At 41.4% G+C, this 40,507-nt stretch carries 35 protein-coding genes and 1 pseudogene; 29 read left to right on the forward strand and 7 right to left on the reverse strand.

All coding sequences use genetic code 11. From position 1 onward, the window contains the following. Window positions 1-68 precede the first annotated feature (68 nt). Window positions 69-146 (forward strand): annotated as a pseudogene (locus tag EKM67_RS10995) (helix-turn-helix transcriptional regulator); the annotation flags it as partial. A 71-nt stretch (window positions 147-217) separates the two neighbouring features. On the opposite strand, the gene EKM67_RS06145 reads toward EKM67_RS10995, so the two are convergent. Together EKM67_RS06145 and EKM67_RS06150 are read right to left on the reverse strand one after the other, a co-directional pair. Next, window positions 218-2,413 carry a GH92 family glycosyl hydrolase gene (locus EKM67_RS06145; protein WP_125578153.1) on the reverse strand — a complete coding sequence of 732 codons (2,196 nt, stop codon included), beginning with the start codon at window positions 2,411-2,413 and terminating at the stop codon, window positions 218-220. A 3-nt stretch (window positions 2,414-2,416) separates the two neighbouring features. Further along, window positions 2,417-3,499 (reverse strand): GntR family transcriptional regulator, encoded by a 1,083-nt coding sequence (locus EKM67_RS06150; RefSeq protein ID WP_164506589.1) that lies wholly within the window; start codon window positions 3,497-3,499, stop codon window positions 2,417-2,419. 239 nt (window positions 3,500-3,738) lie between these two features. Here EKM67_RS06150 and EKM67_RS06155 point away from each other — a divergent pair, with 239 nt between their 5' ends. The 3 genes from EKM67_RS06155 to EKM67_RS06165 are packed head-to-tail and all read left to right on the forward strand — an operon-like array spanning window position 3,739 to window position 8,670. Then, window positions 3,739-5,028 carry a glycoside hydrolase family 125 protein gene (locus EKM67_RS06155; RefSeq protein WP_125578155.1) on the forward strand — a complete coding sequence of 430 codons (1,290 nt, stop codon included), beginning with the start codon at window positions 3,739-3,741 and terminating at the stop codon, window positions 5,026-5,028. A 23-nt stretch (window positions 5,029-5,051) separates the two neighbouring features. After that, window positions 5,052-7,769 (forward strand): alpha-mannosidase, encoded by a 2,718-nt coding sequence (locus EKM67_RS06160; RefSeq protein ID WP_379894999.1) that lies wholly within the window; start codon window positions 5,052-5,054, stop codon window positions 7,767-7,769. Window positions 7,770-7,800: 31 nt separating this feature from the next. Next, window positions 7,801-8,670 carry an ROK family protein gene (locus EKM67_RS06165; protein WP_125578157.1) on the forward strand — a complete coding sequence of 290 codons (870 nt, stop codon included), beginning with the start codon at window positions 7,801-7,803 and terminating at the stop codon, window positions 8,668-8,670. 43 nt (window positions 8,671-8,713) lie between these two features. On the opposite strand, the gene EKM67_RS06170 is transcribed toward EKM67_RS06165, so the two are convergent. After that, entirely contained in the window at window positions 8,714-9,340 is a 627-nt protein-coding gene (locus tag EKM67_RS06170; protein WP_125578158.1) for a GyrI-like domain-containing protein, read from the reverse strand. Between the two features lie 97 nt (window positions 9,341-9,437). On the opposite strand from EKM67_RS06170, the gene EKM67_RS06175 reads away from it, so the two are divergent. Next, entirely contained in the window at window positions 9,438-10,103 is a 666-nt protein-coding gene (locus EKM67_RS06175; RefSeq protein ID WP_125578159.1) for a Type 1 glutamine amidotransferase-like domain-containing protein, read from the forward strand. A 107-nt stretch (window positions 10,104-10,210) separates the two neighbouring features. Here the strand turns inward: EKM67_RS06175 and glpK are convergent, their stop codons facing one another. Beyond that, window positions 10,211-11,707: a glycerol kinase GlpK gene (gene glpK / locus EKM67_RS06180; protein ID WP_125578160.1), complete on the reverse strand. Its 1,497-nt coding sequence runs from the start codon at window positions 11,705-11,707 to the stop codon at window positions 10,211-10,213. Window positions 11,708-11,894: 187 nt separating this feature from the next. Beyond that, window positions 11,895-12,446 carry a hypothetical protein gene (locus EKM67_RS06185; RefSeq protein WP_125578161.1) on the reverse strand — a complete coding sequence of 184 codons (552 nt, stop codon included), beginning with the start codon at window positions 12,444-12,446 and terminating at the stop codon, window positions 11,895-11,897. A gap of 531 nt (window positions 12,447-12,977) precedes the next feature. Between EKM67_RS06185 and EKM67_RS06190 the strand changes: the two genes are divergently transcribed. The 7 genes from EKM67_RS06190 (at window position 12,978) to EKM67_RS06220 (ending at window position 21,721) form a co-directional block, all read left to right on the forward strand. Continuing rightward, window positions 12,978-13,709 carry a GntR family transcriptional regulator gene (locus tag EKM67_RS06190; protein ID WP_125578162.1) on the forward strand — a complete coding sequence of 244 codons (732 nt, stop codon included), beginning with the start codon at window positions 12,978-12,980 and terminating at the stop codon, window positions 13,707-13,709. 379 nt (window positions 13,710-14,088) lie between these two features. After that, a complete protein-coding gene (locus EKM67_RS06195; protein WP_125578163.1) occupies window positions 14,089-15,219 on the forward strand; it encodes a hypothetical protein in 1,131 nt (376 codons plus the stop codon). A 944-nt stretch (window positions 15,220-16,163) separates the two neighbouring features. Beyond that, window positions 16,164-16,454 carry a hypothetical protein gene (locus EKM67_RS06200; RefSeq protein ID WP_125578164.1) on the forward strand — a complete coding sequence of 97 codons (291 nt, stop codon included), beginning with the start codon at window positions 16,164-16,166 and terminating at the stop codon, window positions 16,452-16,454. A 532-nt stretch (window positions 16,455-16,986) separates the two neighbouring features. Beyond that, on the forward strand, window positions 16,987-19,350 hold the full coding sequence (locus EKM67_RS06205; protein ID WP_125578165.1) for a phosphoketolase family protein: 2,364 nt from the start codon (window positions 16,987-16,989) through the stop codon (window positions 19,348-19,350). Between the two features lie 212 nt (window positions 19,351-19,562). Continuing rightward, window positions 19,563-19,934, forward strand: coding sequence for a GntR family transcriptional regulator (locus EKM67_RS10940; RefSeq protein WP_125578166.1), 372 nt, complete (start codon window positions 19,563-19,565; stop codon window positions 19,932-19,934). Continuing rightward, window positions 19,924-20,814, forward strand: a complete 891-nt coding sequence (locus tag EKM67_RS06215; protein ID WP_125578167.1) for an ATP-binding cassette domain-containing protein — start codon at window positions 19,924-19,926, stop codon at window positions 20,812-20,814. The genes EKM67_RS10940 and EKM67_RS06215 overlap by 11 nt, the downstream gene beginning before the upstream one ends. Beyond that, the gene (locus tag EKM67_RS06220; protein ID WP_125578168.1) at window positions 20,807-21,721 is read left to right on the forward strand and encodes a hypothetical protein; all 915 of its coding nucleotides are present in this window, start codon (window positions 20,807-20,809) and stop codon (window positions 21,719-21,721) included. Before EKM67_RS06215 ends, EKM67_RS06220 begins: the two co-directional genes overlap by 8 nt. 80 nt (window positions 21,722-21,801) lie before the next feature. Here the strand turns inward: EKM67_RS06220 and EKM67_RS06225 are convergent, their stop codons facing one another. After that, window positions 21,802-22,335, reverse strand: coding sequence for an HdeD family acid-resistance protein (locus EKM67_RS06225; RefSeq protein WP_125578169.1), 534 nt, complete (start codon window positions 22,333-22,335; stop codon window positions 21,802-21,804). Between the two features lie 134 nt (window positions 22,336-22,469). Next, the gene (locus EKM67_RS06230) at window positions 22,470-22,844 is read right to left on the reverse strand and encodes a hypothetical protein (protein WP_125578170.1); all 375 of its coding nucleotides are present in this window, start codon (window positions 22,842-22,844) and stop codon (window positions 22,470-22,472) included. 1,326 nt (window positions 22,845-24,170) lie between these two features. Between EKM67_RS06230 and EKM67_RS06235 the strand changes: the two genes are divergently transcribed. From EKM67_RS06235 to EKM67_RS06315, 17 genes are all read left to right on the forward strand, one after another. Beyond that, on the forward strand, window positions 24,171-25,277 hold the full coding sequence (locus tag EKM67_RS06235; RefSeq protein WP_225417329.1) for an LCP family glycopolymer transferase: 1,107 nt from the start codon (window positions 24,171-24,173) through the stop codon (window positions 25,275-25,277). A 71-nt stretch (window positions 25,278-25,348) separates the two neighbouring features. Next, window positions 25,349-26,194 carry a YveK family protein gene (locus tag EKM67_RS06240; RefSeq protein ID WP_125578171.1) on the forward strand — a complete coding sequence of 282 codons (846 nt, stop codon included), beginning with the start codon at window positions 25,349-25,351 and terminating at the stop codon, window positions 26,192-26,194. Between the two features lie 12 nt (window positions 26,195-26,206). After that, a complete protein-coding gene (locus EKM67_RS06245; protein ID WP_125578172.1) occupies window positions 26,207-26,944 on the forward strand; it encodes a CpsD/CapB family tyrosine-protein kinase in 738 nt (245 codons plus the stop codon). Next, complete coding sequence (locus tag EKM67_RS06250) at window positions 26,916-27,701, forward strand: tyrosine-protein phosphatase (RefSeq protein ID WP_164506590.1); 786 nt, start codon at window positions 26,916-26,918, stop codon at window positions 27,699-27,701. Before EKM67_RS06245 ends, EKM67_RS06250 begins: the two co-directional genes overlap by 29 nt. Window positions 27,702-28,052: 351 nt before the next feature. Continuing rightward, entirely contained in the window at window positions 28,053-28,769 is a 717-nt protein-coding gene (locus EKM67_RS06255) for a sugar transferase (protein WP_125578174.1), read from the forward strand. Window positions 28,770-28,787: 18 nt separating this feature from the next. After that, the gene (gene pssD / locus EKM67_RS06260; protein WP_125578187.1) at window positions 28,788-29,237 is read left to right on the forward strand and encodes a PssD/Cps14F family polysaccharide biosynthesis glycosyltransferase; all 450 of its coding nucleotides are present in this window, start codon (window positions 28,788-28,790) and stop codon (window positions 29,235-29,237) included. Next, window positions 29,237-29,728, forward strand: a complete 492-nt coding sequence (locus EKM67_RS06265; protein WP_125578175.1) for a glycosyltransferase — start codon at window positions 29,237-29,239, stop codon at window positions 29,726-29,728. The genes pssD and EKM67_RS06265 overlap by 1 nt, the downstream gene beginning before the upstream one ends. Before the next feature lie 91 nt (window positions 29,729-29,819). After that, complete coding sequence (locus tag EKM67_RS06270; RefSeq protein WP_125578176.1) at window positions 29,820-30,656, forward strand: beta-1,6-N-acetylglucosaminyltransferase; 837 nt, start codon at window positions 29,820-29,822, stop codon at window positions 30,654-30,656. A 16-nt stretch (window positions 30,657-30,672) separates the two neighbouring features. Further along, complete coding sequence (locus EKM67_RS06275) at window positions 30,673-31,602, forward strand: glycosyltransferase (protein ID WP_125578177.1); 930 nt, start codon at window positions 30,673-30,675, stop codon at window positions 31,600-31,602. Window positions 31,603-31,617: 15 nt separating this feature from the next. Then, window positions 31,618-32,772, forward strand: a complete 1,155-nt coding sequence (locus EKM67_RS06280) for a hypothetical protein (RefSeq protein WP_125578178.1) — start codon at window positions 31,618-31,620, stop codon at window positions 32,770-32,772. Window positions 32,773-32,798: 26 nt separating this feature from the next. Next, entirely contained in the window at window positions 32,799-33,806 is a 1,008-nt protein-coding gene (locus EKM67_RS06285) for a glycosyltransferase family 2 protein (RefSeq protein WP_125578179.1), read from the forward strand. 145 nt (window positions 33,807-33,951) lie between these two features. Then, the gene (locus tag EKM67_RS06290) at window positions 33,952-35,025 is read left to right on the forward strand and encodes a polysaccharide pyruvyl transferase family protein (protein ID WP_125578180.1); all 1,074 of its coding nucleotides are present in this window, start codon (window positions 33,952-33,954) and stop codon (window positions 35,023-35,025) included. 12 nt (window positions 35,026-35,037) lie between these two features. Then, the gene (gene murB, locus EKM67_RS06295; RefSeq protein ID WP_125578181.1) at window positions 35,038-35,970 is read left to right on the forward strand and encodes a UDP-N-acetylmuramate dehydrogenase; all 933 of its coding nucleotides are present in this window, start codon (window positions 35,038-35,040) and stop codon (window positions 35,968-35,970) included. Continuing rightward, window positions 35,951-37,483 (forward strand): oligosaccharide flippase family protein, encoded by a 1,533-nt coding sequence (locus EKM67_RS06300; protein ID WP_125578182.1) that lies wholly within the window; start codon window positions 35,951-35,953, stop codon window positions 37,481-37,483. The genes murB and EKM67_RS06300 overlap by 20 nt, the downstream gene beginning before the upstream one ends. A 162-nt stretch (window positions 37,484-37,645) precedes the next feature. Next, window positions 37,646-38,578: an NAD-dependent epimerase/dehydratase family protein gene (locus EKM67_RS06305; protein ID WP_125578183.1), complete on the forward strand. Its 933-nt coding sequence runs from the start codon at window positions 37,646-37,648 to the stop codon at window positions 38,576-38,578. A 19-nt stretch (window positions 38,579-38,597) separates the two neighbouring features. Continuing rightward, window positions 38,598-39,227 (forward strand): hypothetical protein, encoded by a 630-nt coding sequence (locus tag EKM67_RS06310; RefSeq protein ID WP_125578184.1) that lies wholly within the window; start codon window positions 38,598-38,600, stop codon window positions 39,225-39,227. Window positions 39,228-39,269: 42 nt separating this feature from the next. Next, window positions 39,270-39,905: a hypothetical protein gene (locus EKM67_RS06315; RefSeq protein WP_125578185.1), complete on the forward strand. Its 636-nt coding sequence runs from the start codon at window positions 39,270-39,272 to the stop codon at window positions 39,903-39,905. Window positions 39,906-40,507 lie beyond the last annotated feature (602 nt).

The following is a 40,507-nucleotide window of genomic DNA, read 5'->3' on the forward strand; positions in this document are numbered from 1 at the left end:
ATAAGGGAGAGGCTTCCCTTTTTCAATTCCCAATAATTCATTTACACATAATTATTTAAACACTCGGCTATTTCTATAAACTCTTTAAACAACAAACGGGAATGACACCATTGGAATATCGTGATGGTGCTGGGGTTACTAGATAAAAATATAACAACAGAAAGGCTGCACGTACAAAAATAGTCGACGAATTTTCGTCGGCTATTTTTAGTGGTCGTTATTTTGGACTGATCGAGTAGGGTAATTCTTGCTTGGTCAACGCAACTGGATCTGGGGCCAAGCCTAGCGTAACTTGCAGTTTGCCACCGGCCATTAATTGTTGATGGGTCAGGAAACTTTGATGGTAATTCTGGCTGTTTAATTGTCGATTCTGGACGAATTGGTTCTGATCGACATTTCGTTCGGTCGTCAAGGTGAAATCTTTCTGATCAGGGAGATGCAAGATCACTTCGTCAAAAATCGGTATTCCGAAAACATATTCGCCACTGCCAGGGGTGACCGGATAAAATCCGAGCGCAGATAGCACATACCAACCTGCCATCGATCCGTTATCTTCGTCGCCGGGGAAACCGGTGAAGCCTGAATTGAACGCGTGTAGCAATAATTGTTTGACTAAAAGTTGGGTCATTTCTGGATGCTGGGCATAGGTAAACAGATAAGGGATGTGGAAGCTTGGCTGATTAGACAGCGCTAATTGTCCGAAGTTGAGCGCAGCCATTTCCGACATTTCGTGGATCTCGAAGCCGTAGCGGCCGACCTTGAAATCTGGCCGGCTGTTAACCAGCTCGACGAGTTTTTGATAAAATTTTTCTGAGCCACCATATAACTTGATCAAACCGGCAACGTCTTGATAGACTGCGAAGCCATTCTGCCAGACGCTACCTTCTGTGTAGCCGTGGCCCCATTCGATCGGCGTGAAATCATTTTCGAACTGGCCTTGCTGATCTTTCGGGCGGATGAAACCAGATTCTGGGTCGAATAAATGTTGGTAGTTCAGGGCGCTTTGGCGATATTTTGACGCTAATTCGGGCTGGTTCATTTTTTCGGCGATCACGGAGATGCAGTAGTCGCTGTAGGCATAATCCAATGTGTGATTGACGCTCTCATCGTAAGAGCTAGGCACAAAATGATATTTTAAATAATCGGTTGTACCGCGTCGACCATATTTGGGATCGGCGCTCTGAACGGTGGCACCTTTGATCATCGCCTCCAAAAAATCGGGCAATTCGGAATCGGCAATCAAATTTTTAGCGGCGGCGTCTGCAATCACGGCGTCAATCAAGGTGCCGGGCATCATTCCGCGTTCATCGGGTGACAACCACTTAGGCAAATAGCCAGTTTCTTGATAGCTGGTCAAAAATCCCTTTAACATGTCCTGCAAGAGCTCAGGTGCGATGATCGAGTAGAAGGGGTAGACAGTCTTGTAAGTGTCCCAGAAGCCGTTGTTGGTGTAGAGAACGCCCTTTTTAACGGTCTGGACTTTCGTATCGTAGTGGATCGGTTGTAGCTGTTCGTCTAACTCGTAAAATTTCTGTGGGAACAGGAATAAGCGGTATAAAGTCGTGTAAAAAGTTTTAACGCGGTCGGAATGAAGCCGGTCGTTGATTTCAATCCGGTCGAAATATTGTTGCCATTGTGCGGTGACTTCTGCGGCTTGTTGAGCGATGCTTTTTTCCAGTTGGCGGTGCAAGTTCAGTTGTGCTTGCTCGATGGAAATAAACGAGGTCGCAATTTGTAGCACGCTAGTTGTCTCGGTGAAAAAAACGCATAAACGCTGATCATGACCGACTAGATGCTGCGGATCATTTACCACAAGCGGCTGGCAGTCTTCGGAGAATAAGCGCGTTTGATCCGCGATTAAAGCCTGGTCGAAATGGATGGCAACGTACAGCTTGAAATTAGGATCTTCTGATTCGCCGAAATTTGAAATCCAACCCGAAATATCGTGCTCGGAAATTTCGAGGTCGAATTTGCCAGGCAACTCAAATTGCAATCCGGGATTTTCTGAATGGTGATATTCACTGTGCAAGGTGGCGCCGTAAGTGGCAGGGATCAATTCGCTGTCGATATCATAGCGAACATCATGAAGTGCTAATTTATTTGGTGAAAAAATCGCGCGTTGGGGATCGTAGGAGCCGGCTAATTCGTTAACGGGTTCTGTGGGTGCCAAATTTAGCGGCAGGATCTGCAAATGTTGAAAGTCACCGATCCAAGGACTAGGTTGGTGGGTCAGGCGGAAACCCTCCAGACGACGCGCGTGCGGATCGAAGAACCAGCTACCCTGATCGCCGTTGGTTTGAATGGTGAAATAATTCATGGCGAAAGGTGCGCCGGTCAGCGGTAAAGTATTGCCGTTAGAGAAGCGATAATTGTTTTCGGTTCCTTGGCGGGTATCGATCGTTGTAATTTTCATGATTTATTTAGCTCCTTCAGTATTCATAGTTTGAATGGATAAACGCGACATTAATTCGACGGGCACGGTAATTTGGGCTATTTTTGGTTCGTAGGGATTTTCAATTCGTTGTTCTAACAAAAGAGCTGCCTGGCGACCGATTTCGTGGAAATCTTGGGCAATAGTCGTCAGTTGCGGTTGGCTGATCGCCGTTTTAGAAATATTATCGAAACCGATCAGTGAAAGTTGCTCGGGTACCGCAACGTTGATTTTTTGGAGGTGATCCAGCAATTGAATCGCCAGAATATCATTCTCGCAGACGATAGCACTGATTTTCTGGGTAGTGACATAATCGAGTAAATTTTTAAAATGATCCTTGGTCAGTGAATAAGCTAGCTGCGGATCGGTCGCACCAGACAAATCGTGTTCGCTCAAGGCCTGCAAATAACCGAAGTAACGTTGGGCCACTGAAGAGTTCAGCGTGAGGGTCAAACCGGTTTGGGAAAGAAAGGCGATCCGTTGATGGCCGCTGTCGATTAAAGTCGTGGTCGCTAAACGGCCACCTTGCGTATTATCGGCGACGACAGAAGGCACCGGTAAACCTGTCGCCGTTTGATCGATCAACACGGTCGGAAAATGGGCCAGTAATAATTGATTGATCGTGGTTAATTCGGTGGCTAAATCTTGTGGATAGAAAATAACGCCATCATATTGCGTACGTAGTTTCTCTGGCGCCTCGAGCGTGAAATGATTATTCTCGATCACGATCAAGTCCTGATCGTTGGTAGTCAGCACCGACTTAATGCCAGCAATGTAGTCACCTAAGCCGGCTTCCATGGCAAAGGGAATCACTAATAGGATTTGTTTGGTATGATGATGGATCTGAAATCCGGGACGCATGAATGTTCCGCTACCTTGGCGACGCTCGACTAAGCCGGTATCCGCCAATTCTTGGAGCGCACGTTTGGAAGTGATCCGGCTGACGCGATAAGTTTTAGCCAGTTCGTTTTCAGATGGGAGTTGTTGACCCGCGACATATTTACCTGCCCAGATCTGGTCGCGAAGGTCGGCAAAAATCTGTAAATATTTATTCGTACTCGCTGCCAATTGATGTCCTCGCTTTCTAAACTTGATATTGATAATCATATACCATATTAATCGAGAAAGAAACATCGAGATGCAATTAATCGACATTTTACATCGATTGATCATTAAGTTAACCTATTGCTGTTTATTAACTGATTAATATCGATTGAAATCTCTTACATTTTTTGAAATAACACTGGAAAAAAAGTTGTTTCATGATATACTTGTTCTATAAAATAATATATCAAGTGGTGAAATTAATGACAACTTCTTTTGTAACTCCGGCGGTGCGACTATTTGTCGATCACGTCAATGAACTTTGTGGTCCCAAATTAGAAAACCTAGCCAAAATTTTCGATACAACTTTTACAAACACGTTGGAAACGACGCTCGAAAAAGATGATCTGCAGAATATTTTCGTCTTGACTGGCGATATTCCGGCAATGTGGCAACGCGATTCGACCGCACAGCTGCGCCCATATTTGATTATGGCGCAATCCGATCCGCAAATTGCCGACTTGATCCTCAAGGTGGTCAAGCGCCAGTTTTTCAATATGAACGTGGATCCTTATGCGAATGCATTCAACTTAACGGACAATAACCATGGGCACCAAACCGACAAGACCGAAATGGGGCCGTGGATCTGGGAGCGCAAGTATGAATTGGATTCCCTTTGTTATCCAGTGCAGTTGGCTTATTTACTTTATAAAAATACCGGATTGACGGCGCAGTTCGATCAAACTTTCGTTGCCGCAATTAAAAAGTTGTTAGAAGTCATTACCATCGAACAACATCATGAAAATTCAGCTTATCGATTCGAACGCGTGGATGATCGCCCCGAAGATTCGTTGACGCATGATGGCCGCGGCGAGCCGGTTGGCTATACTGGCATGAGTTGGTCGGCGTTTCGTCCCAGCGATGATGCCTGCGTTTATGGCTATTTGGTGCCGGCCAACATGTTTGCCGTGGTGATTTTGCAGAACCTGCACGAAATTTTCACCACGATTTTATCGGAACCGGAGTTGGCTGCACAAGCTGAAAAATTGGCTAGCGAAATTCAAACGGGTATCGAAAAATTCGGTACGACCACCAACGCCGCCGGTGAAAAAATCTTTGCTTATGAAGTCGATGGACTAGGAAACACCGTGTTAATGGATGACGGCAATATTCCTAATCTGCTCAGTGCACCTTATTTAGGCTACTTGGCAATGGATGATCCCACTTATTTGGCGACGCGGAAAACTTTGTTGAGTCCAGAGAATCCTTATTATTATGCGGGTACTTTTGGCGCCGGCTTGGGTAGTCCCCATACGCCAGAAAATTATATTTGGCCGATCGCACTGTCGATTCAAGGGCTCACGCAGCCAGACCGTGCCGAAAAATTGCGGTTGCTGCAACTGTTGGCGCATAACACTGCGGGCACAAACATGATGCACGAAGGTTTCGACGTCGAAAATCCAGCGAACTTCACGCGCGAATGGTTCTCGTGGGCCAACATGATGTATTGCGAACTCTTGCTGGATTATTTAGGCCTGCAGGTCAAGCAATAAACGAAAAGTTTAAATCAAGGAGAATAAAGTTGAAAAAAGTCTATGTGATATCGCACAGTCATTGGGATCGCGAATGGTATCTGCCATTTGAGAAACACCGTTTGCGTTTGGTTAAGTTATTGGATGATGTCTTGGATTTGATCGACAAGGATCCAGAATTCAATAGTTTTCAATTGGATGGGCAAGCCATTATTATCGACGATTATTTGGCGATCCGGCCAGAAAATGAAGCACGAATTCGCACTGCCATTGCCAATGGGAAAATGCGCGTGGGCCCCTTCTATGTCTTACAGGATGATTTCTTGATCAGTCCAGAAGCACACGTTAAAGATTTTCAAATTGGGCGCGCCACTGCAGAAAAATACGGACAGATGATGGGAATCGGCTATTTTCCAGATACCTTTGGCAATATGGGGCAGACGCCGCAAATGTTGCGTTTAGCCGGATTGGATGCCGTTGCCTTCGGGCGTGGCGTCAAGCCGACTGGATTGAACAACCAAATTGCGGAGGGTGCCTTTGAATCTGCTTATTCTGAAATGAATTGGCGCGGGCCCGACAATAGCCAAGTGCTGGGTATTTTATTCGCGAATTGGTACAGCAACGGAAATGAAATTCCGGTTGATCGTGAGGCGGCCAAGAAATATTGGACCGAGAAGCTAGCCGATGTTGAAAAATATGCGTCGACAGATAATTTGTTGATGATGAATGGCGTCGACCACCAACCGGTACAAAAAGATATTAGTCAGGCTTTAGCAGTCGCACGCGAATTATTCCCGGATTATGAATTCATTCATTCCAACTTCGACGATTATTTAGCGGCGGTCAAGGCAGATCTTCCTGAGGATTTGAGCGAGATCAACGGTGAGCTGACTTCTCAAGAAACGGATGGGTGGTACACGTTGACCAACACCGCCTCGTCGCGAATTTACTTGAAGCAAAAAAATGCCGAGGTTCAACGACAATTGATCGACGAAGCGACACAATTAGCGGCGGTCGCGTTGCCAAAAGCAGATTATCCACGCGATCAGTTGACTTACGCCTGGAAATTATTACTACAAAATGATATTCATGACAGCATCACCGGCTGTTCGATCGATCCGGTGCACCGCGAAATGATGAGCCGGTTCGAAAAGGTGTCGGCGGTTGCGGAATCGATCCGTGACGAAGCGATGTCCGCATTGGCCAGCCAGATCAAAACGGCCGTTTTTCCAGAAGATACGCAACCATTCATCGTGGTTAATCCGAGTGGCGTAGCTAAAAGTGGCGTGATCACAGTCGAGGTCGAATTAGAGCGGGCTTTGTTTAAAGATGGTCGGCCAGACGCGCAATACGCAAAAATGGCGTTGGCTGCACAAGAGAACCGCTATTATCGGATCATCGATGCAAACGGACAATCAGTTGAAGGGCGCGTTGTTAACTATACGACGCGTTTCGGAGCCGACTTGCCAACGGATCGGTTCAGAGTTCCGTATATCGCGTTATATGCACAAGTTGAAGTCGACGTTAAAGACTTCGCGGCCTTTTCTTGGCAAACTTTTGCCTTGCAGCCGAGTGAACAACCCCGCTTGTACAGTGACCAACTGACCACTTCGCTGATCACGGAAGGACATATTCTCGAAAACAAGTTTATTAAAGTGGATGTGTCGCAGCAAGATGGTTCGTTAACGATCCTCGACCATCGGACTAACCATGTGTATGAACGACAGGCAATTTTCGAAGATTCCGGTGACATGGGGAATGAATATATTTATAAAGAGACTGCCGACAAACTGCGAATCTATTCAACGGATCAAGCGCCGGTCATTCGGGTGAAAGAAGATTCTGCAAATCGGGGCACACTAGAAGTGATTTCCACATTGAGGATCCCTAAAACTGCTGATGCGCAATTGGCCTATGAAACGCAGGCTGTGATCGATATTACCCATCGGCAGGCGACCCGCGGCTCCGAAATGATCGACCTGCAATTGCATACGCTGATCACCTTAGAAGCGGATCAACCCTTGCTTAAATTCAATGTGTCTTATGATAACCAGGCCAAAGATCATCGACTGCGGGTTTTGTTCCCAACGAAATTTGCGACGACGACCAATCAAGCCGAATCGGTTTTCGAAGTCGTTCAGCGCCCCAATTTGCCAGAACCACAGTGGCAAAATGAAACCAACCCTCAGCGTCAACAGTCTTTTGTCAACTTGCATGATGATTTCGGTGGGATAACGGTTGCCAATGACGGTCTAAATGAATACGAAATTTTACCAGAAAATAAGACGATCGCACTTACCTTATTACGTTCTGTCGGTGAGCTGGGTGACTGGGGTTACTTTGCCACGCCGGAAGCGCAGTGCCAAGGTCGTCAACACGCTAGCTTCGCATTGAGGTTGCATGATGAAACCGCTGCTGATCGTTTGAAGAGTTATCAAGAAGCGCGTGCGTTTGCGATGCCATTCTTGTCACAGACGGTTGCACGGCATGACGGTGCGCGGAATAGTGCGGGAACGTGGCTAACAGTCAAGGATCCTGCTCATGCTTTTGCAGTGACTGGGGTTGAACGCGATCAGGTTGGCGAATTAGTTGTTCGCGGTTATAATTTAGATCAGACCAGTCACGAGCTAACTGTTCAAGCAGCTGGTAAAACCGGCGAGTTGGTCGATTTCTTAAGTCACCAAGTGGCAACTTCGAGCAATGATCCATTGCAGCCGGCCGAGATCAGAAATTATCGATTCAAAGCGGAGACGTTGATCTAAATCTAGGAAATTAGTTGAAGGGAAGCAAATCATGGCACATTTATTAGGCGGTATTGAAGCAGGCGGCACAAAATTTGTTTGTGCGGTCGGCGATGAGAAGGGTCAGGTCACACAACGGGTTAAATTTCCGACGACGACGCCGGAAGAGACGATGAAACAAGTCTTTGAATTTTTCGATCAATATCAGGTGGAAGCAATTGGGATCGGCTCATTTGGCCCGATCGATATCGATCCGCAATCGGCGACTTACGGTTACATCACGGATACGCCGAAATTAGCATGGAAAAATTATAATTTTCTCGGTGCGATGAAAAATCGTTACCAAATTCCGTTTGAATGGACGACCGATGTTAACGTTGCTGCTTATGGTGAACATAAATTAGGCGCGGGCGTCGGTAAAAATAATATTCTCTACGTGACCGTTGGAACTGGGATCGGCGTTGGTTACATTTCCCATGGTCAGTTGTATCGCGGACGGAGCCATCCAGAAGGCGGGCATATTTTGTTGCATCGAGAAGATGGCGACAATTTTGCTGGCGTCTGTCCTTATCACGGTGATTGTCTAGAAGGCATTGCTGCAGGACCCGCAATTGAAAAACGGACCGGCAAGAAAGGCTATGAACTCGCGCCGACGGATGCTTGCTGGCAAACAGAGGCTTATTACTTAGCACAAGCCTGCATGACTTATACGCTGACGTTTTCGCCGGACATGATTATTTTCGGTGGTGGCGTTATGAAACAGCAACAATTATTCCCCATGATCCGCACTAAATTCCTCGAATTAATGAACGATTATGTGCGGGTCGCGGATTTAGATCACTACATTGTGCCAGTTCGACTCGGCGACGATGCTGGGATCACGGGTAGCTTATTAGCCGCAGCAGATGTTTTAGAAAAGTAACAGAAAAGGACAAATTCAATTTGAATTTGTCCTTTTTTGTGGATCATTTTATTTTTTCAATGCTGACGCGAAGAATCGTTTTACGTTTTTCTTCGGGTACACGGCGGAAATCAGAAATATAAATTTCCTTATGTTCCTTTGAAGTGCGTTGGTAACCACTAGTTGCCAGAAAATCTGCGAGTTGGGCGAAGCTAGCAGGTTCATCGTCGAATGAGCCGACATGCATGATCATTCCGACGAGGCCTTCATCGAAGCGTTCGAATTTAACTTGGGACAATAATTCCGGTGCGACTTTATCGTGAGCCAATTCGATTGCACGATCGAAAACTGATCGATCAACGAAGCTAGGTTGTTTGATCATGATTTTATATTGCAAATAATCTTTGTCGAGCGGACCTTCACGATGACCCTCGGCTAATGTCCAGAAGCCTTCCAGTGGATAAACTGTGTACTCGAAAGCACCAGGAAATTCGATGCCTTTTTTCGGCGCCATACGAATCGCGTAGGCAATTGGGTAGAGCGCAGAAATCTTAGAGGCAAACTCTGGACCGTTGGGGTCACCCTGACCCGTGATCGTGATAAAGTTTTGTTTAGGTAGTGTCGTGATCGACGGTGTTTTTTTAAGTGGGTAGATTTCTTTTTCATCTTGACGCCAATTTGTTTTTTCCATGGGTTCTCCTTGTTTTGATCAGATAAGTTTGTTTTTTCTTAATGAAATAGGTAAAATTAGGCAACTAAAAAATTGTGATTCGACTATGGGGGTCATTATGAAACAACTACTCACATCTGGTGGCATCAGTAATGCCACAATCAAACAGGCATTGATCGACCTGCTTGGCAAACCAATTTCGCAAGCCAATGCCTTGTGTATCCCGACTGCAGCATATGGTCATCCAGAGGTTAAACCCGATGGTGTGTGGAGATTCATCAGTGGTCATTCGAGTGCGCCCATGGTTGATTTAGGTTGGCAGTCTGTTGGGGTGCTGGAGTTGACTGCACTGCCAACAATCGCCACGGATCGTTGGCATCAATGGATTGCCGATACCGACGTTCTTCTCGTTGATGGCGGGGATGCGGTCTATCTTAATTATTGGCTACACCGATCCGGATTAGCGGATCTATTACCGGATTTACCGGATAAACTTTGGGCGGGTGTCTCTGCTGGTAGTATGGTCATGGCACCGCGGATCGGCCAATTTTTCGTTAATTGGAAGGCATCGACTAACACGGATGATACAACATTAGGCTTAGTGAATTTTGGGATTTTTCCACACTGGCATCTGTTCCCAGAAAACAATCTGGCCAACGCTCAAAAGTGGGTTAAGTCTATCGGTATTCCGGGCTATCTCATCGATGAGCAAACGGCCATTCAAGTCGTTGATCATCAAACCACTGTCATTTCAGAAGGACAGTGGCAATTACTAAAGCCGTAGAAGATTGGGGTTAGGGAACAACTAGTCTTTCTGGTGTGATGCCTATCAGAAATCACGAATCTGAAAATCAAATCATTGATTCACGTTATCTCATCAGTTGTATTCAGCTATGATTTGAATAAGCGTGCGGCCCTAACCGCGGTTTGCCAACCAGCGTACAATTTTGTACGCTGGTCTTTTTTCATGAGTGGTTCGAAAGTTTGACCGACTTGATAGATCTGTTTTAATTCGTCGATGTTTTGCCAGTAACCGACTGCCAGGCCAGCTAGGAACGCCGCACCCAGGGCAGTTGTTTCGAGATTGTGGGAGCGTTCGATGGGAATATTCAGAATGTCGGCTTGAAACTGCATTAAATAATTATTTTTGGCGGCACCGCCATCTACGCGCAAAGTCGAAATGTTGATGCCAGTGTCTTGATTCATGGTGTCGATCACGTCGCGCGTTTGATAGGCGAGCGACTGCAGCGTCGCCTTGATAAAATCATCACGAGTGGTGCCACGCGTTAATCCGAAAACCGCCCCGCGAGTATCGCTGTCCCAATAAGGCGCGCCTAATCCCGTGAACGCTGGGACGACATAGACTTCGTTTTGATTGTGTGAATTCAAGGCGGCGGTTTCCGAATCTGGGGCAGCGTCAATCAATTGCATGTTATCGCGCAACCATTGAATGGCCGACCCGGCCACGAAAACCGAACCTTCCAGTGCGTAATGAATTTCGCCATTGAGACCATAACCGATTGTGGTCAACAATCGATGCGCAGATAGGGTTGGCTTGGTACCGGTGTTCATCACGATGAACGCTCCGGTGCCATAAGTATTCTTGACCATGCCGTCATCTAATGCCAATTGGCCGAAAAGTGAGGCCTGTTGATCACCGGCCATCCCGCAAATAGGGACTTCACCGCCGTAGAAATGATAAGCGATAGTCGTGCCGTAGATTTCTGAATTGGATTTGACTTCTGGAAACATCACACGGGGAATATGAAGCAGATCGAGAATTTCTTGATCCCATTGCAAGTCGTGGATATTAAACAGCATCGTGCGGCTGGCGTTGGTATAATCTGTCACGTGCGTTTTGCCACCAGTCAGTTTCCAAACTAACCAAGAATCGATTGTGCCAAATAACAACTCGCCATTTTCTGCGCGCTGTTGTGCACCTGGGACTTGATCGAGAATCCAGCGAATTTTAGTCGCAGAAAAATAAGCGTTGATCAACAGGCCAGTTTTCTCGTGGATGAGGTCGTCGTAACCGTCAGCTTTCAGTTCTAAGACGATCTCAGCCGTCTGGCGCGATTGCCAAACGACGGCATTGTAAATGGGCAGTCCGGTTTTTTGATCCCAAATAACGGTGGTTTCACGCTGATTGGTGATACCGATTCCGACGATCTGATCCGGCTGGATGCCAGAATGAATAAATGCATCGGCGATCGTCGATAAAACCGCGTTCCAAATTTCGTTAGCATTGTGTTCGACCCAACCAGGATGCGGAAAATATTGAGGAAATTCTTGCTGTGCTTCGGCAACCTTGTTTCCCTGATGATCAAAAATAATAGCGCGCGTACTGGTCGTGCCTTCGTCGATGGACATGATGTAGGATGATGCCATTGTAGACTCCTTTGTATAACCGTGACTTAAGGATATTGTACAGCAAAATGAGAACGCTTTGCATAAAAATTCCGCTAACTGTTTTCAAGTTAACTCAAAAACTCCTATTTGCGTGCAAATAGGAGTTTTTAGCATTAATCAGTCGACATAGCTCGATTTTGACAGTATGTTAGTCCGATACGTCTTTTTATTCCAGTTTCACATTAACAACATGAGGCTCGTCGCCATCCGCAGTCGTAATTTTGATGACGATTTGAGAATTTGTATTGATGAGATTGAAGGAAATGTCTGCGTCCTCACTGGAATCGGCGGCGACGTCTTCATTGAAGTCATCGTCATCGCCTGCCAACAAGTCGAGCTCCTTGTCTTCCTGGAAAACTTGAATTTTCCCTAAGCTGGAGAATTTGGCGCTCTCGGTTGTTCTGTTGGTCCAGTCCATCTCCAGTTCTAACTTGTTGTCATCGATTTCGCCCTTGATGGTATTCAAGCGGAAATTTTTCCAATCGATCGATTGCGTCAAGAGTTGCTGCTCATCGTCTTGTTCGCCAACCCGCAAGTTGGATGATTGTGCGCTAGACGTCGCAGCCTCTTCGCTGATTTTAGAAGCGCTACTTTCCGATTTGGATGTTGAGGACTTCGAACCCGTGTCGGGGTCTGTGGTTGTGCTAGCGGATTGCCCGCAAGCTGCTAAGGTCATGGTTGCTAAAAGTAAAGCGGTGATCGCTGTTTTTTTGAACATTTGGAATCCTCCCTGTTAAACGAATGCCCGCGAATTGTTAAGTTACTTTTAGCTTACTAAGTTGCTGTGGCATGAACAAGGAAAAGGCAATGACAACAACAGTGATTTTATTTAAAATCTAGAAATCGATGTCTGCGGACCGTGTTTCAAAAAATATTGACCGTTTTTTTGCAATCTGCCCGAAAATTAAGTAAGATTAGGCAGTATATGACTCGGGTTTTCAAAACGTCGGTTCTCGCAACTTTAATCGTGCTCCAAAACACTGAAAGTTCCGGTTAACTTGAGAAATGCTTTAATTTAAAAGCAAATTAAAGCATTTCTCGAAGTTAATCCTCACTTTCAACCCGTGTTTTTCCGCAACATAAACGCGTTCACAACCATTGAAAGTTGCGGTTAACTTGATTCATCCTGAAATCCAAAAAACGGATTTTAGGATGAATCAGAGTTAATCCTCACTTTCAACCCATGGTTGTTCACGCTCTACTTATCTTAGTTTATTCAACAAATTCACTTAGATAAAGGATGCTTTTTATGGCTGATTTAGTTTATCACCAACTTTTAACAACTTTGAAGAAGAATATTATGGCCGGAGAATATCCGACACTGAAATTACCTGATGAACGTTCGTTGAGCGAGCAATATAAGATCAGTCGTAGTTCTGTTAAGCGTGCCCTGAGTATCTTGGCGGATCAAGGCGTGGTTTTTAAGAAGCGCGGTTCTGGTACCTTTATCAATCCACTTTACTTGAAAAATCAGTCGGTTTTTCACTACAATAATGGCTCAAACTTGGGGGTCACTGATAGTTTCCAAATGGACGGGCGCAAACCTGGAATTAAGCTGCTGAACTTCGAGGTCGTTCGTCCGGATGCGGAATTGAAGCGCGATTTATTTTTGGGTGACGATGATTTTGTTTATGAAATCAAGCGGCTGCGATTATTTGATCAGCAGCCATTCATGATCGAGACTGGCTATATTCCCATCAAAATCGTGCCCGAATTGTCGCGGGAAATCGTCTCCGGTTCGATTTTTAATTATCTGCAAAATGAGAAAAACCAAACGGTCACAAAATCTTATTTGACGATTTCCGCAGAACCGTCAACCGCTGAGGATCAGCAAGAATTACACCTCAAGCCAGTGGAGCCGGTGGGTGTGATGGCGGGGACTTTCTTCCTCGATGATGGCACGCCGTTCGAATATTCGCGGATGCACCTGCATTATCAGTTCATGAAATATAATACGTTTGTAACCTTGGGTGAGGAATAACAAAGGCATGGTGAGGGTAATTTCAAGGCAAATGTAGGGCCATATAAAAATAGCGCGGGGAGTAAGATTGAATTTGTTATCAATCAATGACTGCAGGCTAGAAAATATGTTATACTCATAAGTGTTGAGACAGTTGCCGATCAGCAAGAAGCTGATCACGTAACTATTAAGCCTACTCCGGATTGAGTAGGCTTATTTTTTTCGTTAATAATGCTGATTAGCCTCTTATTGGTAGCCCTGTTTTTAACAGCAAGGCGATGTCTTGGCAAAGATACACTGGTAGAAAAATTTAACAGTTTTTTTGCCATTGAAACGCACCGTTTTGAAGATGTACTCAGATACAGCGCACTTTCAAATTTGTTTTTGGAGGAATTTTAAAATGAAGGCTTGGCTAAAGAAGTCTTGGATCTGGATCATGCTCGTTATTGCCATGATAGCCATTTTGTGGGTAAAATACGCGTCTGGTGACGTTACTTCGGCACAATCTATGATTGATCGCTACAAAGTTTCATATGCAACAGATGGTCCGAGCAACACGTTAGTCCAATTTCAGAAGAACATCAACATACCACAACTTGGGAAGCAAGAACCAACGGAATTTGAAATGAGCTATTCTGATGAAACTGATTCGCCAGTATTAACATTTATGGATACCGAATCTGATGATTTATATTGGATTGGTTGTGCATATTCCTTGGCCAATAATCAAATTGCTTTCCAGTATTCATACCAAGATGAAGACAATGATTACACTTCCTCGGCCGAAGTCTGGTATAAGGTAAGTAAAACGGGGAAGCTTGAGGAAACATCACGTAAAATTTCTGGTAATGCTCATACAGGTACGACAAGTCAAGTCGAGTCAATTATTAAATCATATCAACCTGTCATCGGTTACCTTGTTCAGCGGCGAATGAATATCGAAACGATGAAGTCATTTACCAAATATCTTCACGATAACAGCAAGAAAATTGTTAAAAATTGGACGAAAGCTGATGATTCTCAACGAGATCTTGGCGATAAAATGCAGAAAGAACGAAAACAGAAATTTTTCAGTGCGACATTCACACCGAATTATTCAAAATCGCAGTGGAAGAAATATATCTTAGAACGCGCTAACCAGTTGGGTATTCGCGGAGCAAAGATTCAGGTGGACAAACTTGAGCTTGATACGGCGGCCTACCTTGATTATGACTATGAATTAACTTCAAGTTTCGGTGATGATGATTCTGAACAAGAAGCAGGATACTATAGTAATGACATTGGTGGCGACGGTGACGATGTTTTTACCGTTATTGATGCCAATAAGGTTAAATATCTGGTCGTGCTCCCGCTCAAACTTTACGACTCGGCTAACTTGGATAGTGTCACTTTGACGACGCAAGAGCGTAATTACTATTATACGATGGATGGCGTGGATGACGCGATGATCAAGGCATTCGTTCCCGCCGATTCACAACCTACCAAAGCTGAAATAACAGGTAACATTGTGATTGCGCCACCAGCAAAATAGTCCTCGAAAATTTGGACTATTTTTCGCGAAACGTATCTGAAGTGCTAATTTGACAACCGTATGCAGTACTCCAGTAGGCTACTTTTGCAATAAAACTGAAGATCCTATGCAGATTGTTTGTGCTAACATTAACCTAAATCAATACGAAGCTGGGCAATCAAGCAATAAGGCACCAATCATCAAATTATATTTTGATGATTGGTGCCTTATTTGAAATGTTCGTGAATTAAGAATAGTCAGTAGCTATTTTTAGTTGCAGATAAACTAAATATATTATTATTCATAAATTTATTACGGATAGTCAAATGCGGGTGTACCGGTAAATGATTGTCAGTTCAGTTTGTTCAGCTTGCCCCCGCTCAAACCGAGAGACGGCAGAAAGACTAAGCGGGCCACAGATTTCGGTGATCGTAAAACCACGATTTATTCGTAACTCGCGAAAGAGACGTCCATATTGGATTGATGGGGGAGTCAACATATATAGCACCTGCTTTTTCGGTTTTTTTATAAGTATGTAATTATAATAACAAATGTAGTTAGCGCATTCAATTGCCTTGCTTATTTATTCTCAATAATTTAAATTAGATGTTGATTGACTTAACTGGAGATTCCTAAAATTTAAAAGTTGCTAAAATGCAATATTAACAATATTTCAGTAGATAGTTGCTTATAGTCAAGGTGGGTTGTGTCGTTTTGAAGATACAGTCATAATTGGGGCCAGAATGGTGGTACAAGAGTCATTTGCAATTTCAAGTCTCAATTCTCAAAAGCAAGCTACAATAAAAAAGCTATAACGTCGGTGGTGCATTGAATCAAAAAAGGTGGAAATTGGTATAGTGGGGTATCATGTTCAAGCTTGAATGCTTGTATTTATGTTGTTCTTCTTCTGGAGGTTGCTTAACTAAGTGTCATTGATACTCTGAGAATTGGAGGAAAATGCTATATTGCGAAAAAAATATTTAAAAATAATTAGTATTGTTTTAGTAATTATGTTTGCAATCAGCCTTTTGGCTAGCTTTTTACTTAATAAAGATCTCAAGGGTGTCAATGGTGAAAATGCTTATCACGGCATGGATACCTTTATAGTGCCAGGCATCCTTTTGGCTTTTTCGATATATTATCAACGCATGAATAAATATTTACGCTATTTCTTATTTTTTTTCGGGCTTGGGCTATTCTTCTATTTGTCCGCGGTGTTTATTATCGGTTTTCATAATCCATATTGGGGAAATTAGCCAGTTAACTGGATTGAAATCTCGAGGCAACCAATTTTAAAAATACAGGTGATCGTATTATTATAGCGATATGAAACCGTTGGATCTCATTTGGGCTTCGAGTTTGGGGCAGGTAGGTCTACCTGAGCCGATTCAAAATAAGCAAGAGCGACTCGATTCTGTCGAAAGAATTGAGTCGTTTTTTGTAGCTCATCAATCTGCTGTGAATGTGTCAGAATTAACGTCTCACTCGTTTTGGTCAAGTCTATACGAAGGCAAATAAATAGTTTTTTGGCAGATTTCGTGATATCTTGTAATCGTTTTATAGCATCTTATTGCAAATTACAATTTGAATTTGACGCAGAAAAATTCAAATGATAGAAGGTGTGCCTGAGAGGTGGATTAAGTTAATACCAATTAAAAATGGGCATTTTATAAGCGCTTTTAAAAATTGGTGCGTTCCAATTTTTAAAATGGTTGACTTTTTTAATTTTCTTGGTAAAATGAAGTTGTTGAATAAACTAATTACTCTTAACAAAAACAGGAGGCAATTATGGTTACAGTAGATTATGATTCACCTAAATATCTCCAATTAATGGATGAATATTGGCGGGCAGCAAATTATATTTCTGTTGGTCAATTGTATTTGAAATCTAACCCATTATTGAGACAACCACTGAAGGCAACGGATGTTAAAGTACATCCGATCGGTCACTGGGGGACAATTTCTGGTCAGAACTTCATTTACGCACATTTGAATCGTGCGATTAAGAAGTATGATCTGAACATGTTCTATATTGAAGGACCCGGTCATGGTGGCCAAGTCATGGTTTCAAACTCATACTTGGATGGTTCTTACACTGAAATTTATCCTAATATTACAGAAGATACTAAGGGTATGGCTAAGCTGTTCAAACAGTTCTCATTCCCAGGTGGTGTGGCATCTCACGCGGCTCCTGAAACACCCGGCTCAATTCATGAAGGTGGCGAATTAGGCTACTCGATTTCTCATGGTGTTGGTGCAATTTTCGATAACCCTGATGTTATTGCCGCAACTGTTGTCGGTGATGGTGAGGCTGAAACTGGCCCATTAGCAACTTCATGGCAATCAACAACATTCATCAACCCAATTACTGATGGTGCTGTTTTACCAATCTTAAACTTGAATGGTTTCAAGATTTCGAACCCAACAATTCTTGCTCGCAAGAGTAATGAAGAATTGACGAAGTATTTCGAAGGCATGGGTTGGGAACCAATCTTTGTTGAAGGCGACGATCCTGAAAAGATGCACCCAGTCATGGCTAAGGCCGTTGACTCTGCTGTTGAAAATATCAAAGCTATTCAGAAGCATGCTCGTGAAAATAATGATGCCACTCGTCCAGTTTGGCCAATGATTATCTTCCGCGCACCAAAAGGCTGGACTGGTCCTAAAGAATGGGACGGTCAACCAATTGAGAATTCATTCCGTGCTCACCAAATTCCAATTCCTGTAGACCAAAACGACATGCAACATGCCGATAAATTGGTCGACTGGTTAGAATCATACAAGCCAGAAGAATTATTTGACGAAAATGGTACCTTAAAACCTGAAATCAAATCGACTGTTCCAGAAGGTATTAGCAGAATGGCTGCTAACCCAATTACCAACGGTGGCTTGAACCCTCGCGCCTTGAAATTACCAGACTGGCGTAAATATACTTTGGACAATTCTGTTCACGGTAAGGTTGAAGCGCAAGATATGACCGTCTTTGGTAAATGGACGCGCGACGTCATCAAAGAAAACCCAGATAACTTCCGTGTTTTCGGACCTGACGAAACGATGTCTAACCGTTTAGCACCAATTTTCGAAGTGACTGAACGTCAATGGCTCGAACCAATTAAGAAACCTAATGATGAATTCTTAGCTTCTTCTGGTCGAATCTTGGATTCACAATTATCTGAACATCAGGCTGAGGGTTGGCTTGAAGGTTACGTCTTGACTGGCCGTCATGGTTTCTTCTCAAGTTATGAAGCCTTCTTACGCGTGGTCGACTCAATGCTCACGCAACACTTCAAGTGGTTGCGTAAAGCTGACGAACAACCATGGCGTCGCAAGTATCCATCATTGAACGTGATCGATACGTCAACGTCATTCCAGCAAGACCACAATGGTTACACGCACCAAGATCCAGGTATCTTGGGCCACTTAGCTGACAAGAAACCTGCATTTATCCGTGAATATTTGCCAGCAGATGCCAATACACTTTTGGCAGTTGCTAACAAAGCATTCCGTAGCGAAGAGAAGATCAACTTGATCGTTGCTTCGAAACACCCACGTCCACAATGGTATACACCTGAAGAAGCCGATGTTTTAGTTAACAAAGGCTTGAAGATCATCGACTGGGCAAGTACTGATGGCGATTCTGAACCTGATTTGGTAATCGCTGCTGCTGGTACAGAACCTAACTGGGAAAGTTTAGCTGCAATTTCAATTTTGCACAAACAATTCCCTGACTTGAAGATCCGCTTCATTAACGTGGTCGATCTGTTGAAGTTACAAGCACAGAAGATCAATCCTCGTGGTTTATCTGACGAAGAGTTTGATATGTACTTTACGACTGACAAGCCAATTCTTTTCGCATTTCACGGCTACGAAGGCTTGATCCGTGATATCTTCTTCGATCGTCACAACCATAACGTTCATGTTCATGGCTATCGTGAGAACGGCGATATTACCACACCATTCGACATGCGTGTCTTGAATCAGTTGGATCGTTTCAACTTATCTAAGGAAGCTGCTCTTGATGTTTATGGCACTAAGGCTGCTGAATTCGCACAGAAGATGGATGACAAGATCTCATATCACAATGCTTATATCCGCGAACATGGGACTGACATGCCAGAAGTTGAAGAATGGCAATGGGAACCACTGAAATAAAAAATAGTGCTAGAGATTAAAAATCACCAATTCGGTTTGTTAACCGAATTGGTGATTTTTTATCATTTATTTTTAAAAGAGCTTGCAATTTTACGTGTACTATACATAATAGTACACGTAAGCAACATTTGATTTACCAACGGTTGCGCAGATTCATACAACCGATTTAATTGTCATAAACAAGGCAGTGAAAGAAATGGAGGCGGTGAAATATGCCCGATTATTCGCATTTAGCGTATTACCAGAAACTCGTCGTTGATATCAAGCAACAGGTTCTCTTGGGTGTTTTGCAGGCTGGTGATAAGTTGCCTTCTGTGCGCGAGATGGCAACGAGGCAGCAATTGAATCCGAACACGGTTGCCAAGGCCTACAAACAATTAGAAGCCGATGGGATTATCTACGTTGAAACAGGTAAGGGCAGTTTTATCAGTGCGTCTAAGCTGGAAGCAACGCCGCAACAAGTGGTCGACTTCGGCAATCAGCTTAAGCCAATCTTGATCGCCGCGAAAGTCAGTGGTGTTGCGCAAACGCAGATCGAACAATGGGTCAAAGAAATCTATCGAGGTGAAAATAATGACGCTTAATTTAACGGATGTTCGGAAGACAATTGAAAAGAAATTAGTGGTCGATCAGGTGTCTTTCTCGGTCACGGCGGGTGAAATTACCGGGCTAGTTGGTCGCAATGGTGTCGGCAAGTCGACGTTGCTGAAGTTGATCAGCGGCCATTATTTACTGGACTCTGGCGAGATTTCCATCGATGGGCATGTTTTGACCGATGAGTCGCAATTTTACCGTGAGCTGTTCTTTCTAGATCCGGCCGCAAACTTCGGCGCGCATGAGTCATTGCAGACGATCGCGGATTTTTATAGCTTGACCAAGCCTAAATTTGAGCTGACGATGCTGATCGACTTGCTGATGAAAAATAAACTTTCTTTGTCGCAAGATTTTTCTAAGCTGTCACGGGGGATGAAGGCCTATGTGCTGACCTGCTTCGCGGTGGCGAGTCAAACGCAATATGTTTTGTTAGATGAGCCATTCAATGGCCTAGATTTATTTGTGAAAGAGCAGATCGTCGCGCTGATCATCGGCGAAGTGAGTGAGCATGATCGCGGCTTCCTGATTGTCTCTCATGACTTAGCTGAATTGGATCAGCTCGCCGATCGCGTGCTACTCATGCAAAATGGGCAGGTGGTGCATGATTATCAACTGGAGGAACTCCGAACCCACGCGCGTAAATATCAGCTCGTATTTGCTGGCAAAAAAATCCCGACCGTCGTGAAAGAAAACGGTAAATGTGTGCAGATCGATGGCCGAGTGATCAACGTTGTCTTCGAAGACTTCACGCCGGAATTAGAAGCAGAGATCTGCGCCGAAAAGCCCGTGTTGATGACGGAGATGCCCTTGGGCTTAGTGGATGTGTACAGAGTCGACTTGAAAGAGAAAGTGGGTGGTCATCGTGACTGAAAAATCAACTGAGAAAAAATTACAACAGCTCATTGCCAGACACTATCGATCAAGGATGTTGATTTTGATTGCAGCCCTGTATATCCTTGGATTCATCTTAGTCGACAGGGCCGAAATGGTTCGAGTTTTGCAAGGAGCAAACTCAGAACTTGTCTATCTGGCCCGCCCGGTATTTTTCAATTGGATCGTTCAATTATTATTGGCGTTATTCGGTGGCATCTTATTGACGCGGTTGGATTATCAGGGACACTTCAACGAGTTTCTATTCAGTAGCGGTTATCGACGCACGAACCTTTTTTGGCACCGGCAGTGGTTTCTGAGCAAATATTTGTTATTGGCGTTACTCTTGGAAGTCATCCTTGATCAAGGCGCGATTGCCTATGTGCTCAATGGCGATTTCACTAATTTCGATTGGCGTTGGCTGGTTATTGGTGCGTTATTCAGTGTCCTAATGACTTATTTCGCGTTTCTGGTGGGACAATTGCTGGGCACAATTTTTGGACAGTCGCTCATTGCTTATCTGGTAGGCTTTTACCTCGTGATCCTATTTCTGACTAGCTTTACTGGTCTTCGAAATAGCGCGGCCAATTCACGCTTAGAGGCCATTGGTGATTTTATTGCATTGTTTGTCATTGGTTTCGGAGTCGTGATGCTGCAGCGCCATCTTTTCGTTCACGATTCGTTAGAGAATAATGGACAGTATCTACGCTTTGAAAAATTAAAGTGGCCGATTTTCGTGCTATTAACCCTCGTCACCGGAATTTATGCCACGATGAGTTGGAACGGCTCGAAACCCAGTGTCGTCGTGATCATACTCGTTGTATTGGTGGTGGCAGTCGTCCAACTTGGGCTGATGAATCAGAACTGGCTTAAAAAGGCACTTGGCATTCATCATATTGATTTCTAGCTAAAACAAAAAAATAACCACTCAAGATCAGCTTCACAACTGATTTTAAGTGGTTATTTTTATCATTAAGGGGTTATTGCTTATTTCTTAAACAAGCGGGTGCCGAAAATCTCGGCGATTCCCATGACGACGAGCAACCAACCGAAGATGCTGAAGAGTAGGGTCAGTGAGCCGAATGGGTTAAAAATCATCACAATTCCAGCGATGATGACCAAACCACCATAGACGTAACTCGGCAGGGTGCTACTATTCACGTAACGCTTGTTGTTGCGGACTTGCATGATGTAATTAATCCCGTGGATCAACAGAACGATCCCGATTACGAATGGCAACATGCCGAGCAACGGTTTGGCAAACAGCCAAACGAACAACGCACCGACTAATTCGATAATACCCATGACCATCGTTGAATTCATGCTACTCGTCTCTGCATGCCGATTCTTGAGACCGCTGACCAGATTAAGCACACCCATCACCACAAGGTACAAGGCAATGACGTTAATTGCAAAATTGATGAACGTTCCTGGATTGAGCGCAATCAAAAGTCCAAAGACGATAAACAGGATCGCGCGCAACCACATATTTCTTTTGATATTCTTAACTAAATTATCCATATTAATCAACCTCCATGTTCATTCTTTATTTTCGCAGATAGTGCACCAGACCTCATCAATCTTCCGACTGATATTTATGGGGGCAATAGTCTGGAAAAAATGGACTAAAGATGACAGACCGGAGTTGGATAGACTTAACGTGTTTGGTTCTTATTCCAGCTACTGCCTGCAGTGCGGATCGCAATTTTATTGGTGAGCTTTAGATACCACTGATGCCAATCATCGACTGTGTTTAATCCATTTACCGCTGGCTCAGCCTTAGCAATTTCATCATAGAGTGTTTGCAATTCAGAACTTTTGCGCGCGACCAGAATATCTAATAGCTGTGCATTATCTCGTGCAGTCGCGTCAATCAAGAAAAAATTAATATCGGCGACTTTATTCTGATGATCAAGTGTGGATAATGAATCTAATTCACCCGACCGAAATAAGGCCAAATAAAATTCCAAAAATGCGTGAGCTGTGTGTTCTTCACGATAGTTACTGATTAAAACTTGTTTTGTAGACATAATTTCCTCCTCTAATTAGTTAAGTGTGAGCTGTCATAGTTGAATTATCTTTAGACTGCCACAATATAAAAAATCTAATGATCTTTATGCGCTTTCACTTTCATTATAGCTTTGTTTGGCTGATTTGGTAAGAAATCTGCCGTTTAATTGAGTAACTGTCATTTTTTATAAGAATTTTTATTAAATGATGAACGTTATCCTGCTCTGTAATGGGTTACAATGAATTTGTGATATAGAGATATGTGTTATACAACTATTGAGAAGCAATCGGTGATCTTCGGGGGGAGATCTGTAGATGACGTTTGTTGTTTACAGCTGATAATTATGATAGTTCTTAAGCTATCAACGAAAAAGGAGCTGCGTTTTTAACGCAGCTCCTTTTTCGGTGGCTTAGAATTCTGATTTGGTCTGTTCAAGAGCAAAATGGATTTAAAGAAAAAACCGGTCTACCTTCGGCAGAAGTTGCTCCAGAAAATAGTGGGAGGTTGCTGTGGGGACGGCTGCAGGATTTCCAAAGTACGGAAATTATTCCGCCTAAAATGTGAGCTCCGGAAAACCGTCGGATCTCACATTTTCCCTTTCTGTAAACTCACAAACACCGCTCGTTAACAGAAATACCACTGCAATCCCACTATTTTCTTCCGCAACTTCTGCCTAAACCTATTTCGTTTAGGCTGGAGTCTGAATAACAGGGTTCCTCAAGCATGATGAGCATTGTCGCCTTTACTTTAAATAGTTGAACTAAAAAGTCTGAACGATAATCAAGTCCGCCTTTCGTCCTCTACAAAAGACAGTTGCGGTACAAACCAGTCGCACAGGACTAGACGTTGGCTAGAGCAACCACTATAAAACCGCCGAGATGAGTCAGAACGCGGAAGAAAAAGTTGCGACTCGCAGTGAAATTGTTCTTGCGGGACCTATTAAGCTTTTAAATATTCTCAGCTAAGTTGACTAACAACACAGTTATCCACAAAACTAAAGTCCCGCTAGAACAAGGGTGATCTTCAAGACTTTTGCGCTTTTCAAAAGGCTTGAAGTCATCCCCACAGCGAGGCGCAACATTTTTCTGCAGCGTTCTGACGGAACCAAACAAAATCCAACATCACGTAAACAAAGCCTTCAAGAATCAGTTAGGGGTTTTAAAAGTCGTCCCACAGCGATATATTTCACAAAAAAAGTGTTTTTTAGCATTTTTTTCAAATGTTTTCATAACTTATGTTAAGATTCTTTCACAATATTCCAACTGTTATTTTTTTTTTGCGCCGATTATGCTAGACTATCTACTAGGCGTGTTTTAGTGATTATGGGTACAAGAGGAGTGGGAGCATGGATAACGACAATGATCAACAAATTAATCGATCAACACATCACCACCATCATCATCATCGGAAACACACGGTGCGTAAGGTTATCATCTGGCTATTAGTTGCAATTGTAGTGGCTGTGACCGGTTATGCGGCGTGGTTCTTTTTTTCAGCAAAGAGTGCATTAGACTCTAGCTACAAATCGGCTGGGGAAACGCAATCTGCGAAGACGATCGTCGATGAAAAGAAACCGTTGAGCATTCTATTGTTAGGTGCAGATACTGGCGCGTTCGGGCGTGATTATCAGGGGCGTACGGATACGATGATCATTACAACAATTAATCCCAAGAAGAAACAAACGACTTTAACGAGTTTAGCCCGCGATACAATGGCAGAGCTTGTTGGGGCCGATAAATTTAATTATCAGCGACTTAACGCAGCTTATGAGGTTGGCGGTTCTAAGATGGCACTTCGTTCGATTTCCACGTTAGTTAACGTGCCGCTAGAGTATTACGTCACCATCAACATGGGTGGCCTTTCGAAAATTGTTGAAGCAGTTGGTGGCGTTGATGTTGACGTGCCGTTTACATTTACTTATGAAAAGAAGACCTTCACTAAAGGCAAGATGCATTTGAATGGTGAGCAGGCACTGGCATACTCACGGATGCGTTACGATGATCCTCAGGGCGATTATGGTCGTCAAGCGCGTCAACGCCAAGTGATCACATCAGCAATCAAGGCGGCAGTTTCAACGCGGACCTTGACGAATTTCCAAGATGTGCTGAAGCAAGTTTCTAAAAACATGACGACCAACTTAACGTTCAATGATATGGTCAGCATTTTCAAAGATTATCGGGGTTATGCGAAGACAATCAAGGATGATCACCTTCACGGCGTGAATGCCATGTGGGGACAGGCAATGATCCAGATTCCATCGACGACAGAGCTTCAACGATTGTCTGACAATCTACGTTCAGAGATGGGCTTATCGAAAGAAACACTTGATAATCAAGAGACGCGTCAGAATCGCCTGAATGTTCAAAACGGTTTCAGTTTTACAAGTACTGATTCCAAGCAACAATTCCACGTTTATTCGCCACAGAGCGACACGGCTGAGACCACGAAGTAAATTAAACGGGTTCTATCAAACTCAACCTTGTTAAGATAACTTATTCAATAGACCAATTCTAGGAGTAAATCATGGACCAAACAATTAGCATTGAAAGTATCCTCAAAATTCTACGCAAACATCTGCGCCTGATCATCGCTTCGACAATTGCCTGCTTGCTGGTTTCAGCTGTGGCAACGTATGTCTTCATGACCCCTAAGTATCAGGCGGGTGTGGATATCTTGGTGAATCGAAAGCAAGAGAACAATATCAACAATCAACTGAGTGATCAACAAGCCGATGTTCAGATGATCGACACCTATAAAGACATCATCACGAAGTCAGTTACTCTGGCGCCAGTGCGCAAAGAAGTTCGCGAGCAACTGGGCTATGATATTTCAACTTCTGAATTGCAAGGCATGATCAGTGTGACGAACCAACAGAATTCGCAAGTTTTTACGGTTAACGTGACCGACACAGATGCGGCTCGTTCCGCAACGATTGCGAATATTATCGCCAAGACTTTCCAAAAGAAAGTGAAGCAGATTTTGTCGATCAATAACGTCACGATTATTGCCAGTGCAACGAAGCCTAAGTCAGCCGTTTCACCACGTAAAGAGTTAAACTTGATGATTGGTTTTGTTTTGGGTCTATTGATTGGTGTTGGTCTGGCCTTCCTCCGGGAATTGACCGATCATAATGTTAAAGATATCGATTATTTGACTGACGAATTAGGCTTGACCAAGTTAGGCATTGTCTCTCATTATCATGCGGGGAGTAAGAAGTCTGGTCACCGCAAACATCAGAATCTTCGTCCGCGCGAACAATTCGTGCCGCTCTCACCGATTGTTGATCGACCTGAGGTGAAAACGACAACACAGACGACAGGTTCGACGCCAATTGAGCCATTACGTGGTACACCGACAAAACGTGTCTAAGGAGGTCAAATAATGTTCAATCGAAAAAATAAAGGACCAGAACCCGTTGCACCTGCAAATTTATTTACGGTCAACGAACCATCGTCTGTCATTGCCGAACAGGTTAAAACAATTCGAACCAACGTCAGCTTTGCCCAACAAGCACAAAGTTTACGAACAATCATGGTCACTTCAGCGATGGCTTCAGAGGGTAAATCGATCGTGACTGCTAACTTGGCGGTCGAATTCGCCCAAGCTGGTAAACGTGTGGTGTTGATTGATGCCGATTTACGCCGTTCAACCGTTAATCGTACGTTTAGAATTCGGGAAGCTAATCGTGGCTTGACCAACTATCTTGTTCGTCAAATTGATGATATTACCGAAGTTTGCCATCCAACGATGGTTGAAAACTTGACGGTTATTCCGAGTGGCCCGACACCACCGAATCCAGCCGAGCTGATTGGCAGTCCATTGATGGCGACCGTCTTTGATCAATTGAAACAATATTTCGATTTGATTATCGTCGACGCACCGCCAATCCTGCCGGTGACTGATGGTCAGATTCTTTCAAACATGGCCGATGGCGTGATTTTAGTCGTTCGTCAGAACTACACCGATAAACGTGCTGTGGTAGATACCAAGGAACGTCTCGAACAAGCACAAGCTAACATTCTAGGTGTTGTTTTAAACGATGTGAGATCAGAGGGCCATTCGGGATACTACAACAACGGAGATGGTTACTATGGCTACGAATACTCCGAGAAAAAATAGCCTCATCGACCTACATTGTCATATCTTACCTGGCCTCGATGATGGCTCAAAGAGTGTTGAAGAATCGCTTGAGCTTGCGCATGCCGCCGTTCGAGAAGGTATCGGTTATATTCTCTGCACACCGCATCACCTTGACCGCAATTATACGAACCATGCACTTGATGTCGTTCAAAAAGTACACGACTTCCAGAAGATTCTTGATGAGCAGACTATCCCTTTAACTCTTTTCCCGGGACAAGAGGTTCATCTGAATGGGGATCTTGACCAGCGTGTTAATGACCTATTAGGCATTGATTCCGCCATGCGCTATCTCTTAGTCGAGTTACCACACGAAGAAGTGCCAACTTACACGACGGAACTTTTCTTTCAACTCAGCATGCGGGGAATCACGCCAGTCATTGCACACCCTGAACGCAACGCGCGCATCAAGGCGGATCCCGAAATTCTCTATGATTTCATTAGCAATGGCGCCTTAGGACAATTGACCGCCACCAGTTTAGTCGGTGTCTTTGGTAAAGGCGTTCAGAAATTCTCACAAGAATTGATTACCCACGGTCTCGTTCACATTATCGCCTCAGACGCCCACATGTTACCTAACCGCCAGTTTGCACTCAAGGAAGGGTATCTGGCACTCGACGCATTAGACCGCGCGTACGGGCCACAATTTTACGAAAATTCGAAGCACCTGATCAACGGTGAGGACATTGATCATCGAATTCCACTCACATTACTGAAAAAACGTAAAAGGTTCTTCTAAGCCACTGTTTAATTCATCACATCAAAAAAGTAGCCGATTGAGATTTAGAATCAAAGCCTGAACAAGTTCAGTTTTATTCAAATTAAAACGACTATATTTTTTTGGAATCAAACTTGTGAAATACCCAAAAAGTCGAATGCACAAATAAAATGGTAGATAAACACCGGATTCACCTCACTTATCAAGAAGTAACATAAATGTAATAATGGGATAAAGGTTAACAATATCACGTTTGGTAAGGATTGCACAGATTTGGGATGTTTAACATCTGTTCACAAAGTGGTTATTGTTATATAATCGGTGTTATGAGTGGAATTTTTTACGATTATGGTTGTTTTTGGAGGATTGGGAATGGAACAGCAAAAGAGCGATTCAGTGACACCGCTACGTGACTTGGGGGAGACCGCAGAGACTTATGATTCAGGATTGAACTGGGTAAACCAAGAAAAACTTGGTGCACAAATAACTTATCGATCCGTTAAACGTATGTTTGATTTCCTTGCAAGCTTAGTCGCGTTAGTATTGCTATCGCCAATGTTTGCCATTGTTGCTCTGCTGATTAAGTTAGATGATCCTAAGGGGCCAGTTTTCTATTCACAAACACGGATTGGACAAGGCGGACGCGCATTTCGAATGTGGAAATTCCGCTCGATGTGCGTCGGTGCTGAAAAAATGAAGAAAAAGCTCATGGCACAGAACGAAGTTAATGGTGCCATGTTTAAAATGAAGGATGATCCTCGCGTCACCAATATCGGTAAGTTTATCCGTAAAACCAGTATTGACGAGTTGCCACAGCTCTGGAACGCATTGGTCGGAGACATGAGCTTAGTCGGCCCACGTCCACCACTACCTGGTGAAGTTGACAAGTATTCTGATTATGACAGGCAACGTCTTCTTGTTCAACCTGGATGTACCGGTTTATGGCAAGTTAGTGGTCGTAATGATGTTGGCTTTCACGAAATGGTTGAATTAGATATTCAGTATATCCGTACCCGTGGATTAGCGAAGGATATTGAAATTATGTTCAAGACAGTGGCTATTATGATTCATCCGAATGGGGCATATTAATTGAAAGACAATAAAAAATTGAAGGTTTGCTTGGTTGGATCAAGTGGTGGACATTTGACTCACCTATACATGCTAAAGGATTTCTGGAAAAATGAGGATCGTTTTTGGGTTACCTTTCCTAAAGAGGATGCCAAGTCTTTGCTGAAGGATGAAAGAATGTATTCCTGCCATTATCCGACTAATCGAAATTTTAAAAATCTGGTTAAAAATACATTTCTAGCTATCAAGGTACTACGCAAAGAAAAGCCTAACTTAATTATCTCTTCTGGGGCTGCTGTCGCAGTTCCTTTCTTTTATTTAGGAAAATTATTTGGCGCAAAGACAATCTATATTGAAGTGTTTGATCGTATGGATAAGCCGACTGTTACTGGTAAGCTTGTTTATCCTGTTACTGATAAGTTTATTGTTCAATGGGAAGAAATGAAAAAGGTCTATCCAAAGGCAATCAATTTAGGGAGTATTTTTTAATGATATTTGTAACTGTTGGCACGCATGAACAACCATTTAATCGGTTGGTTAAGGCTGTGGATGATTTAAAGCTTAGTGGGAAAATAACTGATTCAGTTTTTATTCAGACGGGGTATAGTACCTATGTACCGAAGGCATGTGAGTATAAAGATTTTATTACAATGAACCAGATGAGTGATTATATGCAGCGAGCTAGAGTAATTATCACTCATGGAGGACCATCATCATTTATTATGGCACTACAGCTTAATAAAATTCCTATAGTGGTTCCTAGAATGGCAAAGTTTAATGAGCACGTTAATGATCATCAAGTGACTTTTTGCAATGAGTTAGTGGAACGGAAATTTCCAATAAGTGTGGTTCAGCAAACTAGAAACTTGGGCAGTGTGATTGATGGAGCTTTTCATCGTAATACTCATGAAAATATAAAATTGAATAATAAAAAATTTGTTTATTATTTTCAAAATATTGTTGCCGAATTGATTGACTGAGTTGATAATAATATTTTTTGTAATCGAACTCGTTTTGTCAATAATTTTGGTGATATAGGGGTGTAACGACTTGCGACATGCGGTACTTATTATGGCACATAAAGATCCGAAAATAATTGAGTATAATATTAAGTTGCTCGATTGTTCCTCAGTTGATTTTTATTTGCACATTGACAAAAAGAGTCAACTGAATGATTATTTGTATCTAGAGGATATTCCAAAATATTCACATGTTTATTTTGTTCCACAATTTAATATATATTGGGGTGGACAAAATCAAATAAAGGCTGAGATAGCACTTTTTCAGGCTGCTTTTGAGAAAGCCTATAACTATTACCATCTTATTTCCGGACAAGATATGCTTGTAAAAAGCCGTGATAACTTTCTTATGTTCTTTCAAGAGAAGGAAAAAGATTTTTTGAAAATTGGGAGGGAAGCCAGCGGAATGATGTTGGATAGAGTCAAATATTATCATCCGATTTCACAAACGGGATTGTCACGATTTCAAATTGGATGGAGAATAGGGCACATGTTGGTGTTGCTGCAAAAGCTTTTTCATATCAACCGGTGTAAAGTATTGCCGATATACTTCGGCGAAAATTGGTGCAGTCTAACTTCTTCATTTGTTTCTTTCCTGCTGAGCAAATACGAGGATGGCTTTATCGCTAAATATTTCTATTGTTCAGGAAATGCAGATGAGCTTTATAAACAAACTATTTATAAAATGTGGGTAAATCTAATTGGCTCTGATAATCACGCTAACACTTCAATTCGTTATGTTGATTGGTCTGAGAACAAGGCGTCGCCGAAAACATTACAGATAGAGGACTACGATAAAATCTATAGTGGAAATTATTTATTTGCCAGGAAAGTTACATCTGAAAATGGATTGCCAAGAAGAATTTTTGATGGTCTTAATATAAAATAGTTTTAGGAGCAAACATATGCTATCAGTTTTGATGTCTGTTTATAATGAAGATAGAAGCGATATAACTGAATCCATCGACTCAATACTTGGCCAGAGCTATAAAGATTTTGAGCTAGTAATTGTTCTTGATAATCCTAAAGCGTGTAATCTGAAAGAGTTGTTGACGGATTATGCAGCAACGGATAAACGCGTTAAATTAATTGTTAATATTAAAAATGCTGGCCTTGCACAAAGTATGAATATTGGTGCGAAATATTGTTCGGGGGAGTATATTGTCCGTATGGATGCAGACGATGTTTGTGATCTAAACAGGCTACAGGTTCTTTCAGACGAGATTAATGAGCATAGGAACGCTGATGTTTTTTACTCTCGATTTCGAACAATCACTCCGTCGGGTGAGCTATTAAAAGAATCTCCTCCCATTCCAACTGATGAAAAAAAACTTAAAAAAATATTAACAAAGTATAAAAATATCATCTGTCATCCAACTGTCGCTGTTAAGAGCAGTTCTTTAAAGAAAGTTGGAGGATATAGCAATCTTAGAATTGTTGAAGATTACGAGCTGTGGCTTGCCATGCTACGTCAAGGATTTGTGTTCTACGGAATTGATCAGACACTAGTCGATGTCCGGCTTCACAAAAATAGTATGACTACTTCTAATTATTATAAATCATACTTAGCACTTGAGTACATTAAAACACAAAGTAACAAGAATAGTAGAGTTTCAAACCAAGATTTTTCAAGGTATTATCAACGAAAAAGTGAATATGCGCAGCGTTATAATTACTTTGCAATAAAATACTTTCAATTAACAAATAGCTGGGGGAATCAAAGTAGGATAAAGTATGTTAAATTGCTAGGTCTGCTGATTGCTGAACCTAAGCTAATTAGATATTGTTATGAGACTTATAGAGCTCTATCCCTGCGAAAAGCTTCGAAAGACTAATATGAAGGAGACCAAATGGAAAAATCAACTGGCATATCACATGTGTCTGCAACGCTTAAAAATATGAATTTGTTTTTTTTAATTACATCTGTTGCTATCAAGGTGCAAGCAGATAATATTTATAATCACACCCTTACATACCCGTGGTGGAGTATTGGTCGGCATGTTTTATTTGGGGCTTCATTAATATTAGTTGCTATCGTATTTTTTTTGGAGCAGCGAAAGTCTTTCTGCTTTCTGAGAGAGCTTAAACAACTTACGGTTATGATTGCCTTAATTATGCTTGTATCAGTTGGATTTCTAGCAATTAATGGGGGTAGCATTACTTATTTGCTTAAGTCTGTGTATTTTATTTACTCAGCTTTTCTCTACGGTTTTTTGCTTCTAAATATTTACTCTAGAGAAGAAATAAATCAACTTGTTAAATGGTTTTTTTTGCTTGTGATGATATTGTACTTATTTGAATATTATCCCGTTCTAATAGTTGCGGATAATTATATGCAGATAAATTTTTTTAATTCATACTCACCGTTTGAATCTTCTGCTTTTTCGGCATATTTTTATGGCTGTATGATGTTCTTTACGTTGGCGACAACAAATAAAAAATTATCGTTGCTTTCGATTGCTTTTAATTTATTATCATTCAAAAGAGTTAACGTTATTTTTTCTATTATTTTTTTTGTTATTTCATTATCCCGTTGGGGGTATTTTCGCGTTAAGAAATGGATTCTTTATCTGTTAATTGTTTTGTTTACAATAATTCCGGCAGTAGAATATCAACTGATGACACCATCAGTAATTGAAAAGATTGCTTCATACTTGGGATTTACTGATGTTCATGGATTGTTGATGGGTAGAGATCGCTATTTCTTTGAGGTTATTAATTCAAATTATCGAGCTGCAGGTTTTTCAAGCGCAACCAATCGACTACAACAATTGAGTGGACATGGAATGGAGATGGATGGGTTAAGTACATATATGGAAATGGGAATCCTCGGTACCTCAATATTTTCATTTGGCTTTTGGAAATTTTCAGGGTCAGTATTTCGTAATATATTTGTGATGTTTGTTTTTTTCGTAAACTACTTAACTTCATCGCAATTAGGGGACACATACTCTCTACTACTACTGTTTTTGACAGTGTGTTTGGTTAAAGAGGATTCAGTATAGATCACCAGTAATTATGGAGGAAAGTAATGGAAAAGCCACTCTTTTCAATTGTCGTTCCCTGTTATAACATTGAAGAATATTTAATTGGTTCCATGGAAAGTATACTCTCTCAGCCATTTAAGGACTGGGAGGTCATACTCGTTGATGATGGGTCTACAGATGCCACGGGCGCTATGATCAAATCATTTACCGAAATGGATCCTAGAATTCATTATTATTCTCAAGTAAATAAAGGTGTTTCAGTTGCAAGAAATATTGGGATTGAACATGCGATAGGAGAATATATCTATTTCCTAGATGCGGATGACACAATCAGTGATAGATTATTAACTCAGCTCTCAATTGAAGTAGCAGAAGAAAAGCCTGATTTAATTGTTTTTGGTTATGATAAGATTGGACCTAATCTTGAAATCCTGCGAAGGAGAATTCCGAAACAAAATAAATTATATCAGGACAAAGATGCAATTGGAGATCTTTTCATTTTTCTAGAAAATAACGAGTTGTTTAATCCACCGTGGAATAAGCTATACAGATTAAATCTGCTTGTTCAGAATAACATTAAATTTCCTCCACTCGCAGTTGGTGAGGATGCAGTATTTAATTATATTTTTTTTAGATTTCTAGAGAGTGCCTATGTGATTGCGGAGCCTCTGTATAATTATTTAACGTTAAGAGAAGGTTCAGCGACAGAAAATGAAAACTTTCCTGAATTGAGTGCTTTTACCTTTTTGGATGATCAGAAGAAACAAACAATGAATCAGCTTGGATTGAATACTAGTGGTGTCTATGAGACTGATCTGATTGTTGCATACTATAATTTATTTAAAAAGTCATTTTTAAGAAAAGATATTTCACGAGTATTAGATATTAAAATTACTCTTTTCAAAGAACAAGTTACTTCACATTACCAGCTTCATGATTTGATTTTAAGAATCTCAAAAAAAAATAACATTAAATTATTTTTGCTATATCATACTCACTTGTTTAGAATAATATTGGTCTTGCAATCTATTTTGATAAAAGTAAAAAAATAGTGGATTGTAGGAAAAAAAGTATAAGAGGTCAAGAAAAAGTATTTGAGTATACGTAGTTGGATTTCTTATTGTTTGCGGTATGTGAATAATCTGGAGTGACTAGTGGGATTATTTAAAGCAACTAAAAGAGAGGGTTGAAAACCGTTTGAAAAAGATTGGTGTAGTTACACTGCCAGGAAATTTTAATTATGGCAATAGATTGCAAAATTACGCTTTAAATCAAGCATTGGTAGAAATGGGTAATGATGTGCAGAACATTGTACTTTCTCCAAACACGAAACAACGAAAACCGACTCCAAAAAAAATAGTGGCAAGTATTATTAATCGTTTAAGTGCCGAAAATCGGCAATATCACAGAATGATAAAGGAAAAATCACCAATACTTTCTCCCTTCACTGAAAAGTATTTGCGGCCTCAAAAAATTGAATTAGTAGATTTGAAAAGCTTTGATGCTTTTTTCGTAGGGTCTGATCAAGTATGGAATCCTAATTATATTAAAAATGATTCACGGTACTTTTTAGATTTTGTACCAAAAAGTAAACGATTTTCATACGCGGCTAGCTTTGGTGTTTCGGAAATTACTGGACAGTATAAACAATTTTATAAAAAATCATTAGAAGGAATTAACAGAATTTCAGTCAGAGAAACACAAGGTGTCGAAATTATCAAGTCACTAACTGATATTCGGGCAACAATCGTTGCTGATCCAACATTATTATTAACGCCAGCACAATGGAATGTATTTGCTAATAAATCTAATTTTATGCCTGACGAGGACTATATAATAGTTTATATCCTTGGAAACTTAACACAAGAAAGTAATAATGAAATAAACGAGTATGCCAAACAAAAAACAGCAAAGATAATAACGATAATGGGTGATAAGTACAATTCTGATTATTGGATACCTAGCCCAACAACTTTTCTTGCCGCTATTCGTGGAGCAATTGCAGTTTTTACGGATTCATTTCATTGTACAGTTTTTTCAATAGTTTTTAGTACACCGTTTATTGTTTTTGACCGAACTGATTTTAAAATGATTTCACGCATTGACACATTGCTCTTATGCTTCAAACTTGAGAACAACAAATTCTGTTCAGGACACAATTTTAATCAAACATTATCAAACACTATATTTGATGAAGTGCCAAAAATTATGGCTAGAGAAAAAGCAAACGGAGAAAATTTTATTAAGACATGTCTAGAAGATATTTATTGATGAGGTATACAAATGGAGAGTAATGCAGCAATAGTTGATTTGGAAAAGCTGGGTATGGAAATAAAAAAAGATTGCTGTTTGGCACAATATTCGAACACGAAGACTGGCGGCAATGTAGATGTTGTGATATTTCCACATAGTCTTGAACAGTTAAAAGTTTCAATCCAATTATTGAAACAGCTTTCAACACCAGTTGTAGTGCTTGGAGATATGACAAATGTTGCAATCGCATCTAAAAATCTCAATTTCAACGTAATTTGTATGAGTCATTTTGTGAATGAGCCAATCTTTGACGCACAAAACGGCATCTTAACTGTAACTGCTGGGTACAAAATGAAACAGTTGTCGCGTTGGGCATTAAATCATTCGATTAGTGGGTTGCAATGGATGGAAGGAATACCTGGCACTGTTGGAGCTGGGGTATTTATGAATGCAGGATACTTAGCCGGTCAAGAATTTCAAGATATTGTGATTGATACACAAGTACTGATGCCAGACCTGAGTGTACAGACTCTTTCAAATAAGGACTTAAATTATTCGTATAGGCATTCCTCAATACAAGGTAACAAGGGTATTGTGCTGTCAACACGTCTTTTAGTCAGAGTTGGGAAAAAATGGAAGATTCGAGCTAAAATGGCTCAGTATCATAAAAGACGTGCAAAAAATCAGCCCCTCAATCTACCTTCGGCGGGCACTGTGTTTGTACCACCAACGCCATATCATGTTGGTGGTATGTTGCCGGAGCTCGGAATCATCGGCTATCGAATAGGAGGTGCTGAGATCTCACCAAAGTCTCCAGGTTTTATTGTTGGTGTAGATCATATGACTGGCGAGGACTACTATGAGATGGTAAGGTTCATACAGCGGGCGGTCAAAGAAAAATACAATATCGAGTTAGAGCCAGAAGTGAGATTGTTAGGTTTTAATGATGATAAAACGGAATAATGATAAGCAATTACGCGTGGGAACATTACTCTCATATACATCAATGATTGTTGGTTACGTTATACAAATTGGTTATACCCCAATAATGATTAGGATTATTGGTCAGTCGCAATATGGATTGTATAACCTGACGAATTCAATTGTTAGTTATTTGAGTTTATTTAGTCTTGGATTTGGTCCTGCATATATACGCTTTTATATGCGTCATCGTATGCAAAACGATGAAACTGCAATTAAGCGAATGAATGGTATGTTTATGTCTGTTTTCCTCTTACTAGGTATGATTGCAACATTAGCGGGTATAATTCTTGTATCAAAATCAGATTTCGTACTGGGAAGTAAGTTCAGTAAATCTGAGCTAGCGTTGGCAAAAAAGTTGATGATATTGATGGTGGCAAATATTGCAATCTCTTTTCCATTGATTCCAGTTGTATCATATATACAAGCAAACGAGAGATTTATCTTTCAGAATTCTTTAACAATTGTACGACAGATTATGAATCCATTCCTTGCATTACCTCTGCTATACGCTGGTTATGGATCTTTAGGAATGATTCTTGCAACAACAGTTATCTCGATGATTGTAGGATTGTTCCAAATTTACTATGCGATTACAAAATTAAGATTTCGTTTACTCTGGTCAAAACATGACTTTGTTGAGTTGAAAGAAGTTGCTATTTTTTCCTCTTTTTTATTTTTAAATGCAATTACTGATCAAATTAATTGGAATGTTGATAAGTTCATTATCGGCAGATACTATGGAGCAGTTCCAGTGGCAATCTATGGTATTGCTGCACAATTAAATAACTATTACTTAAGCTTCTCAACAGCTATCTCGAATGTATATATACCCAGGATTAACAGAATTGTTGCAGAATCAAAAGTTGATATGAATCATCACTTAACTGATCTATTTATAAAAATCGGGCGCGTACAATTTATGGTGATACTTTTTATTCTGTTGGAGATAATATTTATCGGGCGACCATTTATAGGCTTTTGGGCTGGAAAAGACTACTATAATGCATATCCCATCTTGCTCGTTCTTATTATTCCTGTCACCGTTCCACTTATACAAAACGCTGGTATTGCAATTCAACAAGCAAAAAATATGCATATTTTTCGATCGGTCCTTTATATTGCGATAGCATTACTGAATGCTCTATTATCCGTCGTACTTGTTCAAAAATATGGAGCCTTGGGTACGGCATTTGCAACAGCGTTGGCAATTGTTATAGGTAATATTATTTTGATGAACTGGTATTATCAAAAACATATAGGGCTAGACATTGTGAAATTTTGGTCATCAATTGCTACATTTATTCCATTGATTATCATTACTGTTATTTTCGGTTGGGTGACCATAAGTTTAATTGACTCGTATACTATCATCGGATTTATTATTGACGCTACATTGATAGCGATTGTTTATTCAATTTCACTATGGTTTACAGTTTTTACAACGGAGGAAAGGTATTTATTCATGCGTAAGCTCAATAAAGGTAGAAAATAAATAAGTCTCTATCGGATATTTTTTTAAAATAATTCGACTAGGATAAAATTTAGTTCTACTTAACTATAGTACGTTATGATGATATTCAGAAGCATTCAATTGATTTTATTGGATATTTGGAAGAGTTTATCTCTTGATAAATAGTTTTTGGAGCGTGAGAATATGACAACAGCATTAGTAACGGGTGGAGCTGGATTTATCGGTTCTAACTTGATAGAAGAATTAGTTAAAATAACGGATAAAGTTATGGTTGTTGATGATCTTTCAATGGGGTTAAAGAGTAATCTACCAGTCTCAGATAAGATTATTTTTTATGAAAAGAGTATTACTGATTATTCTTTTATGAAGCGACTATTACTTGATGAGCGACCGGATTATGTCTATTTGTTGGCTGCAGTTGCAAGTGTTGCGGATTCAATTGATCGTCCTTTGGAGACGCATGAAATTAATCAGAATGCAAATTTGTTTATCTTAGATACAATTCGAGTTAACAAATTGCCGGTCAAGAAAATACTATTTTCATCATCTGCCGCTGTTTACGGTGACGATCCAACTTTACCTAAGGTAGAAACAACTATGGTGAGGCCTTTGACACCGTATGCTATTGATAAATTCGCAACGGAGCGCTTTGTTATTGATTATGGTAATCTGTATGGGTTAAATACTGTTTGTGTTCGTTTCTTTAATGTATATGGACCAAGACAGAATCCGAAATCACCATATTCTGGAGTATTATCATTAATCAGCAATGCTATTATAAATGATAAACAATTTACACTTTTCGGTGATGGATCTCAAACGCGTGATTTTGTTTTTGTTGGTGATGTTGTGCAAGCACTATTGCTGTTAATGAAAACTCCAAGCGCCAGCCATGATGTGTACAATGTTGCAACAGGGACGGCTAGTAGTTTGGCTGACATTATTCAAGTTTTTGAAAAGTTGACACACAAAAAAATAGCCTTGAAGTTACAACCACCACGTTCGGGAGATATCAAGGATTCTTTAGCGGATATTAGTAAATTATCTAAGCTTGGATATCAGCCTCAATTCGATGTTGAACACGGTGTGGCGGTGTACCTAGAATCATTGAAATAATAAAAAAAGGATATAAGATATGTTTTTTTTAATCAATAATGGGAAACGGATTGAGCAGCTCTATACCTTGTTTGACCGCCAAACAAATTTTGTATATTGGGTGGTGGGTGTATTACTCGCTATTATGGGTATTCTTGTTGGATTCACTGTGTATGTCCAGATTAAAATGTCAAATGCGCAAGAAAAAGAGTTGAGGAAACATTTTAAGATTGACGAGTTAAATACCGGCCTCATCCAATTGCAGAGGTTATTGATAAAGAATACAGGTGTGTCACTGTTACGTGCTGAAAAAATGAGCAGGGACGAATTTTCCGCTGGACTAGCAAGTTACCGCGAAACAATCCATTATGTACAAGAAAACGGCAGTCTTTCAGTTGAGAATTTAAGCGATATAATGCTGGTAGCGGTTCACGTAACTATGGTTGCAACCGCGGATGTGTTAGGCTACCAGTCTGTTAAGTTTCTTGATGATGTTTTGGATATAATTGAAAAAAGTTCGCCAAAGATAAAAGCGAAAGTTCCTGAAAAGATTTATGACAGGTATTTTCGTGGCCTTAAACGTTATTCTGAGATTAGGTTGTCAAGTCGAATAGTAGAAGTGATGAATAAAAAAAATAACTACTCGTGGCTGTGTCCTCTGGGTTTGTGAGGGAACGCTGATTATTTGTAAGATTTCAAGGAGGCATTTCCCATGGCACTCATCCCACCAAAAAACGGGTTCAATCTTTTTTACGGTCTGGATGTTTATCAATATTTCGACATTCAGCACCAGGCAATGGTTCACGAGATTGCCGACTTGACCGACGCGGAGTTTGCTAGTCGTTCTATACCAGAATGGCGGGCGGATTTTTTGGCGCGGTATACGATTGAGCCGTTGCACTTGTTTGTGACTGAGGTGAAGTTTTCTTATGAGGCTGCGATGGTGGCGCCGATTTCTTTGATGGATTGGGTGCCTGATGTGGATCCGCATCGTGGCGATCCGCCTGAACCTGGGTATATTGTGACGGTGCAATATCCGTTCACTGGGGATGATGTGATGGTCTATATTCGGCCGGAGCGTTTTCCTTGTCGAACTTATCCGGCGACGCGTGTGGTTGCGCCGGTTGGCGATCAGAAGGGTATGGTCGAATTCAAGCGGGAGTTTCAAGCTTTTCGGGTGCCTGAGGAAGATACCGAGTGGGAGGCTGAGCGTTTGGTGATGGAATTGTCCAATCATTTCCACCAACTTTTCTCGATCAGCGCTCACAATACGCGCGAACACAATGGACATTTGTTGCCGCTGATCGATCAGGCGTTGGCAGAGCGGGCTGGAATCGATCATCTGTGAATAATTAATAGACACTAAACTATATTAAATATCCCGTCAAACTAATAAACGTTTGACGGATTTTTAATATAGTAGACGGTAGTTGTTTTAACTTAGAATTCAGTAACTCCGAAAATTTCGGTTAAATAAGTGTTGATGTTTGTATAAGGGTTTCGATTATACCAAGGATCTGACGATGATCGCAATAATCGGTTTGATGCGAAGATTGCGTGAACGTCGGGCCATCTTATTTCACCTCAGATCCTGGGGCGTTTAATGCACTTAGCATTTCGTCGACTTGTATTTGTGGCAATGCACCAAATCGACCTTCAATGTAGCGCCGCATGTATCTGATGTCGTGGCGTTTTTCTTTTGGATCTTTAAAGTCGAAAATCGATTTTAAATCGCTCCGACCTTGAAAGTCTTTTTCCATTAAGTAGATTTGATCTGTACGTAAGTTCGCATCGAGTAATTGAAGTTCATGCGTGGTTAGAATGAATGAGAGTGTAAAATATTTTGTGTAAATAGAAAAAAGGAAGTCCCTTCTGTAGAATAGAGTTGGCTATACTCCTACTTAAGTAGACAAGCAAATAATCAAAGCTTGTACACTTAGGAAGGAGTTT

It is taken from the genome of Lapidilactobacillus mulanensis (assembly GCF_003946215.1).
Taxonomy (GTDB): domain Bacteria; phylum Bacillota; class Bacilli; order Lactobacillales; family Lactobacillaceae; genus Lapidilactobacillus; species Lapidilactobacillus mulanensis.

Coding starts and splice junctions, on each gene's coding strand:
- EKM67_RS06300 (WP_125578182.1), top strand. CDS start 35,951: ATGATGATAAAACGGAATAATGATAAGCAATTACGCGTGGGAACATTA.
- EKM67_RS06255 (WP_125578174.1), top strand. CDS start 28,053: ATGGAACAGCAAAAGAGCGATTCAGTGACACCGCTACGTGACTTGGGG.
- EKM67_RS06145 (WP_125578153.1), bottom strand. CDS start 2,413: ATGAAAATTACAACGATCGATACCCGCCAAGGAACCGAAAACAATTAT.
- EKM67_RS06190 (WP_125578162.1), top strand. CDS start 12,978: ATGGCTGATTTAGTTTATCACCAACTTTTAACAACTTTGAAGAAGAAT.
- EKM67_RS06270 (WP_125578176.1), top strand. CDS start 29,820: ATGGCACATAAAGATCCGAAAATAATTGAGTATAATATTAAGTTGCTC.
- EKM67_RS06310 (WP_125578184.1), top strand. CDS start 38,598: ATGTTTTTTTTAATCAATAATGGGAAACGGATTGAGCAGCTCTATACC.
- EKM67_RS06195 (WP_125578163.1), top strand. CDS start 14,089: ATGAAGGCTTGGCTAAAGAAGTCTTGGATCTGGATCATGCTCGTTATT.
- EKM67_RS06175 (WP_125578159.1), top strand. CDS start 9,438: ATGAAACAACTACTCACATCTGGTGGCATCAGTAATGCCACAATCAAA.
- EKM67_RS06225 (WP_125578169.1), bottom strand. CDS start 22,335: ATGGATAATTTAGTTAAGAATATCAAAAGAAATATGTGGTTGCGCGCG.
- EKM67_RS06285 (WP_125578179.1), top strand. CDS start 32,799: ATGGAAAAGCCACTCTTTTCAATTGTCGTTCCCTGTTATAACATTGAA.
- EKM67_RS06280 (WP_125578178.1), top strand. CDS start 31,618: ATGGAAAAATCAACTGGCATATCACATGTGTCTGCAACGCTTAAAAAT.
- EKM67_RS06235 (WP_225417329.1), top strand. CDS start 24,171: ATGGATAACGACAATGATCAACAAATTAATCGATCAACACATCACCAC.
- EKM67_RS06240 (WP_125578171.1), top strand. CDS start 25,349: ATGGACCAAACAATTAGCATTGAAAGTATCCTCAAAATTCTACGCAAA.
- EKM67_RS06155 (WP_125578155.1), top strand. CDS start 3,739: ATGACAACTTCTTTTGTAACTCCGGCGGTGCGACTATTTGTCGATCAC.
- EKM67_RS06250 (WP_164506590.1), top strand. CDS start 26,916: ATGGCTACGAATACTCCGAGAAAAAATAGCCTCATCGACCTACATTGT.
- EKM67_RS06275 (WP_125578177.1), top strand. CDS start 30,673: ATGCTATCAGTTTTGATGTCTGTTTATAATGAAGATAGAAGCGATATA.
- EKM67_RS06305 (WP_125578183.1), top strand. CDS start 37,646: ATGACAACAGCATTAGTAACGGGTGGAGCTGGATTTATCGGTTCTAAC.
- EKM67_RS06165 (WP_125578157.1), top strand. CDS start 7,801: ATGGCACATTTATTAGGCGGTATTGAAGCAGGCGGCACAAAATTTGTT.
- EKM67_RS06245 (WP_125578172.1), top strand. CDS start 26,207: ATGTTCAATCGAAAAAATAAAGGACCAGAACCCGTTGCACCTGCAAAT.
- glpK (WP_125578160.1), bottom strand. CDS start 11,707: ATGGCATCATCCTACATCATGTCCATCGACGAAGGCACGACCAGTACG.
- murB (WP_125578181.1), top strand. CDS start 35,038: ATGGAGAGTAATGCAGCAATAGTTGATTTGGAAAAGCTGGGTATGGAA.
- EKM67_RS10940 (WP_125578166.1), top strand. CDS start 19,563: ATGCCCGATTATTCGCATTTAGCGTATTACCAGAAACTCGTCGTTGAT.
- EKM67_RS06265 (WP_125578175.1), top strand. CDS start 29,237: ATGATATTTGTAACTGTTGGCACGCATGAACAACCATTTAATCGGTTG.
- EKM67_RS06170 (WP_125578158.1), bottom strand. CDS start 9,340: ATGGAAAAAACAAATTGGCGTCAAGATGAAAAAGAAATCTACCCACTT.
- EKM67_RS06185 (WP_125578161.1), bottom strand. CDS start 12,446: ATGTTCAAAAAAACAGCGATCACCGCTTTACTTTTAGCAACCATGACC.
- EKM67_RS06230 (WP_125578170.1), bottom strand. CDS start 22,844: ATGTCTACAAAACAAGTTTTAATCAGTAACTATCGTGAAGAACACACA.
- EKM67_RS06315 (WP_125578185.1), top strand. CDS start 39,270: ATGGCACTCATCCCACCAAAAAACGGGTTCAATCTTTTTTACGGTCTG.
- EKM67_RS06205 (WP_125578165.1), top strand. CDS start 16,987: ATGGTTACAGTAGATTATGATTCACCTAAATATCTCCAATTAATGGAT.
- EKM67_RS06215 (WP_125578167.1), top strand. CDS start 19,924: ATGACGCTTAATTTAACGGATGTTCGGAAGACAATTGAAAAGAAATTA.